48 protein-coding genes (1 of these 48 only partly in view) are annotated in these 57,671 nt (G+C 37.1%); 15 read left to right on the top strand and 33 right to left on the bottom strand.

All coding sequences use genetic code 11. The annotated features are described in order from the left end of the window. The 4 genes from V5290_RS10870 to V5290_RS10855 form a co-directional block, all read right to left on the bottom strand. Positions 1-1,225, bottom strand: partial view of an ABC transporter ATP-binding protein gene (locus tag V5290_RS10870; RefSeq protein ID WP_333385334.1) — the 5' portion only. Its footprint begins 359 nt before the window's first position; only the first 1,225 of its 1,584 coding nucleotides appear in the window; it begins with the start codon at positions 1,223-1,225; its stop codon lies off the left edge, out of view. A 92-nt stretch (positions 1,226-1,317) separates the two neighbouring features. Beyond that, positions 1,318-2,322, bottom strand: coding sequence for a BMP family ABC transporter substrate-binding protein (locus V5290_RS10865; protein ID WP_333385332.1), 1,005 nt, complete (start codon positions 2,320-2,322; stop codon positions 1,318-1,320). 265 nt (positions 2,323-2,587) lie between these two features. Next, positions 2,588-4,024 (bottom strand): nucleobase:cation symporter-2 family protein, encoded by a 1,437-nt coding sequence (locus V5290_RS10860; RefSeq protein ID WP_333385329.1) that lies wholly within the window; start codon positions 4,022-4,024, stop codon positions 2,588-2,590. Between the two features lie 292 nt (positions 4,025-4,316). Further along, a complete protein-coding gene (locus tag V5290_RS10855; protein ID WP_333385327.1) occupies positions 4,317-5,756 on the bottom strand; it encodes an NCS1 family nucleobase:cation symporter-1 in 1,440 nt (479 codons plus the stop codon). Between the two features lie 285 nt (positions 5,757-6,041). Between V5290_RS10855 and V5290_RS10850 the strand changes: the two genes are divergently transcribed. The 3 genes from V5290_RS10850 (at position 6,042) to puuE (ending at position 8,470) form a co-directional block, all read left to right on the top strand. Beyond that, a complete protein-coding gene (locus V5290_RS10850; protein WP_333385511.1) occupies positions 6,042-6,713 on the top strand; it encodes a GntR family transcriptional regulator in 672 nt (223 codons plus the stop codon). Positions 6,714-6,716: 3 nt separating this feature from the next. Next, positions 6,717-7,448: an aspartate/glutamate racemase family protein gene (locus V5290_RS10845; RefSeq protein ID WP_333385324.1), complete on the top strand. Its 732-nt coding sequence runs from the start codon at positions 6,717-6,719 to the stop codon at positions 7,446-7,448. A gap of 89 nt (positions 7,449-7,537) precedes the next feature. After that, entirely contained in the window at positions 7,538-8,470 is a 933-nt protein-coding gene (gene puuE / locus V5290_RS10840; protein ID WP_333385322.1) for an allantoinase PuuE, read from the top strand. Positions 8,471-8,548: 78 nt separating this feature from the next. Here puuE and V5290_RS10835 read toward each other — a convergent pair whose 3' ends face one another. Genes V5290_RS10835 through V5290_RS10790 form a run of 10 tightly spaced genes read right to left on the bottom strand, consistent with a single transcriptional unit; the run spans position 8,549 to position 18,515 of the window. Continuing rightward, positions 8,549-9,781: an allantoate amidohydrolase gene (locus V5290_RS10835; RefSeq protein WP_333385318.1), complete on the bottom strand. Its 1,233-nt coding sequence runs from the start codon at positions 9,779-9,781 to the stop codon at positions 8,549-8,551. 17 nt (positions 9,782-9,798) lie between these two features. Then, the gene (locus tag V5290_RS10830; protein WP_333385316.1) at positions 9,799-11,031 is read right to left on the bottom strand and encodes an alanine--glyoxylate aminotransferase family protein; all 1,233 of its coding nucleotides are present in this window, start codon (positions 11,029-11,031) and stop codon (positions 9,799-9,801) included. Further along, on the bottom strand, positions 11,021-12,598 hold the full coding sequence (locus tag V5290_RS10825) for a gamma-glutamyltransferase family protein (RefSeq protein ID WP_333385314.1): 1,578 nt from the start codon (positions 12,596-12,598) through the stop codon (positions 11,021-11,023). The genes V5290_RS10830 and V5290_RS10825 overlap by 11 nt, the downstream gene beginning before the upstream one ends. Continuing rightward, on the bottom strand, positions 12,598-13,794 hold the full coding sequence (locus V5290_RS10820; RefSeq protein ID WP_333385311.1) for an amidase: 1,197 nt from the start codon (positions 13,792-13,794) through the stop codon (positions 12,598-12,600). The genes V5290_RS10825 and V5290_RS10820 overlap by 1 nt, the downstream gene beginning before the upstream one ends. Before the next feature lie 12 nt (positions 13,795-13,806). Next, on the bottom strand, positions 13,807-14,805 hold the full coding sequence (locus V5290_RS10815; protein ID WP_333385310.1) for a bile acid:sodium symporter family protein: 999 nt from the start codon (positions 14,803-14,805) through the stop codon (positions 13,807-13,809). A 36-nt stretch (positions 14,806-14,841) separates the two neighbouring features. Then, the gene (locus tag V5290_RS10810; protein WP_333385307.1) at positions 14,842-15,660 is read right to left on the bottom strand and encodes a MurR/RpiR family transcriptional regulator; all 819 of its coding nucleotides are present in this window, start codon (positions 15,658-15,660) and stop codon (positions 14,842-14,844) included. Between the two features lie 3 nt (positions 15,661-15,663). Then, positions 15,664-16,392: an amino acid ABC transporter ATP-binding protein gene (locus tag V5290_RS10805; protein ID WP_333385304.1), complete on the bottom strand. Its 729-nt coding sequence runs from the start codon at positions 16,390-16,392 to the stop codon at positions 15,664-15,666. Then, positions 16,379-17,029 (bottom strand): amino acid ABC transporter permease, encoded by a 651-nt coding sequence (locus V5290_RS10800; RefSeq protein ID WP_333385301.1) that lies wholly within the window; start codon positions 17,027-17,029, stop codon positions 16,379-16,381. The genes V5290_RS10805 and V5290_RS10800 overlap by 14 nt, the downstream gene beginning before the upstream one ends. 12 nt (positions 17,030-17,041) lie before the next feature. Continuing rightward, a complete protein-coding gene (locus V5290_RS10795; protein WP_333385299.1) occupies positions 17,042-17,710 on the bottom strand; it encodes an amino acid ABC transporter permease in 669 nt (222 codons plus the stop codon). 13 nt (positions 17,711-17,723) lie between these two features. Continuing rightward, complete coding sequence (locus tag V5290_RS10790; RefSeq protein WP_333385296.1) at positions 17,724-18,515, bottom strand: transporter substrate-binding domain-containing protein; 792 nt, start codon at positions 18,513-18,515, stop codon at positions 17,724-17,726. A gap of 395 nt (positions 18,516-18,910) precedes the next feature. On the opposite strand from V5290_RS10790, the gene V5290_RS10785 reads away from it, so the two are divergent. Further along, a complete protein-coding gene (locus V5290_RS10785; protein WP_333385293.1) occupies positions 18,911-20,431 on the top strand; it encodes a carbon-nitrogen hydrolase family protein in 1,521 nt (506 codons plus the stop codon). 646 nt (positions 20,432-21,077) lie between these two features. Beyond that, positions 21,078-22,148, top strand: a complete 1,071-nt coding sequence (locus V5290_RS10780) for an OmpA family protein (protein ID WP_333385290.1) — start codon at positions 21,078-21,080, stop codon at positions 22,146-22,148. Between the two features lie 179 nt (positions 22,149-22,327). Here V5290_RS10780 and V5290_RS10775 read toward each other — a convergent pair whose 3' ends face one another. Both V5290_RS10775 and hpxO read right to left on the bottom strand, forming a co-directional pair. Further along, positions 22,328-22,972: a TetR family transcriptional regulator C-terminal domain-containing protein gene (locus tag V5290_RS10775; RefSeq protein WP_333385287.1), complete on the bottom strand. Its 645-nt coding sequence runs from the start codon at positions 22,970-22,972 to the stop codon at positions 22,328-22,330. Positions 22,973-23,368: 396 nt separating this feature from the next. After that, entirely contained in the window at positions 23,369-24,523 is a 1,155-nt protein-coding gene (gene hpxO / locus V5290_RS10770) for an FAD-dependent urate hydroxylase HpxO (protein ID WP_333385284.1), read from the bottom strand. Between the two features lie 453 nt (positions 24,524-24,976). Here hpxO and V5290_RS10765 point away from each other — a divergent pair, with 453 nt between their 5' ends. From V5290_RS10765 to V5290_RS10750, 4 genes are all read left to right on the top strand, one after another. Then, entirely contained in the window at positions 24,977-26,878 is a 1,902-nt protein-coding gene (locus V5290_RS10765; RefSeq protein WP_333385282.1) for a sensor histidine kinase, read from the top strand. Between the two features lie 25 nt (positions 26,879-26,903). Continuing rightward, positions 26,904-27,323: a response regulator gene (locus V5290_RS10760; protein ID WP_333385279.1), complete on the top strand. Its 420-nt coding sequence runs from the start codon at positions 26,904-26,906 to the stop codon at positions 27,321-27,323. 80 nt (positions 27,324-27,403) lie between these two features. After that, positions 27,404-29,995, top strand: a complete 2,592-nt coding sequence (locus V5290_RS10755; RefSeq protein ID WP_333385276.1) for a putative bifunctional diguanylate cyclase/phosphodiesterase — start codon at positions 27,404-27,406, stop codon at positions 29,993-29,995. A 63-nt stretch (positions 29,996-30,058) separates the two neighbouring features. Then, positions 30,059-33,118: a chemotaxis protein CheB gene (locus tag V5290_RS10750; protein ID WP_333385273.1), complete on the top strand. Its 3,060-nt coding sequence runs from the start codon at positions 30,059-30,061 to the stop codon at positions 33,116-33,118. Between the two features lie 58 nt (positions 33,119-33,176). On the opposite strand, the gene V5290_RS10745 is transcribed toward V5290_RS10750, so the two are convergent. Then, on the bottom strand, positions 33,177-34,994 hold the full coding sequence (locus V5290_RS10745; protein ID WP_333385270.1) for a putative bifunctional diguanylate cyclase/phosphodiesterase: 1,818 nt from the start codon (positions 34,992-34,994) through the stop codon (positions 33,177-33,179). 15 nt (positions 34,995-35,009) lie between these two features. After that, positions 35,010-36,128, bottom strand: a complete 1,119-nt coding sequence (locus V5290_RS10740; RefSeq protein WP_333385267.1) for an FIST C-terminal domain-containing protein — start codon at positions 36,126-36,128, stop codon at positions 35,010-35,012. 400 nt (positions 36,129-36,528) lie between these two features. Between V5290_RS10740 and V5290_RS10735 the strand changes: the two genes are divergently transcribed. Further along, on the top strand, positions 36,529-37,719 hold the full coding sequence (locus V5290_RS10735; RefSeq protein ID WP_333385264.1) for a potassium/proton antiporter: 1,191 nt from the start codon (positions 36,529-36,531) through the stop codon (positions 37,717-37,719). Positions 37,720-37,817: 98 nt separating this feature from the next. Here the strand turns inward: V5290_RS10735 and V5290_RS10730 are convergent, their stop codons facing one another. From V5290_RS10730 to V5290_RS10720, 3 genes are all read right to left on the bottom strand, one after another. Then, on the bottom strand, positions 37,818-39,305 hold the full coding sequence (locus V5290_RS10730) for a tripartite tricarboxylate transporter permease (RefSeq protein WP_333385261.1): 1,488 nt from the start codon (positions 39,303-39,305) through the stop codon (positions 37,818-37,820). Between the two features lie 9 nt (positions 39,306-39,314). Continuing rightward, entirely contained in the window at positions 39,315-39,761 is a 447-nt protein-coding gene (locus V5290_RS10725) for a tripartite tricarboxylate transporter TctB family protein (RefSeq protein ID WP_333385258.1), read from the bottom strand. A 65-nt stretch (positions 39,762-39,826) separates the two neighbouring features. Beyond that, complete coding sequence (locus V5290_RS10720) at positions 39,827-40,753, bottom strand: tripartite tricarboxylate transporter substrate binding protein (RefSeq protein WP_333385256.1); 927 nt, start codon at positions 40,751-40,753, stop codon at positions 39,827-39,829. A 684-nt stretch (positions 40,754-41,437) separates the two neighbouring features. On the opposite strand from V5290_RS10720, the gene V5290_RS10715 reads away from it, so the two are divergent. Next, positions 41,438-41,917 (top strand): cytochrome b562, encoded by a 480-nt coding sequence (locus V5290_RS10715; protein WP_333385253.1) that lies wholly within the window; start codon positions 41,438-41,440, stop codon positions 41,915-41,917. Positions 41,918-41,963: 46 nt separating this feature from the next. Here the strand turns inward: V5290_RS10715 and V5290_RS10710 are convergent, their stop codons facing one another. The 3 genes from V5290_RS10710 to rimK are packed head-to-tail and all read right to left on the bottom strand — an operon-like array spanning position 41,964 to position 44,356. Then, a complete protein-coding gene (locus tag V5290_RS10710; protein WP_113817764.1) occupies positions 41,964-42,398 on the bottom strand; it encodes an ATP-dependent zinc protease in 435 nt (144 codons plus the stop codon). A 1-nt stretch (position 42,399) separates the two neighbouring features. Then, positions 42,400-43,446, bottom strand: coding sequence for a succinylglutamate desuccinylase/aspartoacylase family protein (locus tag V5290_RS10705; protein ID WP_333385247.1), 1,047 nt, complete (start codon positions 43,444-43,446; stop codon positions 42,400-42,402). A 4-nt stretch (positions 43,447-43,450) separates the two neighbouring features. Next, positions 43,451-44,356, bottom strand: a complete 906-nt coding sequence (rimK, locus tag V5290_RS10700) for a 30S ribosomal protein S6--L-glutamate ligase (protein WP_333385244.1) — start codon at positions 44,354-44,356, stop codon at positions 43,451-43,453. A gap of 237 nt (positions 44,357-44,593) precedes the next feature. On the opposite strand from rimK, the gene V5290_RS10695 reads away from it, so the two are divergent. Further along, positions 44,594-45,442 (top strand): LysR family transcriptional regulator, encoded by an 849-nt coding sequence (locus V5290_RS10695; RefSeq protein ID WP_333385241.1) that lies wholly within the window; start codon positions 44,594-44,596, stop codon positions 45,440-45,442. A 205-nt stretch (positions 45,443-45,647) separates the two neighbouring features. On the opposite strand, the gene V5290_RS10690 is transcribed toward V5290_RS10695, so the two are convergent. Both V5290_RS10690 and V5290_RS10685 read right to left on the bottom strand, forming a co-directional pair. Further along, positions 45,648-46,994: a magnesium transporter gene (locus V5290_RS10690; protein ID WP_333385239.1), complete on the bottom strand. Its 1,347-nt coding sequence runs from the start codon at positions 46,992-46,994 to the stop codon at positions 45,648-45,650. A 127-nt stretch (positions 46,995-47,121) separates the two neighbouring features. Then, positions 47,122-47,985, bottom strand: a complete 864-nt coding sequence (locus tag V5290_RS10685; RefSeq protein ID WP_333385236.1) for a mechanosensitive ion channel family protein — start codon at positions 47,983-47,985, stop codon at positions 47,122-47,124. Between the two features lie 309 nt (positions 47,986-48,294). Between V5290_RS10685 and V5290_RS10680 the strand changes: the two genes are divergently transcribed. Next, positions 48,295-49,263 carry a magnesium transporter CorA family protein gene (locus tag V5290_RS10680; protein ID WP_333385234.1) on the top strand — a complete coding sequence of 323 codons (969 nt, stop codon included), beginning with the start codon at positions 48,295-48,297 and terminating at the stop codon, positions 49,261-49,263. 84 nt (positions 49,264-49,347) lie between these two features. On the opposite strand, the gene V5290_RS10675 is transcribed toward V5290_RS10680, so the two are convergent. Further along, positions 49,348-49,680, bottom strand: coding sequence for a hypothetical protein (locus tag V5290_RS10675; RefSeq protein WP_333385231.1), 333 nt, complete (start codon positions 49,678-49,680; stop codon positions 49,348-49,350). Between the two features lie 162 nt (positions 49,681-49,842). On the opposite strand from V5290_RS10675, the gene kduD reads away from it, so the two are divergent. Together kduD and V5290_RS10665 are read left to right on the top strand one after the other, a co-directional pair. Next, positions 49,843-50,604 carry a 2-dehydro-3-deoxy-D-gluconate 5-dehydrogenase KduD gene (gene kduD, locus V5290_RS10670; protein WP_333385228.1) on the top strand — a complete coding sequence of 254 codons (762 nt, stop codon included), beginning with the start codon at positions 49,843-49,845 and terminating at the stop codon, positions 50,602-50,604. Positions 50,605-50,630: 26 nt separating this feature from the next. Beyond that, positions 50,631-51,164 carry a YgjV family protein gene (locus V5290_RS10665; protein ID WP_333385225.1) on the top strand — a complete coding sequence of 178 codons (534 nt, stop codon included), beginning with the start codon at positions 50,631-50,633 and terminating at the stop codon, positions 51,162-51,164. A 34-nt stretch (positions 51,165-51,198) separates the two neighbouring features. Here the strand turns inward: V5290_RS10665 and V5290_RS10660 are convergent, their stop codons facing one another. From V5290_RS10660 to V5290_RS10635, 6 genes are all read right to left on the bottom strand, one after another. Continuing rightward, positions 51,199-52,122: an ABC transporter substrate-binding protein gene (locus V5290_RS10660; protein ID WP_333385222.1), complete on the bottom strand. Its 924-nt coding sequence runs from the start codon at positions 52,120-52,122 to the stop codon at positions 51,199-51,201. 25 nt (positions 52,123-52,147) lie between these two features. After that, positions 52,148-53,179 carry an iron ABC transporter permease gene (locus tag V5290_RS10655; protein WP_333385220.1) on the bottom strand — a complete coding sequence of 344 codons (1,032 nt, stop codon included), beginning with the start codon at positions 53,177-53,179 and terminating at the stop codon, positions 52,148-52,150. Next, positions 53,179-54,177 (bottom strand): iron ABC transporter permease, encoded by a 999-nt coding sequence (locus tag V5290_RS10650; protein WP_333385217.1) that lies wholly within the window; start codon positions 54,175-54,177, stop codon positions 53,179-53,181. The genes V5290_RS10655 and V5290_RS10650 overlap by 1 nt, the downstream gene beginning before the upstream one ends. Further along, on the bottom strand, positions 54,174-55,001 hold the full coding sequence (locus V5290_RS10645; RefSeq protein ID WP_333385214.1) for an ABC transporter ATP-binding protein: 828 nt from the start codon (positions 54,999-55,001) through the stop codon (positions 54,174-54,176). Before V5290_RS10645 ends, V5290_RS10650 begins: the two co-directional genes overlap by 4 nt. Before the next feature lie 9 nt (positions 55,002-55,010). Next, the gene (locus tag V5290_RS10640; RefSeq protein ID WP_333385211.1) at positions 55,011-55,760 is read right to left on the bottom strand and encodes a siderophore ferric iron reductase; all 750 of its coding nucleotides are present in this window, start codon (positions 55,758-55,760) and stop codon (positions 55,011-55,013) included. Positions 55,761-56,011: 251 nt separating this feature from the next. After that, the gene (locus tag V5290_RS10635; protein ID WP_333385209.1) at positions 56,012-57,526 is read right to left on the bottom strand and encodes a PLP-dependent aminotransferase family protein; all 1,515 of its coding nucleotides are present in this window, start codon (positions 57,524-57,526) and stop codon (positions 56,012-56,014) included. Between the last annotated feature and the right edge of the window lie 145 nt (positions 57,527-57,671).

Here is a 57,671-nt window from a genome sequence, read left to right as displayed (position 1 = left end):
TACGTAATTTTGGATCGCGTGGGCGTACATCCCAGTCTTCCATCAAACGTGCACATTCTTGGTTGATTATTTTAGGTTTATTTAAGAACCTTCCATTATAGGTATCAGAGTTTTGATAGCCTAAAATAGCTGATTCTTCTGCACTAAAAGACTTAATTAGCCCCATTACCAAACGGTCTTCTGGAATATGCCCAACGCCTAGGTCGCGAACTTGTGCTGCTGAACTTGGGTTTTGTGCATCAATTTGCGTACCACCAATATTAATTTGCCCAGAATTGGGTTTAATTAAACCCGCCAGCGCACTCATCAGTTCCGATTGTCCATTGCCCGATACACCTGCAATACCAACTACTTCACCTGCTTTAATGGAGATAGATACGTTCTTTAAACGGTCAACACCTAATTCATCGGTATAAGTAAGGTTAGAGGTGGAAAGTAGCTCTTGTTGCGCATCGGCTTCGGTTTTTTCTACTTTTAAGCGAACCTTGCGGCCAACCATCAGTTCCGCTAGTTCTTCTTTATCTGTATCAGCTGTTTTACGGTGAGCAACCATTTCACCTTGGCGCATCACAGATACGTTATCGGTTGCGGCTAGAATTTCACGTAACTTATGCGTAATTAACAGAATCGTTACGCCTTGATCTCGTAATGCATCAAAGATCTTAAATAAATGATCAGTCTCTTGTGGGGTTAGTACACCAGTTGGTTCATCTAATATAAGGATTTTTGCACCACGATACAGTGCTTTTAAAATTTCAACACGCTGTTGTAAGCCAACAGGAAGATCTTCAATTAATGCGTCGAGGGGAACATTTAGCTGGTATTCTTTGGCTAAACGCTCTAATTCTTTTCGGGCTTTTCGTAAGCTAGGTTGTAACAGGCCGCCTTCTTCTGCGCCTAAAATAACATTTTCTAATACACTAAAATTATCAACCAGCATGAAGTGCTGGTGTACCATACCAATGCCGTAACTAATTGCTTCTTTCGAGCTTGTTAATTTACGCACTTCACCTGATATTTTAATATCGCCAGAGTCTGCAACATAAAACCCATAAATGATATTCATTAGGGTTGATTTACCTGCGCCATTCTCTCCAATGATGCCATGGATTGTCCCTGCAGGTACTTTTAGATCGATATTGCAATTAGCGTGTACTGCACCGAATTTTTTATCGATGCCGCAAAGCTCTAAAGCAATGTTCTCTTGATTGTGGGGTTGAGACATAAATTAAGTTTCTCTATTCTGTCCATTGATAAAGATCGATAAAATGCTCCCTTACTTATTGCAAGGGAGCATCAATTTTCTCAGGGGAGATACTAGTAGTTACAAGTATTGTCGCTCATGTAATCGTGTACTTTGATGTCACCAGAAATGATTTTTGCTTTAATACCAGCAATTTTACCTTCCATATCAGGTGTTACTAAGTCTCGGTTATATTCGTCTAACGCCCAATCTACACCATTCTCTTTCAAGCCAAGGCTTTGAATACCTGGTGTAAATGTACCTGCTTCAGCGGCTTTGAATGCATCTACTGTTGCAACACCAACACGTTTAACCATAGACGTTAACATCACACCTGGGTGAATGTAGTTTTGGTTTGAATCTACACCAATTGCATATTTACCTTCATCTGCAGCTGCTTGGTAAACACCTACGCCAGTACCACCTGCAGCAGCAAATACAACATCAGCACCTTTACTGAATTGGCTTTTAGCTAGCTCAGAACCACGCGCTGGATCTGACCATGCTGCGTTAGTTGAACCTGTCATATTTTGGAAAACTTCTGCATTTTCGTTAACGTATTTAGCACCTTGCTCATAACCACAAGCAAATCGACGGATAAGTGGAATATCCATACCGCCTACAAAGCCAACTTTATTAGTCGCTGATTTCATTGCTGCCATAGCACCAACAAGGAAAGAGCCTTCTTGCTCTTTAAATAAAACTGATTTTACATTTGGTAGATCAACCACTGCATCAATGATGATGAACTGACTGTCAGGATACTTAGCAGCGATTTTTTGTAGAGGTGTTGCGTATAAGAAACCAACGACCAGAATTGGGCTAAAACCTTTACGAGCCAAACGCTCAAGACCCTGTTCACGTTGAGCGTCACTTGAAGGCACTAATTCACGAACTTTAGTATCAGATTGCTCCATGAATTTAATGACACCGTTTTCCGCCACCGCTTGTCCGAAAGATTTGTCAAACTTACCTGTTGAATCATAAGCAACAGCCGGTTTGAAATCAGCAGCTTGAGCTACAAATGAACAAAGTGCAATTGACACTGCTGCAGCTGTGGTGGTTAATATCTTCTTCATAAATTGTCCTTAATTTTGATTAGTTGTAAAATATATAGTTATTTTCATCTGAAAACTGTTATCTACTTAAATATTCTTAGTGATATATAAAGTATCGATAACATTACAGTTATTTATGTAATTCACTAAACTTCTTGTGATTACTTAAATAGATGGGCGCTTTCCTAGATGGTTATATTTAGGAAAGCGCCATATCAGTTTTATTACTTAAAACTGTTTTTCATGCCAAGTGTATTAAGCCATAAAACACTTCGTGAATGAAATCCTAACTCTTAACTTTAGCTGAATGTTCACCGTCAAGTGGGAAGTCCTGAATAATCGGGTTGTATTCTTCAGGATATTCACCTAAAAACAAGGTTAATATGATGACACTCAAGCCACTGGCTGTAATTGGTGAACCAAAGATACTTTTTACTATAGAGCCTAGATCTCCACCGATATTAGCAGAAACAGTATTCACTACCTCAGGCACTAACAATACGCCAAGCCCCATTCCAAATGAAACAGCGAGTGTCAGCATATTTTTTCTGTTTAACTCAACGTGAGTTAAGATTTTCACTCCCGCAGTTGCAACAGTTGCAAACATGATAATGGTTGCACCGCCTAATACTGAATTTGGAACTGCACGGAATAGAGCACCAATATGTGGAAATAATCCCATCACGATTAAGATACCACCGATCCATACTCCGATGTATCTACTTGCTATGCCTGTCAACTGAATAACACCATTATTCTGGCTGAAAGTAGTATTAGGGAAAGTATTAAATAATCCAGCGATTAATGAATTTACACCATCGCCTAAAATACCTTGTTGGATACGTTTAATATATGATTTTCCTGCGATTGGTTGTTTTGAAACCATGCAGTTTGCAGTGATATCACCAGATGTTTCAATGGCAGTTATTAAATAGATCAAAGCAATTGGGATAAAAGCTGCAATATCAAATGAGAAACCATATTTAAATGGTACCGGTAAACTAATAATTGATTCAACTTGATTAATGGCGCTGAAATTAACTTTTCCCATTAATACTGCTGCAATCATACCGATTAACATACCAATAATAATCGATGACAAGCGAACCCATTGGTTACCATATTTATGTGCAACAATGATAGCTACCATTACCAGGCCACCTAAAAATAGGTTGTCGAAGCTAGCAAATAATTCTGGTTTATTAGTTAACAACCATTGACCACCCGCTAAATCAGTAAAACCAACTTTGATTAAACTAATACCAATAACGGTGATAACTGTACCTGTTACAACCGGAGTAATTACTCGCTTTAGTTTATCTAAGAATTGGCTTACTGCAATTTCTACAAAAGCGCCTAAGACACACACACCAAAAATAAGTGAAAGAATTTGGTCCGGACCGCCACCGTTAGCTTTAGCAATAAAACCTGCCGCTAATACTGAGCTTAAAAAAGCAAAACTGGTGCCTTGTACACATATCATTCCTGCGCCAATACCCATAGGTCGTTTAGCTTGAATAATGGTCCCGACGCCCGACACCATTAATGCCATTGAAATTAGATAAGGAATTTCATCACCTAAACCCAGTACACCACCAATAATTAGGGTAGGGGTAATAATACCGATAAAACTAGCTAATACATGCTGTATGGCTGCAAAAAATGATTCCTTATTAGAGGGGTTATCATCGAGTTTGTAGATTAGCTCCGAGTTTTCGCTCATGTGACTTCCTTATTAATTTTTTGGAACGATTGTGACTATTTATAATATTTTTGCAACGATCGTGCCATTAAGTTGAAAAAGTGAAAAAGGTATATAAAACAATTATTTATTTTTTTAAAAATGATTATTTAAGAAAATTTATGAGTGCTTCAATTCTGTATTGGTGCAATTGTTGCACTTTCAATGGGCGAACTGATTGGCCTAAACAGGTATAGAAAAGAGGATAAAGGGAAGTGCTATTTAAAAAGATGGGCTACCTAGCGATAGCGCCATCTTTTGGGGGTTGCAGTGGTTATTTAACTAAACTTGCTTCCATTGTTAAGGTTTGTGCTCGTTCTTTTTTCATTAAAAAACGGTATGCGATGGCAGCAGTAAATCCACCAATAAAGATTGCATAGTTCGCTAAACCATCAATGAAAAAGGTTGCATATATAGCTAGCAAACCTGCGATGATTAACGCATAAACACTTTTCATATTAATACCGTTTTGATACCAGTAAATACCTTTTGGTGATTCCGTGTATAACGATTCAATATGAATATGGCCTTTTTTAATAAAGTAATAATCAACAATAATGATGCCGTATAATGGACCGATCATTGCGGCTAATACATCAACTGTATAGTGAATCACTTCTGGGTTATTAAATAGGTTCCAAGGCGTTAAAAGTACTGAACCAAAAGCGGCAATGAAACCACCTGCTTTAAAGCTAATTTTTTGCGGTGCTACATTAGAAAAGTCAAAAGCAGGGGCAACAAAGTTAGCTACAATATTGATACCTACAGTGGCGAAAATAAATGTTAGTGCGCCGAGTATTGTAATCATGCCTGAGTCTAAGCGTTTTACTGTTTCAACTGGGTCGGTAATCATCTCACCAAAAACAGGGATAGAAGCCGAAACAATAAGCACACTGAATAGAGAGAAAATAATAAAGTTAACTGGCAACCCTAATAAATTACCTACTTTTAATTCTTTATAGCTTTTGCAATAACGAGAGAAATCACTAAAGTTTAAGGTTGGCCCTGCAAAATATCCTGCGACTAAGCATGCCGCAATAAACATTTGTACGATTGCATTCCAACCTACTAATTTTTCAGAGCTCAGGTTAAAGCTAATATTTTCCCAACCAGCTAAATTGACTAAATAAACACATAAAGCAAACATTGCGATGTAGATTGCTGGACCTGACCAATCAATTACCTTGCGGATCATATCCATACCGAACATAAAGATGATTGCTTGTAATATCCACATAGCACTAAAACCGACCCAACCTAAGTAGGATAAGCCTAAAAACTCACTGTCTGCTAACACTTCTGCGTTAGGAAAGAAGTACAGAATTAAAATGATGAATGCGCTAGAGGCTAAGTAGGTTTGTATTCCATACCAAACCACAGCAATTAAACCTCGAATGACAGCGGGAATATTTGCACCAAACACGCCAAATGACATACGTGCAATGATTGGGAAGGGCGCACCACATTTTTGTCCTGGTTTGCCCATTAAATTGGCAAATAATAAAACAATACAAATACCAACTAGTAAACTAATAAAGACTTGAATACCATTCAAGCCTAATGCAAATAAGCTGGCTGCAAAGACATAGCCACCAACACTATGTACATCTGACATCCAAAAAGCGAAGATACTATACCAGCCCCACTTTTGTTCTTTTTCGGGTAATAGATCCTCATTACTAAGGCGCGGGCTAATTGCTAAATTTTCTGACATGACAACCTCCAATGTTTTTATTGTATACAATGTTGGTTTGCAATTAATGATCCAATATTAAATTTTTTAGGGAATACAGGATCTTAAGTACTGTTACTTATTTTTGTTGGGTTTAAAAGACTCATTCATGCACTATATTTAAGCTATTTAGACCATTTTGGTGCATTAGAAGATATAAATTAGCATTTATTGAGAATTGTCTTAAGGTAGGAAATAAATAAAGTTGTATACATTTAGTTGTATTTTATTGTATACAATAAATAAGAGAGATTAATAGTGAATAATATGTTGAATGATGAAGCCATCTACAAAAAAATATTGAAGTCGATTGTAGAACATCAATTACCACCGGGTGCACGTTTACCTGAAGATAAGTTATCTGAAGCATTTGGCCGTAGTCGGACAAGTATTCGTAAGGTGCTACAACGTTTAGCTTTGGAGCGCATAGTTACCATTGAGCCAAATAAAGGTGCGCATGTAAATCGTCCTAGCGAGCAGGAAGCGCAAGAGATTTTAGATAGTCGTATTATGCTAGAACCATTATTGATCCCTGAAGTAATGAAGTATTGGTCAAAGGCTAATTCCAAATATTTTCGTGCCATGCTTAAGGAAGAGAAAGAAGCTGAGGCAAACGAAGATCAAGCTGCTTTAATTCAATTAACAGCACAATTTCATTATGAGTTAGCTGCGTTGTCAGATAACTCTGTAATGGCTGACTTTATTCAGCAGCTTTGCTATCGGTCATCATTAATCATTGCGGTTTTTGGTTCTCGTCACAGTGTAAGTTGTGATTGTGGTGATCATTTAGAGCTCATTGAATTAATGGATAGCCAGCAAGATAAAAAGGCTCAGGATTGGATGAAACATCATTTAGTCCATATTAAGTCTTCTTTGAAATTAGGTGTTAGCGATGGCCAAAAAATTAATTTTCAACAACTGTTTGCTAATACGGAGTGATCAATGCGAATCAACTTAATTAACCCTAATACCTGTGTCGGTATGACTGAAAAAATAGCAGATTCTGCTCGTGCGGCTGCACTGTCCAGTACTGAGATTATCGCATCTATGCCTAAAGATGGTCCTGAAAGTATTGAAAGTGCTTTTGATGAAGTGATTGCTTCTGCCGCTTTGTTAGATGTGATTAAACAGGGAGAGGAAAATAAAGTTGATGCACATATTATTGCTTGTTTTGGTGACCCTGCATTGGATGCTGCCCGAGAAATTGCTTCTGTGCCTGTGATCGGTATAGCAGGAGCTGCTTTCCAGCTTGCTAGTTTAGTTGCTTATCGGTTTGGCGTAGTAACTACTATGACAAGAACTTTACCTGCTAGTGAACACTTACTTCATCGTTATGGCTATCAACACCTTTGTAGCGGTGTCAGAGCGACTGATATTGCAGTATTAGACCTTGAACATATTGAAGATGATGTTTACCGTGAACTAAAAGCGGAATGCGAAAAGGCATTATTTGAAGATGGTGCTGAAGCATTGGTTTTGGGCTGTGCCGGTATGTCTGATTTAACAGATAAGTTAGCTGCTGAGTTAAATGTACCTATTATAGATGGCGTCTGTGCTGCCGTTAAGTTAGCTGAGTCATTACACCAATTAGGGTTAAAAACCTGCAAAACAGGTCAATATGGATCCCCTTTAAAGAAATCCTTTAACGGGCGTTATGAACATTGGAATAAATAAATTAATTAATTGATATGTTTGGTGTTGGCAAAATTTACAACACGTAATTTAATATGATCGGAATAAAGAACAAACAAAGGAGCGTTAAGATGAGTAAAGATAATCCTCGTGATTATAGAGGCTATGGTAGACATGATGTACCTAATGCAAACTGGCCAAATAAAGCAAAAATTGCGGTGCAATTTGTTTTGAATTTTGAAGAGGGTGGTGAAAACTGCGTGTTGCATGGTGATGATCATTCAGAAACCTTTTTATCAGAAATAGCCGGTGCCGAAGCTTATCCTGAACGTCACATGAGCATGGAATCTTTATATGAATATGGTTCAAGAGCAGGCGTATGGCGTATTTTAAATGAATTTAAAGCGCGCGATTTACCGCTAACTATCTTCGGGATTGCTACTGCCTTACAACGTAACCCTGACGTTACTCAAGCAATTATAGAAGATGGCCATGAGATTGTTTGTCATGGTTTGAAATGGATTCATTACCAGCATATGCCGATTGAAGAAGAACGTGAGCATATGAAACAAGCCTTAGATATTATTGAAAACTTAACTGGAAAACGACCATTAGGCTGGTATACAGGGCGTGATTCGCCAAATACCCGTGGGTTAGTAGCAGAACAAGAAGGTTTGCTTTACGATTCTGATTATTATGGCGATGACTTGCCATTTTGGATGCAAGTTCCTAGTGCTGAAGGCGCTAAAACAACAAGTCCTCATTTGGTTATCCCTTATACATTGGATAACAATGATATGCGTTTTTCCTCACCTTATGGTTTTAGCCATGGCGAAGAATTTTTTCAATATTTAAAAGACACTTTTGATTGCCTTTATGCTGAGGGAAGTGACAAGCCTAAAATGATGTCGATTGGTTTACATTGCCGAGTAATTGGTAAGCCTGGACGCTTTATGGCATTGAAGAAGTTTCTAGATTATGTTCAATCTCATGATGATGTGTGGGTTGCGCGTCGTGAAGAAATTGCACAGCACTGGATAGAGAATCATCCTTATTCTGAATAATGCTTGGGCTTTATTCTGATACTAAAAAGGCGCTTAAATATTGTATTTAAGCGCCTTTTTTATAATATGGACTGTTTGCTATTTCGACAGTTTTTTAATCATATCGACTAAGCAATCTAATGCTACTGCAACATCGGATTCAATGACTTGTTCTCTTGGGTTATGGCTAATGCCTTTTTCGCAACGAACAAATAGCATGGCGATATTAGTAATATTCGTCATCACCATCGCATCATGGCCAGCACCACTAGACAGGAAGCACGGTGTTTTTTGTGTGTGGTGTTTTACTATTTCTCCCCATTGCTTTTGTAAGGAGTCATCACATAACACAGCTTCCGCTTCATAAAGCTTTTCATGACTTAACTGCAATTGTCGTTGTTCAGAGATATGATTTAAGTCTTTTAATAGCTGCTCACAACAACGTTCTAATGTCGATTGAGATTGACTACGAATATCTACTGTAAAGTGTACCTCACCAGCAATAACATTGACTGCTGCTGGAAATACCTCACAACGTCCAACGGTCGCTACAATTTGGTTCTCAAAGGCAAACTTTTCAATGTGACAGATCATTTGAGCAGCACCTGACATTGCATCTTTTCGTAAAGCTAGAGGCACTGTACCTGCATGTCCTGCCATGCCTTTAAGTTTAAATTGGTAACGTTTTGCACCAGCAATACCGGTCACAACACCGACAGGTAAATCTTGATCTTCTAATACAGGGCCTTGTTCAATATGCACTTCTAAATACGCTAGCGTATCATCTGTGTTTTTTTGATCTTTACCTGCTAGCTCAGGATCTAAACCGAAATCACGCATTGCTTGTGCCATGCTAATCCCTTGAGCATCCTCGATAGCTAACCAATCAGGTTGAAAACACCCTGCGACAGCACTTGAGCCAATTAAGGTGGTATTAAAGCGTGTGCCTTCTTCGTCGGCAAAGGCAACAATATCTACATGGAAGGGCAGTGCTTCGCCTTGCAGTTGAAACATTGCTTCAAGTGCTAGTAATACTCCAAGGTTACCATCGTACTTGCCGGCATTAGCTACTGTATCGCTGTGAGACCCGATCAATAAAGTTGGCATAGTTGGATTCGGCGACTCTTTTCGCCCCCATTGATTACCAACACTATCCTCCCATGTGATGAGGCCAGCTTGCTCCATCCAGTCTGCTAATTGCTGATGAGCTAACTTATGCTCTGGTGTTAAGTAAGCTCTTAACAAACCGTCTGGCATCGCACTAAAGTTGGCCAATTTATCTGCCCATTGCATTATTTTTGCTGCGCTTTGCTGAGTATTCTTTATTGACATAAATGCTCCTACTGCGCTTAGACGCTAAAGTGCTGCATAGCAGTAGTCACTGCCTGACCTGGGTTTATTTTTACTTTATGTTTTAGTAAAACCGATTCCAATGCAGCAAGTGTAGTAAGTACACACTCTTGTCGAGCATTAAAGCCCATCGTACCGATACGCCAGATTTTACCGTGTAATGGACCAAATGAAGTACCAATCTCTATACCAAAACACAGAAGTAATTCTTGACGTACTTTATCACCATCTAATCCTTCTGGGATGTAAACACCAACCACGTTATTCATTTTGTAAGATTGGTTACCAAACAAGGTTAATCCCATTGCTTGTAAACCTTTAGCCATTGCATCACCTGCTTGCTTATGACGTGCAACAACATTTTCACTGCCTTCTTCTAAGAAGATACGTGCACATTCGCGTGCAGCATATAACATGCTGGTGGCTTCGGTATGATGGTTTAAACGCTCTGGTCCCCAGTAATCCATTATCATGGCTAGGTCGAAGTAGTTAGACTGAATAATCGCATCACTGCCAGCGGTATGATGATCTGCTCGGATACCTGCTTCAATATGCTTACGACGCGTGATCACTTCTGCACATTGGTCACTTAGCGTGATAGGTGCGCTACCAGATGGCCCACCCAAACATTTTTGTAATCCTGCTGATACCGCATCTAATTTCCACTCATCTATTTTCAGTTCATTACCTGCGATTGAAGCGGTAGCATCACAATAAAACAACACATCATAACGTTCACAAATCTCACCGATTTCTGCTAATGGTTGATTCATTGTGGTTGAAGTATCACCTTGTACAGTGGCTAGCATTTTTGGGCCAAACTCTTTAATCGCTTTCTCAACCAATTCTGGAGGACATACTTCACCCCATTCGATATCAATGGTTTTAACGACGGCACCAACACGTTGTGCAATTTCGCACAATAGGTGGCCAAAACGCCCCATTACTGGAATTAATATTTTATCGCCTGGTTTAAGCACTGACACTAATACCGCTTCGATACCTGCACGTGCAGTACCATCGACTAACATTGTTTGTTTGTTTTGTGTTTCGAATACATCTCGGTATAAGGACTGCACCTGATTCATGTAACCTGTCATTACAGGATCATATTGGCCAATTAATGCTGATGAAATCGCTTGATGTACGCGTGGATAAGCATTGATAGGACCTGGTCCCATCAATAAACGCACAGGTGGATTTAGCGTTTCAAATAAAGTGTTAGTTGTCATTCTTTTCTCCAAGTAAGCTTTGCCCATCACTACGCGGATCACTAGTTGCCAGCGCGTTACCGTGTTTATTGAGCATAATGGCACCAGCGTGCCCCATTAATTCATTATTATCAGCGACGGCGGTTACGTCGTGGCCTAAGTCTTTTAGTGTTGCGCCGTATTGTTTGTAAAGTTGATTTTCTAAACGCAGGTTATTCGTACTATCACCCCAAGTACGGCCTAATAACCAACGAGGTTTAGACACTGAACTTGATAGGCTTGCACCTTGATATAAATAACGACTAAACAGGCAGGCTTGGGTTTGTGGTTGGCCTTCGCCACCCATTGTTCCATAGACCATGCGGCGACCGTCGTTCAGTTCTGCATAAGCTGGGTTTAATGTATGAAAAGGTTTTTTACCAGGCGCCAATACATTGTGGTGGTCAGCATCTAGCGTGAAGCTTTTCCCTCGAATATTCCAAGTGATACCTGAGCTAGGCAATACAACACCCGAACCAAATTCCCAGTAAATGCTTTGTATAAAACTGACCATGGTGCCGTATTGATCACAAGCTCCCATCCAAACCGTATCGCCTGGTTTAGCCATATGTGGCCAAGGTAATGCTTTTTCTAAAGAAATATTATTTACGCATTGTTCAATGACCGAATCTTTTAACCATTCTTGAAGTGGTTGCTCTAAACATGTTGGGTCAGTGACTTGTTGGTCGCGAATAATAAAAGCTTGTTTCGTGGCTTCTACAAGCAGGTGAATATGCTCGACTTCAGTGTTAACTTGATCTGCTAAACGATCGTAAATTGCTAAAATTAATAAAGAAGCTAACCCTTGGGTGGGCGCATCTAAGTTATATAATTGGCCTTTTGATATTTCAACGCTTAACGGCGTGGTTACTTTTGCTTGATGTTGGTTGAAGTCTGCTAACGTAATTGGACTACCTGCTAATGCTAATTCAGCCGCTATTTGCTCTGCTAATTGTCCTCGGTAAAAATCATCCAACCCGGCTTCGGCTAATTGTGTAAAAGTATCGGCTAAAGGTTGGTTAGTTATGATGTCACCAACCTTAAGGGGTTTACCTTGTTTTAAGTAAACCGCCGAAAAAGCCTCTAGCTGTTGTAATCGATTTAGTGTTTTTTCACTAGCATCAACTAAGCTTTGTGTGACTTCAATCCCTTGTTGTGCTGCATCGATTGCAGGTTGTAGTAATTTACTCAGCGGTAAGCTACCACCGTTAATCTCTAATGCTGCTTGCCAACCTGAAATAGTCCCTGCCATGGTTAATGCCGCTGAACCACCACTTTCTGGTAACTCATCAGCTTGTTGACGATAGCTTTCCACATCAATATTAACAGAGGCGGCACCACAAGCATCAATGGCTACAGGTTGTTGCCCTGCTTTGCTAATTAACCAAAAGCCATCTCCACCAATGCTGTTCATATGCGGATATTGTACAGAAACCATAGCTGCGGCAGCGACCATTGCCTCACTGGCAGTGCCTCCTGCATCGAGTATTGCTTGGCCTGCAGCAGCCGCTTTATGGTGAGGTGCGGTAAAGGAAGTTTGATAAGTCATTAGTTAACGTCTCCTTTGATAAGCTCTAATCCAGTCGCAATCAAATCAGTTTCGGTATTGGCTAAGCCCATTAATGAAAAACCGCAAGGACCTTCATCTAAATCTGTCATTGGTAAGTGCAATTGCGGTAAGCCACTTAAACCTGCAATACTGGTTAAACCCATCAACTGTGAACGATAATCTGCTAGTTTTTCACCTGTTAGGGTTAATAAAGGCGCGCCTGAAGGCGTTGTCGGTAATACAAATAAGCCATTAAGTTGCTGTAAATAATTAGTCACTTTATCGGTAAAGTCTTGCTGTTGTTTTTTTGCATCATGATATTCTGCGCTGGTAATGGTACGAGCCCAATCTACGCGTAACAGAATTGAAGGATCTAAAGTGTCACCGTATTTAGTTAACCATTGGCCATGTTCTTGAATAATTTCGTAACCTTGAATGGTACGGAACAAAAGGCTAAGTTGATCTAATTCAATCGCTAATTCAGCTAATAAATTACAATCGAGCAGCTTAATAGAAGATGTTTGACACCAAGCTTGTAAACTAGTTAAACGTGCTTCGCTCAATGATTTTGCTAGGGTGTCATCAAGGTAAATTTGAGCTGCCTTTTGTCCTGTTTTTTTATCTTCTGCAAGAGTTATAAAGACATCACTTAACAGAGATAAATCTCGACTGAATATACCTGCAGTATCAAAGCTTGTAGATAAAGTAAAAGCACTGCTTAAATCCAGTTTCCCCAATGTCGGTCGTAAGCCAAATAAACCGCAGTAACTTGCTGGGACACGTACAGAGCCACCGGTATCAGTACCAATTGAGAAGTCAGCTTCTTTTATGGCTACTGCCACCGCACTGCCACTCGATGATCCTCCTGGTAAACAATTTGGTGCAATCGGGTTGGTCGGAGTCCCGTAATGAATATTTTGTCCATTTAAACTATACGCAAGCTCATCTGTTTGTACACGGCCAACACAATTTGCGCCTTGTGATAATAACTTATCAATCAAAGGAGACGTATTGTCAGCAGACTCATGGCTATTTAGCCAAGCAGGATTACCGGCTCCTGTAATAAACCCTGCTACATCAAACAAATCTTTAAAGACAAAGCTTTTGTTATTCAATAAACCCGAGCCTGTTGCAGAAAGCTTTTCAGGACCTTGTAGGCAATAAACACTGTTATCTTTAGTTGTGCTGTTACTCATACCCTGCTCCTTTTAAATCGAGGCTTTAGTTACTGACTCTGCTTGTGCTGCGTAACGACTAGCCAACATGGCACAGTAAAAAATTTGAATTGGGTGATATAGCATGATCGGTAATAAGATCATGCCCAGTTTAGGGTCACTCCCAAAAATAACCGTTGCCATTGGAATGCCAGCCGCCAAGGTTTTTTTAGTTCCACAAAAGACTGCTGCAACCTCATCTGCTAATGCAAACTTACTGCGGCGAGCTCCCCATTGAATAAGGTGAACCATGATTAATAAAATCACTACGCATAAGACAAATACAGTAATTAGCATCTCTAATGAGAATGAACTCCAGATACCATTGACGATAGAGTCACAGAAAGCGTTATATACAATTAATAAAATCACATATTTATCGACCTTATTAACAATTGATTTATGTTTCTCTGCAAATTTTAATAATAGAGGGCGTGCTAATTGCCCCAAAATCATCGGCAATAGCAGTAGTTTTGAGATAGAGATAATAGAGGCCATTAAATCTAATTCAACACCTTCAAAGCCCATGAATAATTGAATTAACAATGGCGTGATAAAGATACCTAAAATACTTGATAAAGAAGCATTAAATATTGCGCCAGGTACATTGCCTTTACCTACACTTGTCATTGCTACTGAAGAAGATATTGTGCTTGGTAAAACAAATAGATAGCAAAAACCAAAAGCAAGTGCAGCAGGCATATAAGCTAAAAATAGATCTCCGAAGATCACCCACAATAAAGGATAAGCAACGAATGTAGCGACCTGAATATAGATGTGCATGCGCCAATTACTAATACCAGCTTTAATTGCTGTAGGAGACAATCCTAAACCATGTAAAAAGAAGACAATGGCAACACCAATCCCTGTTATTTTGTCGAGGTGAATAAGACCTCCGCTTTTCCCTAAGTCAGCACTTACTGTAGCAAGCGCAATTGCTACAACCATACCAACTAAAAACCATTCTTTTTTAAGCTTATTTATAATATTCATATTAATTTAACGACCTTGTTTTTATCATGTTATTGATTACTCTAATTCATTGAGATTAGCGTAATTAGCACTTATTTTACTGCTGACTTTAGTAGCGTTTCCTTTTAGAAGTTGGTAAGTATTATTAACTAGATGGGCGATTAAACTACTCGGCACAGCATAGCTATCTAGCGGTGTTTCGTTATTCATGTGACACACTAAAAGGTGTGTTGCCTGTCCTGCATATTTTTGTCCGGATTGATCTGTGATTAGTAATACTTTGTTACTCTGTAATTGTTCAAGTAACTTTGAAAATTTCTTTACTCTACGTCTAATACCGATGATGACGACAAAATCATCCTCATCTATAGAGGCGAGATCTTCTCCGATGGTTTGTCCTGGAACAGGTAATAGCTCTACATGTCCACGACATTGCATAAGCTGCTGACGAAAATGCATTGCTAATGGATAACTGTTGCGGTATCCAATCACTTTGATTCGCGGTGCTTTTGCAAGTTGTTCAGTAATAGGTTGCAGAGAAGTACTTTCTAATTGATTTTTTAACTGTTGTAGCCCTTGAATGTCTTGATGAAAATCGCAGTCTTCATGCAGCGCAGTCAAAACAGGCTCACCACTTTCTCGTACTTCTAATAACTCATTACGTAACGATAAATGATCAGCATAACCGAGGCGACGTATGAAACGGCTGACACTGGTTTTTGAAACTGCACAGGATTCAGCAATTTCATTTGTCGACATGATCAACACTTTTTCTGGATTAAGTAACAAGTAATCGGCTAAACGACGACTATTTGGTGTTAACTCCGCGTAATGGCGGTTAATACGATCAGTAAGAGAGTGGTTGTTGTTTGTCATTGATTACCTTACAGCTGCAAGAAAGCTTTTTAATTCTTCCGTTTGTGGGTTTGCGAAAATTTCATCACTGGCACCAGTTTCCCAAACCTTACCTTGATTCATGAATACAACTCGATCACCTACATCTCGAGCGAAATTCATTTCATGTGTTACTAAAATCAGTGTCATACCTTCAACTTTTAATTGCTCTAAAACTTTTAATACTTCGCCAACCAGCTCAGGGTCTAAGGCTGATGTAATTTCATCACATAATAAAACTTTAGGAGACATAGCTAAAGAACGTGCAATGGCGACTCGTTGTTGTTGTCCGCCAGATAAGTTTCCAGGGTAAGCTGAAAATTTATCTGATAATCCCACTTTTTCCAGTAGCTCTTCTGTTAATTTTTGACTTTCTATTGCAGATTTCTTCAACACGAGCTTGGTCGCGAGCATTACATTCTGCCCCACTGTCATGTGAGGAAATAAATTAAAGCTTTGGAAAACCATTCCTACACTACGACTTAATAAACGTAGCTTGTATTCATCATCTTCAACAGATTGGTTATCAACAACAACCCCACCTTTTTGATATTGCTCTAGACCATTCATACAACGAAGAAGTGTGCTTTTGCCTGAACCACTTCTACCTATAATAGAGACAACCTCACCTGCTTCTACTTTAAGATCAATACCTTTTAAAACATGGTTGTCACCATAATATTTATGGACTTTATCCAGACTAACGAGCGGCATGATTTTTTTTCTCCAAATAACGAGCTAATAAAGATAGTGGAAAACAGATTAAAAAGTATAAAAGTGCCACAAACGCAAACACTTTAAATGGTTGAAAAACGGCGTTGTTGATCATGGTGCCTGCTTTAGTTAGTTCTACGAAGCCGATCACAGAGGCTAGGGCGGTTCCTTTTACAATTTGAACAGAAAATCCGACAGTAGGAGCAATCGACATTCGCATGGCTTGTGGAACAATTACATAACGCATGGTTTGTAAGTAACTTAACCCTAATGTGCGGCATGCTTCCCATTGACCTTTTGGCAATGCTTCAATACAACCTCGCCAAATATCATGGAAAAACGCACTACTAAAAAGAGTCAGTGAAATAACTGCTGCACTCCATGCATCGACTTCCAAGCCAATTAGAGACAGCCCAAAAAAGGTCAGGAATAATTGCATTAATAAGGGAATACCTTGAAACACTTCAACATAGCCTTGGATTAAGCGTGTAATCACAGTGTTTCGCATGCTTCTTAATAATGTTAATGCTAAGCCAAATACTCCACCGCCTAGAAACGCCATCAAGGACAATAAAATAGTCCAGCGAGCAGCTAGAAGAAGGTTTCTTAAAATATCCCAATCAGTAAATTGCATCATTTTAGAATCCTCCTATAAAGATGGGTTTTTGAAAGTTAAGCGTTTAACTAATGCAAAAGTTTGACGCATTAAAATAGCTAGTAATAGATACACTAATGCAGCGACTATATAGGACTCAAAACTTAAGAAAGTACGAGACTGGATAAAGTTTGCCGAGAAGGTTAACTCTTCAACTGAAATTTGAGATACAACTGAAGAACCTAACATAACGATGATGCATTGACTGGCAATGGCAGGGTAAACTCGTTGATAAGCTGGCGGTAAAATAATATGCCAAAAAACCTGACGTCGAGTTAGCCCTAAGGTTTGCCCTGCTTCCCATTGCCCTCTAGGGGCTGCATCAATACCGGCTCTAATTATCTCTGTACTATAAGCACCGAGGTTAATGACCATTGCAATAACACCTGCCTCCCAAGCAGATAATTTAAAACCTAAAGCGGGTAGTCCAAAAAAGATAAAAAATAGTTGTACGATAAAGGGGGTATTGCGGATAACCTCAACATAGCAAGAACAAATTGTTCTTAACCATGCATCCTTACTAATGCGGCCTTGAGCGCATAATGTACCGAGGAGTAGCCCGCCTAAAGTGGAAATTACGGTTAATTCTATTGTTGCCCATAATCCTGCCGCAAATTGCGGCAGGAAAGGAACTAAACTTGGAAAATCAAGTTGGTAGCTCATAATTATGTATAACCTATGACTTCAAATCAGCAGGGAAAGGTGCTTTTAACCACTTTTGCGATAAGTCCTCTAAAACATCATTTTGTTTTGCTGCTTGAATTAAGCGATTAACTTCTGTTAATAACTCATCTTCACCTTTCATAACGCCTACATAACATGGTGAGTTATGAAGTAAGAACTTAGTTTCAGGTGCTTTATCTGGGTAACGAGTTGCAATTTCAGTGACGACTAAGTTACCCGTTGCAATTAGGCTAACTTGACCCGATAAAAATGCAGATAATGTGCTGTTATTATCTTCAAAACGTTTAATGGTTGCACCCTCTGGCACTAGTTTACTTAATTCTAAATCCTCAACTGAACCACGTGTTACACCTACTGTTTTATCGGCTAACCCAGCCGCATCTGTTACATCTTCTGATGCAGTACCAAATACACCTAAGAAAAATGGTGCGTAGGCTTCACTGAAGTCGACTACTTTTTCTCGAGCAGGGTTTTTACCCATACTTGAGATAACTAAATCTACCTTGCCTGTTTGTAAATAAGGGATACGGTTAGCACTAGTAACCGGAATAAGTTCTAACTTAACATTAAGTTCTTTTGCTAAATATTTAGCCATATCAATATCATAACCCTGCGGCTGTAAATCTGTCCCAACAGACCCAAAAGGTGGAAAGTCTTGTGGCACAGCTACTTTTAGTACCGATGCTTGTTTAATGTCCGACAATTTATCTGCTTGCACTGAATTAGCAGAAAAAAGCAATGTTGTTGATAAAACCACACTAGATAGAACCTTTAAAAATTTCATCTTTTATCTCCATGTTTTATAAAATGAAACGATTGAAACTAATCGGTTTTATTCTGCAACGATTGTGCCACTTAGTTTGTATATTTAAAAGATCTTTTAAAACATTAACTTAGTTTCTGTACGTTAGTTAAATAGAAAAATTGTTCTCAATTTATCTTAATCTGGTGCAATCGTTGCACTGTTTGAGGGCAATTATGGTTGTTTATTTATGCAGTATTAGAGGAGGGATATAGAATACATAAAGGTGTGTTTATTAATGTATTTCAATAGTATATTGAAGTTTAACAATCGATTTAGGTAATAAAGTAAGCACTCTATATGGCGCCTTTTACAGGCGCTGTATATGCCAGTTGAGTAGATTCGAGTTAAATATTTAAATTTTAGTAGGTCTTATCATGCAAAATATAGAAAATATTGAATTGTCATTATTAAGCCTTGATGATTATCAAGAACTTAAACAAATTATGATTGAAGCTTATACCACATTAGATGATCCCTACCGAGAAGAGCATCAAATTAAGTTTTTAATTGATAAGTTTCCTGAAGGGCAAGTTGTTATAAAAGTAAATGAACAGATTGCTGGATGTGCGTTGTCGATTAAAGTGGATTATGCTGCCTTCGATGATAGCCATACTTACAACGAAATTACTGGTAACGATACCTTTAACACACACCGTAGTTATGGTGACACCTTATACGGTGTGGATGTTTTTATTAAGCCTGAGTTTAGAGGGTTAAGATTAGGTAGACGTTTATACGATTACCGAAAAGAGTTATGCGAAAGAGCAAACTTGAAAGGCATCACTTTTGGTGGGCGCATCCCTAATTACCATAAATACTCTGAACAAATTTCACCGAAAGAATACATTGAGAAGGTAAAACGTAAAGAGATACATGACCCGGTATTAAACTTTCAAATATCTAACGATTTTTACCCTGCCAGAATTATTAAAGGTTACTTGGAAGGGGATAAAGGCTCCAATGACTACGCTGTGTTACTAAAGTGGAGCAATATTTATTATGAAAAGCCAAATAAACAAACCATTCCAACTAAAAAATTAGTACGCCTTGGATTAATTCAGTGGCAAATGCGTCCTTATAAAGACTTTGATGAGCTCATGGAGCAAGCTGAGTATTTTGTGGATGCAGTAGCAAGTTATCATTCTGACTTTGCACTTTTTCCTGAGTTCTTTAATGCGCCGTTAATGGCTGAAAACAATCATATCAGTGAGCCACAAGCAATTCGTGAATTAGCTAAATACACGGATACGATAGTGCAAAAGTTTACTGATTTAGCGATTAGCTACAACATTAATATAATTACCGGCAGTATGCCTGAAATAGTTGATGACCGACTGTATAATGTTGGGTACTTATGTCGTCGAGATGGTACCAAAGAACGCTTTGAAAAATTGCACGTTACTCCTGATGAAACGAAAGTATGGGGTATGGAAGGAGGCCACCAACTTAAAGCCTTTGATACTGACTGTGGAAAGATAGGCATATTAGTGTGTTATGACTCAGAGTTTCCAGAATTAAGCCGTATCTTAGCCGATGAAGGAATGGATATCCTATTTGTTCCTTTTTTGACTGATACTCAAAATGGTTACTCTCGTGTTAGAGCTTGTTCACAAGCCCGTGCCATTGAGAATGAATGTTATGTTGCTATTGCCGGTGGAGTAGGGAATTTACCTAAAGTACACAACATGGATATTCAATACGCACAATCAGCTGTGTTTACACCTTGTGATTTTGCTTTTCCTGCTAATGGTATTAAGGCCGAAGCAACCCCAAATACTGAAATGATTTTAATTGCAGATGTAGATCTTTACTTATTAAGGGAACTCCATCAGTTTGGTAGTGTCAAAAACTTGAAAGATAGGCGCACCGACCTATTTAAATTAGAAAAACGCTAATTATTTCGACAAGTAAAAATACCAAACGGCTATACAAATTAAAAATAGCTTGTTTATTTTTTACTAATATAGATATCAACCTAACTAACAGTGGTCGCGATAACTCATTGCTTTTACATGTTTAATAGAGGTAAGTCATATTTATACTAAGTGCGTAAATAATAGTGAACTAAATTGATAGTTGGTACGTATTTCTTTTGGGGCGGTTATCTACTGCTCAAAAGTTCTTTAAATATTGTATAAAGTGTTATGACTTTAAAGACTTTACTTTTATAATAGATTGTTCTTATGAAACGCTGCTTGGTCAGAGAGTTATGTTTTTGTTTGTTATGCTTTTTTATGCAAAAACAATTGATTATTTTTACCTCTTTTTGGTTATTGCTGGTCTGTTTTATTAATATATTTTTTATTTCGTGAGAAAGTATTTATATACTAACTGTCATAAAATAATTAGATATATAGAACTTTTTTAAAGGACCTTTGTGAAGTGTTATTTATTTAGCCTTCCCAAATATTTAATTTGCAAACAAATTTTCAACATGATATTTTTTGTTAAATTTTTTATTTTTTTGTTGTGCTTGTAATCACATTTAATTAAATATTTAAATGCTTTATCGGACAATTAACTAATCAAATGGATATAGAAATGATGAAACATAAAACCTCTCTTCTTGTTAGCACGCTTTTACTTACTCAATTTAGCGCTGTTAATGCTGCAGACCAACCAGATGCTGAGACACTAGTTGGTAACTACTACGGTGGTATTCATGGTGCATACATGAAAGCTGATAATGACCGTTTAGACCCATCAGACAACCAATTCACTCGTTCAGGTGGTATTGGTGTTGAATTAGGTTACCGTCTGTCTGCACCTGTAGAGCTTCGTTTATCTTACACGCGTTTTGCTGCTGAGTTACATGAAGGCGACAACATTCAAGGTATTAACAAATACAGCTTAGATGCACTGTACTTCCCAACAGAGCAAAATATCTACGTACTTGGTGGTGTTAATGCATTTGATTTTGATACAGACACAGAAGCAGCTGTTAACGCTGGTTTAGGTTACCGTCAATACTTTACTGATCAGTTCGCAGGTTACTTAGAAGGTAAAGCCAACTACCAATTCGAAGATAAGCATACAGATGCAATCGCACAAGTTGGTCTAGTTTATTTCTTCGATACTAACGAAAAAGTAGTTGCTGTAAAACCAGAGCCTGCACCATATGTAGCACCTGCTCCTGTAGTTGTTGACACAGATAAAGATGGCGTTGTTGATGGTGTTGATCAATGTCCTGCTACACCAACTACCGATAAAGTAGATGAAGTAGGTTGTACTGTATTTGAACAAGAAAGACTTTCTTACCGTTTAGCTGTTAACTTTGATAACAACAAAGCTGTTGTAAAACCAGAGTACTACTCTGAATTATCAGATGTTGCTGCTTTCCTTAAACAATACCCGCATGTAGACATCACTGTTGATGGTTACACTTCAGTATTAGGTAAAGCAAGCTACAACCAACAGCTATCTGAAAAACGTGCTGTTGCAGTTGCTAACTTATTAACATCTGAATACGGTATTGCTTCTTCACGTGTAACGCCAGTTGGTCACGGTGAAACTAACCTGATCGATTCAAGCAACACTGCTGAAGCTCATAAAATGAACCGTCGCATTGAAATCAACATCAATGAAACGCGTAAAGTTGCTGTAGAACGTTAATTCTTACTAAGTAACTATTTAAACCCTCTAAATTATTAGAGGGTTTTTTTTTGCCCATTATAAATAGTTCTTATCTTTTTCTTATTCCCTACTTAGTTATGTTTTCTGTTGAGGCGCTTCTTTTCAAAGTTATTAAGCTATATACGATTGCTAGTATGTTGCTAGGCTTAGCTTATAGTTTATTGATCTATTGGTTTTTTACTCGCTGTGAGGCCGCAACCAGATAGCACCATATCGCATAAAAAAGCGCTGATATCATTAATATCTTTTTGCAAATATTGTGGTTTATCTGTAATGATTAATAACTCCGCTTGGTAAGTCGCGTAATGTTGTGTACTGGACCAAATTAAAAAAATTAACTTTTCAGGATCAACTTTTTTCATTTTTCCTTGTGTAATCCAACTATTGATTATTTTGCAGCTTTCTTTAAGCCAAGTTCGAGTTTCTATTCGTAAGTATTCGTTAAGGTTAGGAGCCCCTTGTATGATCTCTGCCGCAAATATTTTAGATGCATTAGGGTAGTGTATCGCTTGTTCTACTTTGCTGTGTATGTACTGCTCAAGCGTTTTGGCTGGGTCGTCTTGCTCGCTAATTTCAGTGAACGCTTGATTCCAAATAGATATAATATTCTTGAGTAGTGCATCGTACAATTTTTCTTTGCTAGAGAAATAATATAATAGATTAGCTTTAGGTAGCCCAGCTGCATCTGAAATCGCTTGAATACTTGTGCCTTTGTAGCCATGTTTAACAAATTCAGTTTCAGCAGCTTGTAATATTATTTGTGTCTTTTCGGCTCTTATTCTGCCTTTGTTACTTTTCCTCATGACTGTTCCTGTAGGTATGAGTCTATTTTGTAAGTATATGAGATGATAATACACGGGTTTTATAACGGCTTGTAGTCACTATATTTATACCAATTACATTAAATAAGTGATCTAAATTTTACGCCGGAAAAATGACTGAGTTCAAGGTGTAATTTAAATTAAATAGTTGTTCTATTTGCGAAAATTACAACGAAGAAATAAGTTGTTTTAACAAGTAAAATAGATCAGTTAATTAGTGTGATTGGTATTAATTGAAATAAGTGAATAAAAAAGCTTTTATTATTTATATATGGTGGGTGTGAACATGCTTAAAAACAGATGACTAATTACTGAATATAAACATGCTCGTCGGTTGAATAATGAATTTTAATACTGATAGATCAAGGTATCGACTATTTAGCCTAAAGGCCCGCTAGTAATCGTTTCTTTTAAGCCTGCCATTATATTTTCGCCTGTCTCTTTTTTAAGATCTTGATACCATGATTGAGTGACTTCCATATCAACACCATGCGTTACATCGCAACGTTTGCGTGCTTTAAGTACTAAATCTTTAGCTCGTTGATTTCGCTTGGATTGGTAGCTTAATAATGCAGTACGAATATCTTTGCTTGTAGCAAAAGCTTGCCCTAGAACAACAGCATCTTCCATCGCGGAGCAACCTCCCTGACCGATATCTGGAGTAGTAGGGTGGGCTGAGTCACCCAATAAAGCAATGCGTTGATCTACATAGGTAGTGAAAGGTTCTGCATCATGAATCTCAATACGATTAGTGGTTGATGGGTCAATAGATTGAATAAGTTTTTGTACAGGCTCAGCCCAGTCTGAGAAATAGCCGTTAAGATCATCTTTTACGGTGCTGCGATCTTCTGCCAAACCTAACGGTAAAGGGACATCAAAAAAGAAATAGAAGCGGTTGTCGGCTATAGGCATTAAGGAAATACGCTTTCCATCGGCAACAAAGGTTGTCCATTGGTCTGCAGGTGCTATCGATGTATCAACGTCGATTAATCCATTCCAATTTACATAACCCGCATAACGTTTTTCAATAGAGTGCCCTAATACAAAGGAACGTACAGCAGAGTTAGCACCATCAGCTGCAATCATAAAGTCACCATGAGCAGTACTACCATCGGTAAAGTAGGCGGTAACACCTTGCTGATCTTGTTCTACACGTTCAATGCGTTTATCAAATTGAATTTTATTTTTGCCCCAATGCTCGATCATCATAGATTGCAGATCAGCACGTGACACAGGACATGGTCGTTCACCAACTTCTTTAATTAGTGGAGCTAGGCTAAATTGCGTCATTATCGCTGCGGTTTTACCGTCCTGATAAGCCATATTCAGCATCGGACCACCCAACTTATCCATAATATGACCCATACCAAGGTGATTCATACATTTCACACCGTTACACCAAACAGAAATAGCAGCACCCACTGGTTTTATCTCTTTTACTGCTTCAAATACTTCACATTCAATGCCTTGTTGTTTAAGTGATACTGCTGCTGAAATACCGCCGATACCCGCGCCTATTATTAATGCTTTCATGATATTTCCCTTTTTAATGCACTGTTATTTAAATTCTGGTGTATTGGTATTAACTAAATGCTGTCTTTAATTTATTGATTACTAATACATTGCTTTAATATGAGTACTGCAACCAACGTGCCAATTAGGAAAAAGTCTAAAACCATTTACTTACCAAGTGGTTAGTTTTTTGTTGATGATTTAATCTAGCTATTTCTGCTACATGATAGTGCGAACTGCTCTGACTTTGTGCATTATCTGATACAGCAAGTCAGGTGATGTAAGTGCTATAAAAGAAATACAGAAATAAAAGGAAAGAATTTCCTATTATACTTTCAAATAGGTAGGGTTTTTAGTGCTATACTTTTAATTGATTAATTAATGTAAAATCACTTTTTAGTAACTTAAAGCATTTCGAACGCTTTTGTTTTTAAATTAACCTAGAATTTTCTCTTATTTTTAAAGGATCTTTCATTGAAAAAAGTATTCCTAAAGTCGCTTACGGTTGCTGTACTGGTAAGTTTAATTGGTATTTTAAGTACTTATTCTATTTCCTTAAAAGTAGCGAGCCAATTAAAGTCTGAAACCTCTTTAAAAATTGAAAGTACTGCAAAGCAGGTTTTAACCTATCTTCAAGATTCTATTGATAAATCACTGAATGAACTACGCGGTTTACAAGCATTTTATAGCATCGAAAAGGAAGAGTTATCACAAGTCGATTTTAATCGTTATATGGATATTTTAGATATAAAAAGCCGCAACTATATTCAAGCGTTAAGTTGGGTTCCTTTAATAAAATCAAATCAAAAAAGTGAATATTTAGCGCGATTAAGAAATGAACATCCTAATTTTAATATCGTAGAAAGAGATGAAAACAACCAGTTAATTGTTAGCCCAGAGAGAGATGAATATACGCCAGTGACATATTTCAGCTCTATTAAAACAAATAAAAAAGCATTGGGGTTTGATCTAAGCAGTAATGAAATTCGTCGTCAATCACTAGAGCTAGCTCGAAATAGTGGAAAGATGGCAACCACAGGAAAAATTAACTTAGTCCAACAAGCAAAAAATCTTACTGGTGCGTTGATTATCGCGCCAGTTTATAAAAAAGGTTTTGAGATAGATACTCAAGAACAGCGTATAAATGCACTTCGAGGCTATGTTACAGGTGTATTTAAAATTAACATTTTGATGGAAAGTGCTAAACAATATGCAGATATTAAAGGGCTAGAGCTCACGTTGTTAGACATTGATATTGATAAGGTCGACTTGTTATATGGACCTGAGACCAAGTCTAATTTCTTTAGTTATGATTTAAAAGTGCCGGAACGACAATGGCAGCTGCATGTTTCTTTACAGCAACAATTATTAGATAGTGTAGAATCACCTTCCGTTATTAAGTGGATTTTAGCTGGCGGTATTGCGATTAGTCTGTTATTGGGAATCGCCATTTATGCTCTTCTTGTTTCTATTGAGCGGGCGAGAAGTATTATCCATTTAAGTGAGCAATTAAAAACTCAAAATAGTAGTTTAGAGAAAAAAGTAACGCAACGTACACAATCTTTAGCTGATAAAAATTCACAGCTTAAAGAAAACGTGGACATGTTGGAAAAGCAACGGATATTACTTTCACGTCTAATGAAAGAAGCAGAACAAGCAAAAGTTGATGCACAATCATATGCGGAAGATTTAGCTCGTTCCAATAAAGAGCTTGATGAGTTTGCTTATGTGGCATCTCATGATTTGAAGGCTCCATTACGTGGCATAGAACAGTTGGCTACTTGGGTAATGGAAGACATAGAAGAGGGAGATTTAGAAGAAATTCCAGACCACCTTAAAATGATGAGAAATCGAATTGGTCGTTTAGAGAGCTTACTAAATGATTTATTAGAATACTCTCAAATTAACCATCGTTCAGATAGCGTATCTGAAATTGATAGCCGTGTATTAATAAATGAACTTTTTGTTTTAGTTTCACCTCTAAATAGCTTTTCTTTAACCATCGACGATCAAATGCCTGTTTTTTCAACATTCCGAGCGCCTTTCGAACAGGTAATACGTAATTTTCTGAATAATGCTATTAAGCATCATCACAAAGACCAGGGCGAAATTCAGGTGAGTTGCTTAGATAAAGGTGAATTTTATCAATTTAGTATTAAAGATGACGGACCTGGTATTTCTGAGCAATACCAAGAAGAAATTTTTAAAATGTTTAAAACATTAAAACCTCGTGATGAAACAGAAGGCAGTGGTATGGGGTTAGCGTTGATTAAAAAAATAGTTGAATATTATAATGGGCATGTTGATATCGAGTCTGCTGAAGGTAAGGGCTGTATCTTTTATTTCACTTGGCCTAAGAAAGTGATTGAACAATAATTTTTATGTAAAAAGGCAAGTATTTATGGATTATAGCGAAGTAAGCGTTTTATTAGTCGAAGATGATGATATCGATGCTAAAGCAGTAGAAAGAGGTTTTAAAAAGTTAAAATTTGCAAATGAGATTGTCAGAGCGAAAAATGGTTTGGATGCTTTAGCCTTGTTAAGAGAGCCGGGAGCCTTAACAAGACCTTATCTAATTTTATTAGATTTAAATATGCCTATCATGGGCGGAGTAGAGTTTTTAAAGGAAGTTCGTCAAGATGAGAAGTTAAAAGACTCTATTATTTTTGTGCTGACTACATCATCTGCGGATCAAGACCTCGTCGCTGCTTATAACGAGAATATAGCTGGTTATATTGTTAAATCTGATGTTAAGGCTGGTTTTGATAAAGTCATTAAATTACTGGATTGTTATTGGCGGGTCGTTATGCTCCCAAAATAAGGTATTGAAGTTAAATCGTTTTTATATATTTAAAATATTGTCTATTACTATCAATATATCTAAGTTAGAAAGGGGTTTTGTTGAAATTACAGCAAATTACTAAATCCAATAACTACATTTTGGAGCATTGTGTAGAGAAACTCTCTAGAATTAATCAATCAGATTATGCTCTAGGCTTTTTGGTTGATGATGAACTGGGTACACATCATGTTAATTTAGAGTCACGTGTTGTAATTACACCTGATATGCTGTTTGAGCCCATTAAAAATGAGTTAACCAAAGATCTTACTGATTATTTTCTAGCTAAAGATTGTGTGCCTGTACCTTATTTTTTTGACAACAAAGCAGAAGTTAATGACGGATTATTGAGTAATAAGTACATTGACAATCTACGTTATATTCCTATTGGTGAAAACGATAATATTTATGCCATTATAGTGCTAGTAAACATAGAGTTATCTGTTCGTTCTAAAGATTTAATTGATGTCACTCCTTTTTTATTAGCAACTATCACGCTTTTAAAGAATCAGAAAATTCGCTTAAAACCTTCAATCCCTAGACCAGTAGAAAATAAACTTAGTGCCTCATCTGATAGCCAAAGCCAACTTATTCTTGAATCTTTATTAAAAAACACTTTTCATCCCGCTTTTATTTTTAATGAAGAATTTAAAGTTCTAAAATCTAACCTCGCATCTCAAAGGCTTTTTAATTCTAATTTAGAACGTGGGTGGCCTTCTATTGACAAGTTAATCAATAGAACCTTACCAAGTATCGCCTTTCGGCTGTTGACTGCCATTACTAAATTCTTTTTTTTAGGCCATTTAGAAAAACAACAATGGGAAAATATCGAATTAGTTTTGAATGAGCACCAGTCTATTTATGTCGATATCCACCTGTTTGATGTGAGTTATTTGAATAGCCATTGTTTTGGTTTAATGATTAATGAAAGAACAGAAGTTACTGTCAATCAAGAAATTTATAATGTTAGTGTTCAGCGATTTAATGCGTTAACTAGCGTAGTACCTATGGCTATATTGCAAACAGACAAAGATTTTAATTGCTCATATGTTAATAAAACATGGGCTAAATATACTCTTCAAAATGAAGATCAAGCATTAGGACAAGGTTGGCTTTCTGCTATTAAAAATATTGATACGGATGATTTGTTATTAGAAATAATACGTGCTATTTCTCATTCCAATAACTTCAAAAGTGAATTAGAACTCATCTCGATCACAGGACGCAGTTTATGGGCTTCTATCAATGTTGTGGGGTTGTTTAATGACAGGTTTGAAGTAACTGGCTTCATTTTCACTATGCTAGATATTTCAGAAGAAAGATCGCATTCAAAAAAATTACAAAAAATGGCAAATTATGATCACTTAACTGGCCTATCTAATCGAGCCTTTTTTACTGACAGACTTACATTAGCTCTTGCTCGTGTCCCACGTCATGGTATTAGTGCATTAATGTTTTTAGACTTAGACAGATTTAAAAATATTAATGATACGTTAGGTCACCATATAGGCGATTTAGTGATTCAAGAAGTGGCAAAGCGTTTGAAATCAGTCGTTCGTGATGAGGATTCGATAGCTCGTTTGGGAGGCGATGAATTTGCGATTATCTTTACCGATTTAATGACAGAAAGCGTTATTGCTCCGATTGCGAATAAAATAGTAACCGCCATTAATCTACCTTTCAAAGTCGAAGGGAATGCAATGGTGCTTTCTTGTAGTGTCGGCGTTGCTATTGCGACTGAGCATAATGTTGAATCTAGTGATATTTTAAGAAAGGCAGATTTAGCTTTATATCAAGCAAAAGATTCTGGAAGAAATCAGTTTTGTTTTTATGAAAGTTCACTTGAAAAGGATTTATCATTATTAAATTGTCTCACTGCAGATTTAAATAATTTAAATCAATCTGGGTTTTCATTTGTATTACAGCCTTTAATTCAAGCTGTCACTGAAAATATAATAGGTTTTGAGGCTTTAGCACGTTGGTCAAATAATGAATTAGGGGTTATTGGTCCGGATACCTTTATTCCTACTTTGGAAGAGAATGGGTTAATCCAAGTTTTTTCTGAGTGGCTATTTTATCAAGTCATTGCACAAACTAAACTCTGGATCGCACGCAACTTATTGACTTTCCCGCAAAAAATTAACCTTAATTTGTCTGTTAAACAATTACACTTTATTGAGTTTGCTGATTCAGTAATTGCCTTATTTAAGAAAGAAAAAGTAGACCCGAGTTGGTTCACGTTGGAAGTCACTGAAACGGCTTTTATACAAGATCCAGCTATTGCTGGAGAGAATTTAAGAAAGCTCAAAAAAGCTGGTTTTTTAATTGCGCTTGATGACTTTGGTACGGGGTATTCATCTTTAGGGTTATTGCGTCAAATGCCACTAAATTATATTAAAATTGATAAAAGTTTTGTGATGGATATTTTACGAGATGATGAGGCTGAAAAAATAGTCTTAGCAATTATCGGACTAGGAAAAATGTTAGACCTAGGCCTAGTAGCCGAGGGAGTTGAAGATGCTGACACTAAAGATTGGTTAGTGGCACACGGTTGCTTATGTCATCAAGGGTATTACTTTCATAAACCATTAACACAACAGCATGCATGCGATTTATTGAGAAAGCATAAAGATATCGAAATGTTAGCGACTTAATAGTAATCTATAACATTAACAATTAGTTACATCTAATTTACATACATAAATAGTGAGAAACACGTGACCCAATCGGAAAATACACAAAATATACCCCCATCACATGTTGTTGGTATTGGTACTTCAGCGGGTGGTTTAGAAGCGTTACAAGAGTTTTTTGGTAACCTACCAAGTGATACTGGTGCAACGTATATTGTGGTGCAACATCTCTCGCCTGACTATAAGAGTATGATGTCGGAGTTGTTAACAAAGCACACCGATATGCCTATATTTGAAGTTTCTGACAGTATAACGATCGAAGCTAATGCTATTTATTTGATGCCTCCTCGTAAAAATATGCTTATTACTGAAGGTAAACTGCTGTTGTCAGATCAGATGCCAGACCGTTTGCCACATTTATCGATTGATGTATTTTTACGTTCACTGGCTGAAGACCAGCAACATAAAGCCATTGGTATTATATTGTCAGGCACAGGTACCGATGGGACCCGTGGTATTCGCGCAATGAAGGAGGCGGGTGGATTAGTTGTCGTTCAAAAGCCTGATTCTGCAAAATTTGATGGTATGCCAACTAATGCCTACCAAACTGGTTTAGCAGATATGGTGCTGTTACCGAGTGAAATGGGTAAAAGCCTAGTCGATTTTATTAATCATCCATCGATTAAAGGTGATGCTCCAGTAAGTTCTTTTACTGCCTCAGATGGTGATAGCAAGGTATTAGAAGACATTTTCGATATACTGAAAAAGCAGTCTTCAATTAATTTTGCACAATATAAATCTTCTACTGTATCTCGTCGCATCGAGCGACGCTTAGGGATCAATCAATTAAAGACCCTTGATGCCTACTTGCGCTTATTGACTGAATCCCCTAGAGAAGTTTCTATTTTAAGCAAAGAATTATTAATTAATGTAACGCGTTTTTTCCGCGATGATGAAGCATTTGATAAATTAACAACAGTAGCAGTACATAAAATATTGACATCGGGGAACGGCAAAGATCCTATTCGTTTATGGATCGCAGGCTGTTCATCGGGAGAAGAAGCTTATTCTATTGCCATTTTATTTGATGAAGCTAAAGAAAAATATCAAATAGATCGTCGTGTAAAAATCTTTGCAACGGATGTGGATGAAGATGCAATAGCAGAAGCTAGCACCGGTGTTTACGCTGCAGAAATAGTACAAGATATCTCTAAAAGTCGATTAAATCGTTATTTTGAACCTACAGGTAATGCTTATGTTGTATCTGCTAAGCTACGTAAGATGGTTATTTTTGCCCAACATAATATGATTGAAGATCCGCCTTTTTCAAATATCAATCTACTAAGCTGTAGAAATGCATTAATTTACTTTCAACAAAATGCGCAACAGAAAGTTTTCTTATCTTTCTATTTTGCTCTGCAGCAATATGGATATTTATTTTTAGGCAATTCTGAATCGTTAGGAGATATGGCTGTTCATTTCGATACGGTTGATGAACGCACACGTATTTTTCAAAAAGTCAGTGCAGCCCGTTTGCCGTTGAAGCAACCTAGCTCATTGAAACAAAATATTACGACTCCTGTCGTATCAACGAGCTCTACAACGAATACGCATCAGTCACGTATGGTCATTAATAATAAATATAATACAGTGATGGAGCGTTTAATTGAACATTATGCGCCTGACTGTGTTGTATTGAATGATAGCTTTGATGCGGTTCATGTGTACGGCGACATGACGCCTTATACAAAAGGCTTAGGACGTGGAAAAGTTAGTTTAAATATAAAAGATATGATCTGTGACGATCTCGCTATTGCAGTCTCGACAGCATTATATCGCAGCGAAAAAAATGAAGAAGATGTCTTTTATAGTGATGTTGCATGTACTTTAGACGGTGTACCAAGCTTTATTGACCTCGCGGTATTCATGGTCAAACAAAGTGAGCATCAAAGCTCACCTCGTTCATATATTTTACAATTTATAGTACATGAACAGGGAGATGTTGTAAGAAAGTCTCCTAAATCGATTACCTTTGATGGTGGCGAGCAGTCTTTACAGCGTATTCATGACTTAGAGCAAGAGCTGGTTAAAAAACAAGAGCATCTACAAGTTACTATCGAAGAGTTGGAAACAACTAACGAAGAACTACAGTCTGCTAATGAAGAGTTAATGTCTTCAAATGAAGAGCTACAAAGCACCAATGAAGAGTTGCAATCGGTAAATGAAGAGCTGTATACAGTTAATAGTGAATACCAAGAGAAAATTTCGCAATTAACAGAAGCGAATATGGACCTAGATAACGTAATTAACTCAACGGATTTAGGTATTATTTTCCTAGATGAAAACTTAACAATCCGTAAGTACACACCACATTCAGCTAATTATATTAATCTGCGTACATCGGATATTGGCCGTCCTATCCATCATATTTCTCATGAATTGGATTACAGTGATTTCTTAACTCAAATTGGTAATGTTAGCACTAAGGGAGAAATTGTAGAGCAAGATATACTCACTAAAGCAGGGCAAACCGCTTTATTGCGTATGGCTCCTTACGCGGTTAGTGACGATATCAGTTCAACAGCACAGCATGGTGTGCTTATTACCATTACTAATATCTCAAGATTAAAGTTTGTAGAAAACGCATTAGTGCAAGCACAAGAGCAGTTTAAAACGTTACTCATAAATCGCTCTAAACGTTTACATCACCGTATCGAGGTAAATCAACATGTGACAGTGATGGTCGTCGATGATGATGCAGTGGACCGCTTACGTGTACAAAGATACTTCAAAGAGTCTGAAGATCGTTCTTACACCATTGTAGAAGCTAAAACATTAGAAGAAGCAATTGAGTTGGCCGACCGTATGAAAGTGGATGTATGCTTGTTAGATTACCAATTAGGTGCAAACACAGCAGAAGATTTTGTAAAAGCGATGAAGATTAAGAATATAGACACACCAATTATTCTGCTATCAGGCCAAAAAGAGTCTGTAATGGATAAAACGTTTCTTTCTAATGAGATCATTGATGTGATTAGTAAAGATGAGCTGTCTAAACCGCTATTGGTACGCAGTATTGACTATGTGTTAGAACGTAAAGAAATTAAAGATATTGTACAAAGATTTGAAGTCTCTGAACGTTAGGCATTAATATTTAGTCTGTGCTAAAAAGCGATTAAGTTAAACCCTTAATCGCTTTTTATTAATGTTTATATTCGAGTAATTTATCAAAGGTAATAGGGCGACTAAAGTAATATCCTTGAAATTTGTAACAACCTAATTCAATTAAACAATTGACCTCTTTTTCTGTTTCTACGCCTTCTGCAATTACTTCCATACTTAAGCTTTTAGCGAGTTGAATAATCATACTGATAATGGCTTTATTACTTTGATCTAAATGAATATCTGTCACAAAAGAGCGGTCTATTTTAAGTAGGTTCGCTGGTAAACGTTTTAGGTAGGCCAAAGATGAATAGCCAGTGCCAAAATCATCAATAGCACAAGCTACGCCAAATTTTAATAAGGTATTTAATCCTGTTATAGACTGCTCTAAATTACCTATCATAATGCTTTCAGTTATCTCTATCTTCAAAGAAGATGGAGGAATTTGATATTTACTGACTGTGCTAATCACATTGGTTACAAAATCACGCTTAACGAGCTGTTTTGCACTGATATTAATAGATACCTGCTGAAAAGAGGTAGGAAGTTCTGTTTGCCTTAGCCGTTTAATATCTCGGCATGCTTGCTCTAATACATAATTGCCTATTTCAATAATTAAATCACTCTCTTCGGCAATAGGTATGTATACAGCGGGTGACTCATAGCCTCGAGTTGGGTGGTTCCATCGAAGTAACGCTTCTGCACCTATCATGTTATATAGATGATCAAATTGCGGCTGATAATGTAATTCAAAATCGTTGTTGATTAAGGCCTGTTTAATTTCTTTGGTATAGCGGATATGTTGATTGAGCTGTTCAGACATAACCAATTTATAAGCGAGTGCTTTGTCCTTTGCCTTTTTAAATGCTTCATACATAGCAATACTAGCATTTTTAATAATATCTTGAGCTGTTTTACTATCATCAGTAAAGCGCTCATAGCCAATGTAGCAAGATAAAGAGAAGTGACCCTCTGATAATTCAAAAGGGCGTTCAATGGTATGAACTATTTCTGCGATAATATCACCGATAATTAACTGTGCTTTCATTTTATTCGCAGGTAATTGATCAATGATTAAAATAAATTCATGACCATTAAAGATCGCTATCGTTGTCTCTTTATTTGTCGATTTTTTAATTCTTTCTGCTACTTGTCGTAGTACTTTATCACCAACATGATATCCAACCGCATCATTGATGCTTTTAAAGTTCATTAGATCAATGGATAGCACATAACCGGTTTTTTTCTCTGTAGTGGTGGCTTTGATTGCTGCAGTTAAGCATCGTTGTACTTCCATTCTATTATATAAGCCGGTTAAATCATCATGAGAGGCCTGATAACGGATTTTTTCCTCTACTTCTTTGCGCATTTTTATTTCAAATACCATCGTGTGATAATTGATTGAAGCAATACAACTGTTTGTGAGCTTATTAATGACTTGTGGCAAAGCGCTTTGAATTTCTTTGCTAAGCGCATCTTTTCGTTCAATAACAAAAACGCCAAATTCATTTAGTTTGAAAAAATAATAAAAGGTTGAATTTAAATGAAGAATTTTAGAGCGGGCTTCATGTTCTGAGAAAGTACTTACTAATTTTGCTAATTCTGATGATTGGTTAGAATTAATTCCTTCTTTTCTGCTTGGGAAACTGAGGAAATGCTTAATTTTAGTCTCTTTATTTAGCTGGTAAGCAGGTATTCCTTGCTTATTTTGCATAATAAAAATATGACTATTAGTTGCATTTAAACATTGGCCAGCAAGGTGCAAGAATGTGTGTAGCATTTTCTTCAAATCAGTTTCTTCACCAATGGCTAATACTAGCTGATGTTGAATTGACATGATGTGCATAGCTGTATTCATTTAGCTGTTAAATCCTTAAAATGAGCCAAGTACAGTGGTCTTGTTAAGTAATCGAATAGATCCATTATTCGTATTTGCAATTTCACCTAGTGCCATTGCTCCAATCAGTGGTGTTTCAGGCAAAGTCTTTTGTATGATGCTTAATTCATCATTTATTTCTTCACCAAGAAATGAGTCTCTACTGATACAATTAAATAGCAAGTGAGTTTTATTTTTTTGCTGATATTGAGCTATTTCATTAGCTATTCTTTGACTAGAAGCTAACATTTTTGGTTTATCACTGGTTAATAAGTAAACCATTGAATTAATTGAAACATTACCAACACATTCTAAGTAGGATGCATTAGTTTGTATGGGATCTCTGACTAAAATTTCTCCATCTAAAGATACCATTCCAAGTGGGAAACGCTTTGCATATTCCACAAAAAAGTCATCTGATAAAGGTCTATTGACTTGTTCTTGAACCTCTTCTTTATATAATGAAAAGGTCGATGTGTAGTTTAATGAATGGACATAATGGCCATCAGCCGAGGTCACTAAATAAGGGCCTTTAGCAATCTCCCAGCCATGACCTATACTATTTTTCAATGCACCTGGTAGTGCGATTACCTGTGTTATATAACCTTTGATCCCGTGATTAGTATAAATAACAGGGCGAGGTAAGAAGTCTAAAGATCCAGCCCCTCCCCCAATTGTGTTTACACCAGAGCCCATATAGTTATAAAAGTGATCAACAAAATCTTCACTGGCATCGCATAAAGCATCAGAAATAATAATAAAGCTTTTAAGATCTTGAATCATCTTACTCTTATTTTTAATATACAGAGTGATATTTTGATCAGTACTATTAGGCATTGAATAATTGATAATTGTTGGTTTTATTTTTAAACCTACAATTATTGCGCCTTTGGTGTAATTTTTTCCCTGGTATATAATCTTAGGAAACATACCACCACCGATCGGCAATGGGCAATCACATAATATTTTATTGAGTGGTAATTCATCGTAGTTATTATCGACACAGGTCAGTAATAAAAGTCCATGAACGCCTTCCTGACAAGCATTATTAATTGCTATTTTTAATTCATCTATAGAGGAACTGTTCGTAAAATGAACAATAGAAGCCTCTGTCATAATGCCTACTCCTCATTTACGATATTTAATACGGGGTGTTAAAATGACTAAATGATGGTTATGTGAAATAAAAATATAGCTTATTTTCTCAAATATTCCCAAGTGTTTTACAATCAATCTGCTACTTTGTGATTAATTACACTGTCCTAAGGATATAGATTGGTTTTATCGAACACTTAGGTAGGTATTTTTTAGTTAAATTTTTAAACTTTATCTATTTTATAAAGCCATAAACTAGGCGCTTATTAATCTTAGTAAAGATATAACAATTGGATTCTTTTAATTCTGTTATCCAGTACAATTGAGCTATCATATAACAAGCAAGATATAGCATTCGACTGTGTCTTGTGAGCCTACATTCTAATAATAATGACAACTACAGAAGGAAAATAAATAACTAATGTCATACCAACTTATACTAATCTGTATTGCTGCCTTAATTGGTATTGGTATTCTTTTACATCATCCATCACGTACCTTTGGTATTCCTTCCTTACTTATATTCATGGGGGTAGGGCTATTATTTGGGAATGGTGAATTTGACTTTGTTTACGATAATTTTGCGTTAACTTCCATAGTAGGCAGTATTGCTCTTAATATTATTGTCTTTGTAGGTGGCTTGAATACCTCTAAAAGAAGTGTACGCGTTGCTTATCGTGAAGGAAGTGTTTTATCCACCTTAGGTGTGTTACTAACGACATTATTCTTCTCGCTTATTTTATGGTGGTTATTAGACTTCTCCTTTATTTTTTGTCTTCTGTTTGCTGCAATTGTTTCCTCCACTGATGCTGCAGCAGTATTCTCTATATTACAATCTAAAAAACTAAAATTAAAAGAGAAGACAGATACAGTATTGGAGTTTGAATCTGCTACTAATGACCCTATAGCACTGATTTTGTTGGTTTTATTAACAGAAATGGCATTAACACCAGACACTGCAGTCTCAGTAAGTGAAGTTAGTTTAGAGTTGGTGACCCAAATTTTTAGTGCCTTGTTTATTGCGTTTTGTGTTGGTCGCTTATGTATTTGGCTGTTGAACCATATTAAGCTAGAAGAGTATGGGCTTATCCCTGTGTTTGTTTTAGTTAGCTTTGTATTAGCCACTTATGGCAGTGAACTTGCTGGTGGTAATATACTACTCGCTTCTTATGTGGTTGGTGTGATCATAGGTAATGGTTTAAATCGAGGCAGGGAAATAAGTAAACACTTTTTTAATAGCTTATCTTGGTTAGCACAAGCGCTTATGTTTATTGCCCTTGGATTACAGATTTTCCCACATCAATTATTTGAAGTACTGTATCAGTCGATTTTACCTGCCTTACTATTGATATTGATTGCTCGGCCGTTAGCAGTGCAAATATGTTATTTATTTTTTCCAAAAACAACCTGGAGGAAACGATTTTTTATTTCCTCAATTGGATTAAAAGGGGCTACGCCAATTGTTTTTGCATTAATTCCAGCGGCAGCTGGCGTAGAATCATCATTAATTATAGTTGATATGGTCTTCTTTATTGTTTTGATTTCTGTATTTTTACAGGGAGCGGCAATAGAGCCATTAGCTAAAAAATTACAGCTCAATATAGAAAAGTAAGCCGTGGGTAAACATAACGTGATGTTGCCGTTCTGTTGAGGATATTTAGTAGCTAAACAGATTAATTAAATTAATTGTCTAGCTACTTTATTTCAGATTTACTTTTGCTTTTTTAATTCTCGTTTCTTTAGTTTTACTGTGGAATACACAGAGAAAATTGCAAATAAAATAAAGGCTAATGCGATCGGCCTGTCGTATATAAATGACCAGCTTCCTTCATATAAAATCAACGATTTTCTTAAGTTTGTTTCTGCCATTGGTCCCAAAATAATTGCTAATAGAATAGGTGAAGATGGGATATCTAATTTATTTAAAATAAAGCCTAACAAACCAAATGTAATGGCAATACCCACATCAAACATAGAGTTATTAATTGCATAAGCACCAATGACTGATAGGAAGATGATGATAGGGATCATCATTATTTTAGGTACTTCAATGATACGGCAGAAAAAGCGTATTCCTAAAAATCCAACAATTAGCATCACTATATTAGCAACAATCATTGAACTAAAAATACCGTAAACAATTTCTGGGTTTTGTGTGAATAAAAGAGGTCCTGGTGTTAAACCTTGAACGATCAATGCACCTAGCAGTACAGCTGAAACAGCGTCACCCGGTACACCTAATGTTAGCAATGGAACTAATGAACCACCCGTTACACCATTATTACCTGATTCAGCAGCTGCTAAACCATGCATAGAACCATTACCAAATTCTTCAGGGTTTTTCGCAACTCGCTTGGCTTCGTTGTAACAAGCAAAGGCTGAAATATCAGCACCAGCACCTGGAACAGAACCAATAGATGTACCAATTAACGCACTTTTAACACTCGTTGGTAAAATCTTTTTAAAGTCAGAGAAGCTTAAAAATTTATAGCTAAACTTAGGGGGGATATCTTGTTTATCACTGGCAATTTTTTCTAATTGATTTAACCCTTCGGCGATCGCAAATAAGCCGATTAATACAGGAATAATGTTAATACCACTGTATAAATCTAACACACCGAAAGTGAAGCGAGGAACACTGCTAATTGGATCTAACCCAACCATAGAAATTAATAAACCTATGGTGCCGGCTAATAATCCTTTCATAATATTTTTAGCTGAAACACTCGCAATAATGGTTAATCCAAATAAAGCCAATGCAAAATATTCTGGCGCATTAAAACGTAAAGCAAAATCTGCAAGCATCGGCGCAACACCAATTAATACAACAGTACTAATTAAACCGCCAATAAACGAAGCAACTGCCGCAATACTCAGAGCTTTTGCTGCAAGTCCTTTAATGGCCATGGTATGACCATCTAATACAGTTGCTGCTGAAGCAGGTGTACCTGGGGTTTTTAGTAATATTGCAGCAATTGAACCGCCATAAATCCCACCGATATAAACACCGATTAACATTACTAACGCTGGGGTCGGCATCATTGAAAAAGTAAAAGGCAATAATATAGCAACGCCCATTGTCGCAGTTAGCCCTGGTAGTGCTCCTAAAATAACACCGCCTAATACACCTAATACTAATACAGGGAAAACTTCCATACTAAAGGCAGAAGCAAACCCACTGAGTAAATATTCCATCATAATAATAACCTAGAAAAAGAGTAAGCCTTCAGGCAGTGAGATAATAAACACATCTGAAAATAGAAAGTAGATAGCCAAAACAAACACCCAAGCAACTACATAATAAATCGGCTTTTTAATACGGTAATAAATTAAGTAGTAAGTAAAGCCGATTAAACTCGCTGGTAAGTAACCTACCAAAGTAATTAAAGCCGCATATCCTACTAACAAGGTAAAACCAAAAATAGAGTGGCTGGATAAAAGCGGTTGTTCCTGTTCGACCTGTTTCTTTCGTTGATGTTGAATAATCAATACACAACATATCAATATTTGAATGATAACAATCACAGTAGGGAAGAACCCAGCTCCAACGGGAGAAGCTTGATATAAAGGTTCTGGAAATTGAGTGATAAAGCCCAGTATGATAAGGCTCAAGACAATAACGAAACTTGGTAGAACTAGGTGGCGATTGAGCATCATACCTCCCATTTTATTGATTGAAAGAAGGGTTAAGAATGACCTTAACCCTGATTTAGCAATTACTATTTAATAAATTGACTTAATACTTTTGCATCTTCTTTAACAAAATCAGTAAACTCTTGAGCTTTTAATGGGTGAATTGTCATTGCACCTTTTGCCATGAACTCTTTAAACTGCTCAGAGGCCATTGCTTGGTCAAAAGCGTTACCTAAAATTTCAATGATTTCATCAGGTGTGCCTTTAGGTGCACCAATACCACGCCATGTACCAGTTGTTACATCTAAACCTTGCTCTTTTAATGTTGGTACGTCTGGGATGTAAGAAATACGTTCTTCAGACATTACACCTAGTGCTTTTAACTGACCTGAACGGAGTTGAGCAATTGCTTCACCCGGTGTAACCATTGTTACTTGTGTATGATGGCCTAATACCGAAGGAATCGCTTCTGCAGAGCCGTTATAAGGTACTGCATTTAATTTAATATCTTGATCTTGCTCTAAAGCCATTAAGTAAAAGTTAGGCGCAGCAGTCGATGCAAATTTAACTTTACCTGGTGCTTTTTTCGCTTCAGCAACTAAATCATTCACTGTATTAAATGGGCTATCAGCGGGTACTAAAATAACAGCTGGATCTAAGTTAACCATGCGAATTAATTTAAAATCATCTGCACTATGTTGCATTAATCCCATTTGTGGCAGTGAAGCTATTTCACGTGTAACCACGGTTAATGTATACCCGTCTGGTCTTTGCTGTGCCCCAAAACTCATGCCAACTGCACCTGCACCGCCGGTTCTATTCATGACCGAAATACTTGTACCTAAAATGTCTTTTGCACTATTTGCTAGAGTACGACCTACGGCATCCGTACCGCCACCAGCACCAAATGGCACGATTAGTCGAATATTTTTTGCTGGGTAATCGGCTGCAAATGTGCTCGCTGACATAATTAACCCTGCGCTAATAAGTGCTGTTTTAAGTAGTTTTCTCATCGTTTCATTCCTTTCTATGGATAAAATGGCTTTTTAAAATCGCTATTTCTGATTGTTAAAACTTTGTAATCGAAGAGTAAAGGAAGATGATTTTTTTTAGCATTGCATAGGTCACGAAAGTGAGTGACAAAATGTGTACTTTGTCTGGAAATGAGATCTTTCATTGATTTTTAGCGCGTTTTTGCAATTAATTTTATCTTGTTTTTTTAAATTACTAGATTTATAAGTATGACTTTATGTTGAATCTGTTTTTTATAACTTTAAAAGTTTAAACAAAAGAATTGACTCATTTTTTAATTTGTAAAGCCTGGTTTTTATATTTTCTATGAATAGCTTAGTCTATTAATGTTATTGAAATATATAGTTTTAATTTTAAAAAAATGAGGTTTTAAGCTTGTGTGAAGTGTATTGTAAATATCAGCATGATATCGGCGTGGAGCGGTGAGGTTAATTGAATATTATTCTTTAAATAAGAAAAACAACATTTTATTGTTTTATTTTGTAATATTATAGCTATATATTGGGCGTTGTTTTTAGCGTTTATTTTTGAGAAATACGCTGTATAAATTAGCGTACTCAAGCATATTTAATTTGCCTTATAGGGTTAAAGTTAATGTGAGTAGTGTTCTTTTACTAAGCCTAGTATATTGCTGATCCTCCCCCTCCATTTTAAAGGATATAATGATGAGTCATATCAAGAGAAATTTAGCTTTTACTTTATTAAGCGCATTACTTTTTACTCAATCGACTAGCTTAGTGTTTGCACATGCAGATCATTGCGGTATCAAAGAAACTACATTGGGCGATACCATGAAGCACATCAAAAGTGAATTACGTGCTTACAATAAAGGCTTTAAAGCTGACGATAAAGCTGAGATGCAAGAGCATATTAATGAATTGATTATGTTAAGCGGTAAAGCTAAGGTATTGCTACCTGTGGTTATTGAGAACATCAATGGTGAGCATAGTGAGGCATCTAGTGAATTGACTGCGCAACAAAAGCAGCAATATGGACAATATCAACAGCAAATAACAGAGATGACTAATACCTTTAAAAAGATCCAAGCAAGTTCAGACTCGGATGAAATTAGTTCACTATTAGAAACAGTGAATCAGCAGAAAAAACAAGGGCATAAATCTTTCCGTCAAAACTGTAAAAGCTAATAAGTCATTATTAACGCAGTATATTAGTACTGCGTTAATATTAAATCTAACGATTCGCTAAAAATACTTTTGAAGGGTCAACGAGTAAACGTTTACCAATCGCCTCACGTCCGAATAACATTAAATAGTTCATATCAGCACGATCCGTTAGGGTTATTTCTATCGGCCAGGTTTCACTGCCTAAAGTCATTGGAGTCTCAATTACATAGCGCTCTTCGGAGGTACCATTAGATGATTTAATCTTACGAATATCACTGATTAATGCACTACATGCTATGAGTCTTTTGACATTATGGATATCAGGGTGGATATCAAATTTAACCCAAGGTTGTCCTTTTTCCATATACTTCACAATATTATCAACGTGTAATGATGATGTTTTTGCTCCTGTATCAACACGTACTTGCATCTCTTTAATACCTAGCTCAGGTAGGTCTATCGATTCGAGGCGACCAATAATCATTTTATCTTTAGATTGCATGTTATTTATTTCCTGTGGAATTTGTTCTATTTAAATCATCCTCTGGGCGCAGGAAATCTTGTACCGATTCAATATGCTCAAATACTGCTTCATCGTCTTCTTTAAAGTAAGCAATATGAAACATTGCTTCACCTTCTTGTACGAGAGGGATATTTTGTTGCCCAATTAAAATACCTGAGCGAGTAGCCTTAACAATTCCTAGTATTTCTCCATAAGGGCTGCCAATTTCTGCTAGTTTGTCTCCACTCGTTACGCGATCGCCTAGTTCTACTAAGTGTTTCACAACACCACTTGCATTTGCTCGTAACCAACCGCTACTATTGGCGATGTAAGGCTCTTTTAACTTGCGTTTCGAAGTTACTTTACGCATCATTTTTAAATGGCGTAATACATTTTCGATGCCTTTGATACCTGCATTAATTGAAAAATCATCAAAACGTAATGCTTCACCTGCTTCATATAAAAGTACCTTAGTGCCATTTTCAACTGCTGATTCACGCAAAGAACCATCTACTACATTAGAATGTAAAATCACAGGGCTAGCAAAAATTTGCGCTAATGCTTTCGTTTCCGGATCGTTCATATCGCCGCGAATTTGTGGCAAGTTAGAGCGGTGGATTGCACCCGTGTGTAAATCAATCCCATAGTCACAATGTTGTACAATTTGTGTTAAAAATATATGAGCAACTCGAGCCGCTAATGATCCTTTTGCAGAACCAGGGAAGCAGCGATTTAAATCTCGACGATCTGGCATATAACGACTTTGATTTACAACGCCATATACGTTCACCATAGGCACAGCAATAACTGTTCCACGAATTATTTTAAAGTTAGGTTTGTTAATTAAACGGCGAATAATTTCAATCCCGTTTAATTCGTCACCATGGACCGCGGCACTAATAAAAATAGTTGGACCATCTTTAGCGCCTCGAATAATTTGTACAGGTAATGATACTTCAGCATCTGTATATAACTTGGCAACAGGTAATTCAATTTTGCATTGTGTACCCGGTAAAATATCAAATTTTCCAATGCGTAATGCTTTCATTTAATTACCCTCTACCACGTGTTTTATTAGTTGCTGTTTTTGGACTTTTTTCTAGAAAATCGAAAACCATCCCTGCGATATTCATACCTGTTGCCTTTTCAATACCTTCTAAACCTGGAGAAGAGTTAACTTCCATTACCATTGGTCCACTTTCAGATCGTAACAGATCGACACCGCAGAAATTAAGACCCATTATTTTAGCGGCATTAACAGCTGTTTCTCGTTCTTCTTTTGTTAATTTAACGACGACTGCTGAGCCTCCTCTATGCAAATTAGAGCGGAATTCACCCTCAGCACCTTGACGTTTCATTGCTGCAACAACGCGTCCACCGATTACCAAACAACGGATATCAGCACCACCAGCTTCTTTGATGAACTCTTGCACTAAAATATTCGCTTTAAGCCCCATAAATGCTTCAATAATACTTTCAGCTGCTTTAGCTGTATCAGCTAGCACCACACCTATCCCTTGGGTACCTTCTAATAGTTTAATAACAACTGGCGCACCGCCTACGTTTTTAATTAAATCTTTAATGTTATCAGGTCTATTAGCAAATCCGGTACGTGGCATACCAATCCCTTTTCTTGATAATAATTGCATTGAACGTAACTTGTCACGAGAGCGACTGATTGCAACAGATTCATTAATATTAAAGGTACCCATCATTTCAAATTGACGTGCGACAGCTGTCCCATAAAAAGTCACCGATGCACCAATTCGTGGAATAATGGCATCATATTGCGGTAACTCTTCACCATGATAACGAACTGTTGGGCGGCTACTAGTAATGTCCATGTAGCAATGCAGTGTATCAATAACATCAACTTGGTGGCCCTGTGCCTCACCAGCTTCTTTTAAGCGGCGTGTAGAGTATAAGTTCGGGTTTCTAGATAAAATGGCAATCTTCATGAGTTAATTCCTATGTAATATTTCACAAAATATGTTGCGATAGTGCTCGCATAAAAGGTTAAAAATCTGAATAAAATAGGAACTCTTGCAGGTCACTGCATGCTAGCCATATTGGCTATTTTTAGTGTATTTAATGGTCACTCAGATTAAGTGCGTGGAGTGTATAAACAAAACGCTATATAATAAAATTAATTGTTTTGTGGTCTTTGATTAAAATTTTTGATTAGTGGTGAGTATATGAAAATAGAGTTATTAAAAACATTTTTAGAAGTGAGTCGCTCTTTACATTTTCGTATTGCATCGGAAAACCTATTCATTACTCAATCAGCAGTGAGTGCCAGAATTAAGCTATTAGAAGAAGATTTAGGGGTGTTGTTATTTGATCGAAGTAACCGCAACTTAAAATTAACACCAGAAGGGCACCGCTTAATTAAACATGCCAATGAATTAATTTTAATGTGGCAAAAAACTAAGCAAGATGTTGGCATTAGCGCACAACATTCGATACAGCTAGTGGTCGGCGCAAAAAGTACTATTTGGGACATTGTATTACAGAATTGGCTACAAAAAATTCATTCTAATATTGATGAAGTAAGCTTATTAACCAGCACCTATAACGCACCTGAATTGCGTAAGAGTTTATTAAATAGGGTCGTTGATATTGGGTTCTTATTTGAGCCTACTTTTGTTGGAGAGATTATTTCTGAAAAAGTGGCCACAGTACCTTTACATCTAGTGACTACTAATCCCGATTATGTATTTAAGGAAGTGCAATTACAGGATTTCATTATGGTGGATTATGGAGAGTCTATTGCAGCTCAGTATTTAAGAGAGTTCCCAGATACACCAGAAGCTAAACATTTTATGAGCCAACCAAGAATTGCCCTAAACTTTATTTTAGAAGCTGGTGGGGCTGCTTACTTACCAAGACAAATTACCTTTGAATATCTAAAAAGTAATCAACTATTTTTGGTTGATGATGCTCCTGTATTTCGACGAGATATTTATGCAAACTATTTAGCTAATAATCAAAAAATAGAGATGATAGAGCAGGTTTTACAATTATTTCCTCATGTGAGAACGTAAATTGCTTCAATATAAACAAGTCAATTAATGCCGTTATTGATGTGATGACTGCGTTAAATTATTTTTAATCGCCTTTTATTGTTTAATAAGCTTATCTAAATATATGATTTTTCTCTTCCGTTAACCCGTTAGCCCATCAATCAAAGGTGAGGTTAAATAATAAAACTCAAAAGAGAAGGGCATCACGAAGTATGCCCTGAGAAAATTAGAGTAACAAAAGGCTTCCTAAGCCTAGGAATACAATAAACCCAAAAATATCTGTGACGGTTGTTAATACTACTGAGCCGGACAAAGCGGGATCGATATTGAACTTATTCAAGATCCAAGGTACCCAGACGCCAGATAAAGATGCAATCACGATATTGCCTAAAATAGATATAAAGATAGTTAATGATAACAAAGGATTATCGAACCAGATAAACGTAATTGCCCCTATTACTATTGCCCATAATACGCCATTAATAGCGCCTACTTTAAGCTCTTTAGCAATAATGCTTTTCTTATTGGAATCATTAATTTGACCTAATGCTAACCCCCGAATGATCAACGTAATCGTTTGACTACCTGATATCCCGCCCATAGAAGCGACTACAGGCATTAAAACAGCTAAAGCTACGACCTGCTGTATAGTTGCTTCAAATAAGCCAATAAACCATGACGCTAAAAAAGCAGTGACTAAGTTAATACCTAACCATACGGCGCGATTTTTCGAACTTTGCCATACATTACCAAATAGATCTTCTTCTTCAACTAAACCGCCAGATTGGTTTAATTGTGCTTCTAATGTTTGTTCTTTATAACGATAAGCCGTGGGTAGATCTAAACGTCCAGTCAAACAGCGGTTTTCATCAATAATTGGTAATGCAGAACGATCTAGGTCAATGAGCTTTTCTGATGCATCAGCAATATCTTCATTGCTTAGCAGGTACTCAACGTCAGTATCTATTGAGTCTCGGTATTCTTGGTCGCTTTCTGCTTTAAAGATCGCATTAACTGGTATTTCTCCTATTAACACTCCATTATCGTCAACGATATAAATGACTTCGGTAAAAGACGGTAGTTTTTTACTACATACCTTTTTAACTGCTGATAGTTTCAAGCGTTGTGGCAATTGGATTTCGGTAAAGTTTTGCCAGTGGCCTACTTCATCTAATGCGTAATCACATGATTTTTTATATAAACTACGTTGTTTAGCATTCATATTGCTAACAGCGTAATCAATAAATCGGTCATTTAAACTTTCAGATAGTTCTAGTAAATGTACTGCATCTAATTTGGTTAATAATGGTAAACATTGTTCATCCTCTAAGGTGCTGAGTAAAAGTTCTCGTGACTCATGTTTCATCACGATAAAGATATTTTGTTGTGCCTCATCGCTCAACGCTTGCCATAAAGTCAGTCTTAATTTAAGTGGGAATGACTCTAATAAAATCGCAATTTGATCATCTGATACCTGTTCGTGGATCTCTGTTACAAGTGCTTGTATATCTTGTTCAGCTTCAAATTGATGGTTAATTTTATCGATATAATCAGGTAATAAATCTAATGACATCATGCCTCCTTTTTCTTGAGGTTGTTTACGGTATAAAACAGCGTCGTTTCTAATTTTCTAATTTTCTAATTTTCTAATTTTCTAATTTTCTAATTTTCTAATTTTCTAATTTTCTAATTATCTGATTTTAATGATTATTAATTTTATTTATTTGTTGTTGCTCAAACCATAATTTCATAAAGTCTGCTGTTAATGATTGCTCTATTTCGAGGGCGCGCTCAGTGGGACAAAAAATAGTAAAAATGAGTTGTGTATCCCCAACGTCTGAAGTCGCTACTTGTATGTGTGGTTCGGGGCCTGCAATGTGAACATCCAAACGATTTTCAATAAGCTGATTGTATCGGATAGCGACATCATTAAAGTCTGCGCAATAATCCTGTGCTTTTTCATATAAAACATCTAAGAAAATAAAAGGGTTAACGCTACCATCTCTGGTGATAGTGAAGTGATGCATCGCGTAACGTTTTAAAAAGTTTAAGTTCTTAATAGAAGAGGTAATTAGTTTACTATTAGGGACGTACAAGGTTTTACCTGTGTATTCGTAGGAGTCACTGTTTACTTCTAGTAGAGTTAACTTTGCCCAATCGATAGAGTGCACTTCTCCGTAATAATCACCTACTTGTATCCAATCCCCAATGCGAAAAGGGCGGCTAGATACGATATACAGAAAGCCAATAAAGCATTGGATAAACTCTCTGGTAGCAATAACAATGGCGACCACGAACGCAGCAATAGAAATCGCAAACTTATGGAACTCTTCAGCCCATATATTAAAAATACCAATAAAAATAAGTATCGTAATAGCGTTGTTTACAATATTTATTTTCAAGCGTTTATTACTTTTCCCTTTGGCGTGCACTACTTTTAAAAGGTAAGTTTTACAGGTAATTAACACTAAAATTAAGGCAATAGTAAGCACCGTATTATTGTTCATTAAGGCTTGAAAGAAAGTGTTGTTTGATAGGTCTATTGACAGTAATTTTTCAAACATAATAGGGATTGCCTGTATTGTAGTTTTTAATTTATTAACTTTAACAATAACTTAAATTAATCTCATCAACTAATACTCATTTTAAGAAGAGTGCATTTACTTTGGTATTAATACTAACCACTTTTATTAGATTATTTACATAATAAAAGATGACTAAAGTTAACTGCTAGCTTAATCTGAGCTTCAAATAAATGGTAAACGGCCCATTTTTCTTTTATATCTAATAGTTGGATGATTGTTAATAGATAACAACTCTCTTCCTTTATTTTAAAATTCATTAGACTTAAACAATCCAGAAAGAGAGACATTATGATTAGATGTATGCTACTAAAACCAGATAAGTCATTTACTTATGGCGATCATACTTTGATTGAGTTGTGGCAAAAAAATCCAAGCTATCAAATATGGATAGACTTTGATGGGCATCAACAGGATCAAGAAAAAGCACTATTAAAAGAATTAGGGTGCCACTCCTTAGCAATTACTGATGCTCAGCGGGAAAGACATCCTCCTAAAATTGAATTATTTGATAATTATATTTTCATGTTGTATCGAGGTATTTATCACCCAGGTGATGACCTAGTGTTTGACCATTTACAAATTAGCATGTTTGTTGGTACGAACATTGTGATCACTTCTCATCGTAAAACATCAATGTCTATCGACAAGTTATTTAGTGAAGAAGGTCAGAAGTATTTATTAAAAAGTCCTATTACTTTGGCCTTGCGTATTTTTCATTACAGCTGTGGTATTTATCTACAGAAGTTATTTGAGTTTGAAGAAAAGTTAGAAGCTATTGAAGATAAGTTTCAATTTGGTGGTGACGATAAAATGATGCAAGAAATTACTCTGTATCAATCACGTTTAACTAAGCTCAAGCGTACTTTTAATTATCACAGCAATATTGGTAGCGAACTAAAAATATTAGTGACAGATGAGACACCAATTATTAATCAAGCTGATTTGCACACAGTGACAGATGTTCATGAACGCATTGAGCGTTTACTTAGTTTATCGCAAATGCATTATGATATTTGTAGTGACTTAGTAAATGGTTATTTATCTGTTACTTCACACCAGTTAAACGCGACTATGCGAGTGTTAACGGTGATCACTGCTATTTTTATCCCACTCGGATTCTTAGCTGGTTTGTACGGGATGAATTTTGAGTATATTCCAGAGTTAAAAGTGGCTAATGGTTACTTCTATTTACTTGGCTTTATGAGCTTTATTTCCATTAGTTTAGTTTTACTATTCAAGAAGAAAAGATGGTTATAAATAACCATGGTTAACTAGCAGATGCCATAATTAGGACATCTGCTAAGTTTATTGGCATCTTCATATCATACTAAAGTATATTTTTTATTTACGATCTCGCACTCGGTAAATATCTAATAATGCAATGACCCATATTGCTAACATAAGATATGTATAGCTACCTAGCGTTTGCATACTCCCACCTGCAGTTGTGTTTAGTGCATTAGAAATGGACGATACATCCATGCCTATTTGTCCATGCTCAATTTGTGCTACAACTTGGTTGGCTTTTTCTATGATCTGTTTAAAAAGTAATATCATCGGAATAGAGAAACCAATAATCAGTACGGTAGCTGACAGATAACGTTTTAGCGATAGATGACCGATGCCTGGATAGATAAGCGCAGAAAGTAATGCTGCTTTTAACGATTTATTCATGATGTACCTGATAATTTCAGAGGGAAAATTTATTAACGCATAGTTATCGTGAGCACTTAATTAGTGTGCTCAGTACTTGTTGGTGTTAACGTTAATGCATTATATAGCAATGACGTCGTTACGATATCTAAGCTTATCAACGTTAACAGCAAGGAGCTAAACATGATACTCGATTCATTCAAATTAACCGGCAAAGTTGCAATCGTCACTGGATGTAATACTGGATTGGGGCAGGCGATTGCTATCGGCCTTGCTGAAGCTGGTTGCCATATTGTTGGGATTAATCGTAGTGCTCCTTCTGAAACTATCCATAAAATGGAAAAAGGCGGACATCGCTTTCTCGACCTCCGAGCTGATTTACTAAAGCAAGCACATATTCCGGCTTTGATTGAACAAGCCATCGAGGAATACGGACACATTGATATATTAGTCAATAACGCGGGTATTATTCGTCGACAGGATGCTATCGATTTTACTGAGCAAGATTGGGACGATGTGATGGACGTAAATGCAAAGACAGCATTTTTTATGTCGCAAATAGTGGCAAAGCAGTTTATTCAGCAAGGCAATGGCGGAAAAATTATCAATATTGCTTCTATGTTGTCCTTTCAAGGAGGTATTCGAGTCCCGTCTTATACCGCTTCTAAAAGTGCTCTCATGGGGTTGACTCGTGCTATGGCTAATGAGTGGGCAGTACATAATATTAACGTGAATAGCATTGCACCGGGTTACATGGAAACCAATAATACGAGTGCATTAAGAGAAGATGCTGAACGAAACGAAGCTATTTTAGCGCGCATACCTGCACAACGTTGGGGGAAACCTGTTGATGTGGCCGGACCTTGTGTCTTCTTAGCGTCAGAAGCCGCGAATTATATGCATGGTTATACGATCGCCGTGGATGGCGGTTGGTTAGCGCGTTAATCGAGTGTATTGAGAGTATTCAATTTATGATGGACCAACTATTTTTTGCACAGTTATTAGGTTTTCTGAGTTTTGTACTTGGCGTGTGTACTTTTTTTCAAAAAGACGATAAAAAGTTAAAAATCATGATGGTTGTATTTAACTTAAACCACCTTGTGCATTATTTGCTATTAGGGTCGATTGTTTCAGCATTAAGTGCTTTATTATCAGCCTTTAGAACGGTGACAGCTATTTACACCTCATCCTTAATGGTTGCAGTATTATTCATTGCAGTGGGGTTAAGTAGTGCTATCTATTTTGCTGACAGCATTTGGGATCTTTGGCCTATGTTAGGCATGAGTATCGGCACTTATGCGGTGTTTGTATTAAAAGGTATTCAAATGCGTATCGCCTTTTTAATTGGAGCGATATGTTGGTTGATTAATAATATTTTGGTGGGGTCAATTGGCGGTACGTTATTAGAGGCAACATTAATAACAGTGAACCTAAGTACCATTATACGGTTAGTAAAAGACAACCGAAAAATGGCCAAGGTTGACGAGAGTGTAATAGGGCATTAGCCATTGAGCTTTATGCCCTATTTTTAAACCTTGATTAATGAGCTGCTACTTTAGCTAGTTCAGGTACCATTTCTTCAATTAAGTATTGAATTGATAGGTAACTAAAGAATGAGAATGCACCTCCGACAAGATCGCCTGTAAAGTATTCTTTATGGTTTTTGTAGAAAGGCATACGTTGACGAAAAATCGCGGTACTTGCACTTTCAATGGCTTCCTCTGAGCCCAACCAAACAACAATATCATTATTTAGAATATCTAATCGTTCTTCACTGAATGATGCATAGAATGCATCGCCTGCAATTTGATCAATCTCTTCAGGAATAATAAAGCCTAAACTCATTAGGAACTGAGAACGAAGATCTTTACTGGCATAAGCGCCTGGTTGTTTATTGTAATAAAAAGCAACCGCCGCAGTTTTACCCTTAAACTCAGGGTGTTGGTCTTTTACTGTTTGTAGTTTTTGCTGTAAAGAAGAGATGTGTTGTGTCGCTAGATCTTCAAAGCCTAGTGCTTTACCAATCATTAAGTGGCGAACATCCCAAGGAATAGTCCATTTCTCATAATCGGTTGGCCCTGCGAGTGTCGGTGCAATTGCATTTAGTTTTTGGTATTCCTTTTCATCTAAAGCGGCAGAGACCCCTATGATCAAGTCAGGCTTTAACGCTGCTATTGCTTCATAATCTATGATCCTAGGATCAAGTAGAACTGGTTGAGCATCGCCTAATGCTGGTTGGGCCCATGGCCATACACCATAAGGTTGGTTTCCATACCAATCACGTATTGCGATTGGCTTAACGCCAAAAGATAAAATATCATCATGGTCAACTTGTCCAACCGAGACCACTTTTAATGGCTTTTTATTAATGGTTAATGTGCCATATTGATGTGTTAATGTGGCAGAAAAAGCTAAAGCATTGATGCTTAAACATAAACCAATTAAGCCTGCTATCCATTTCATAATAGTTCCTTAAGTTTGTTTGTTATTACTTTTTTGTAATTAAAAGGTAGGCGAATAAAGGCGCGCCAATTAATGCTGTGACCGATCCCGCTGCAAGTTGAGTAGGTGAAAATAGGCTTTTGCCAATAATATCGGCGAGTAAAACTAATGTTGCTCCTACTAATGCGGTTAAAAGTAGATGATTAGCTGGGCTGCAACGTACTAGTTTTCGTGCTAAGTGAGGTGCTAATAAACCAATAAAACCCAATGGACCAACCACTGCAGTTGCAATGGCTGCAGCAGCAACAGAGATAGATAATTGGGTATACATGACTGCTGTTAAATTAACTCCTAAGCCAATAGCAACCTCATCCCCTAGGCTGATCGCGGACATTAATCTAGCTTGATATAAGGTTAAGATGATGAGAGTGGTAAAAGCGATCACTAACACATTGACGTCGTGCCAATTGCTATTATGTGTGCTGCCTGCCAACCACGATAAGGCGACCATTGCAGAAGGTAAATCACCGTAAGTCAGTAAGCTTGAAATAATAGCGCTGATAAAGGCGGCAACACCAACACCTAATAAAATGAATTTAAGAGGGTGTCCGTTACCTCGTAATAATTGGATCACAACAGCGATAGTGACAGCACCTAAAAAAGCAGCAATTTCACGCCAATCATCTATATAAGTAGGGAATAAGATAGTTAAAGTGACAACCGCTAAAGCGGCACCTTGGCTGATCCCAACTAAGCTTGGATCTGAGAGAGGATTGCGTGTCATATTTTGTAATAACGCCCCTGATAAAGCGAATAATGCTCCACTCAATACTGAGACTAAACTTCTTGGTAAACGAAAGTCCCAAATAATAATGTCTGCTTGTGGATCGAGTATCGCTTGTTGCTGTCCTAACAAACTCATTACACTATCATGTAATGAAAGGGGGTAGCTTCCTTGTGTGATCGCAAATACAAAAGAGCCTAAAAGTACGAATAACAAAAAGGCTGAGCATAATAATGCGTTACCGTTTATCCGTAAGGAGATGGCTTGGTTAAATAAGCGTAACGTGAAGTGCATTAACGAATCCTCACTTTCACTAACCAAATAAACAGTGGGGCACCAATTAAGATGGTGATTAGGCCTGTGGCTATTTCATGTGGTTGAATTAACCAGCGTGCGAGGGTATCTACAAATAATAGATAAACCGCACCCAGTAAAATACAGTAAGGGATAATCCAACGGTAATCTGCACCGACCCAGAAACGAACTACATGTGGAATAACTAAGCCGATAAAACCGAGCGGTCCAGCTAAAGCAACGGACACTGATGTTAAAATGACCACACACAATAACAATTGCCATTTACGACGAGTAATATTAATTCCTAACCCTGTGGCAACTTCTTCTCCCATAGATAAAGCAGTGACGCTTGGCGCAAGTATGACTGCTGCCACTAAGCCTATAATTATCCAAGGTAAGCACCAGTATAATGTGCTTAAGTCACTCGCCAGTAATGAGCCAACCAACCAAGTACGCATCTCTTCAAAGGTTTGTTGATCTAGTAGGTGATGAATAGCTAATACTGCTCCAGTAAAAGCAGTAAAGGCAGAGCCCGATAAAATTAAACTTAAAGGGGTGATACCACCCGCAACACGAGATGCGATGCTCCAAACAATCACCGCACTGATTAAAGCGCCTAATGCGGCAATTAAAGGAAGCCAAACTAAAGATGCATCACTAACCAAAGTAGACCAATAGACAACGGCTAATGCTGCACCGGTGAGCATACCTAAAAGCCCTGGATCTGCTAAAGGGTTACGTGTCACACCTTGCATTAATGCCCCTGAAACCGCTAAACAAGCTCCGACACAAACTGCGATTAAAGCCCTAGGTAAACGTAACTCCTGAATGATCAGGTGATTAAAGTTATCTTGGTTATAAGCATAAAAAGATTGTATTAATTCATTGATAGGGACAACTTTAGTACCAATCGATAAATGCCAAATAAATGCGAGTAGTAATAACCCCAGCATCGCTAATATGCCCGACCAGCCTAGCCATTTTGAACGAGTCATGGTGTTACCAAGGCTGATTGCTGAGTGCTTGGAATACAAAGTAAAGCATCGCTTTCGGGATCTTTTATTACCTTAGCGGTTAAGCCGAATACTGCTCGGAGGTTATCTGCATCAAAGACTTGTGCAGGTGTACCTTGCACATATATTTTGCCTTCTTTCATCATGATTAGATGGTCTGCATAGGTTGCGGCTAAATTAAGTTCATGTAACACAATCACTAAGGTACGTTGGTGCTGGTGGGCTAAATCGCTAAGTAAATTTAATAGATCCACTTGTACTTTTAGATCCAGGTAAGTAGTTGGCTCATCTAATAAAATAATATCCGTTTGTTGAGCCAATACCATCGCGATCCAGCACCGTTGACGTTGGCCACCAGATAGGTCGGAAATAGAACGATCAGCCAGCATTTCAACATTTGCCTGTTGCATCGCTTGAGCTACGGCTTGCTCATCTTCCTTACTCCATTGTTTTAGGAAGCTTTGATGTGGATAACGACCTTGTGCCACAAGCTCCTTCACCGAAAGCCCTTCAGGGGCAACGGGGCCTTGTGGTAATAAAGCCATCATCTTCGCCACTTTTTTCGCTGGTTGTTGATGGATTGGTTGGCCATCTAACAAGACTTTTCCGCTTAACGGTGGCAATACTCGTGCTAAGCACTTTAATAGCGTTGATTTACCGCAGCCATTAGAGCCTATTAAAATATTCATTTTTCCAGGTTGAATAGCTAAATCAACACCTTTGACAATAGGTGTTGTGTAACCGACGACAAGATTATGAGTACTTAAACTAGGTGGTACAGTAGGTTGTTTTGCTGTTTCGCTCATGTTTGGTTCTTATTGTTTCTTTTTATGCAATTTGGGGCAATTAGCACAAAGCTCTTCGTTTATCTTATCTGCGAGACAACAACTGCTTCTGATAAAGTTGATTTTATTATCGTTCTCACATTTTAATGAGGCTAATAATTTACGTGGCAATCCCATTGCTTCAACCCATAGTTGCGCATGTAAGATAATATCTTGTTCACTAAAGTCACCAATTAGTTCTTTTACTTTTAGTAAGTTTCCAAATATTAAATCTGCAACAAAGCGATGTGAATAACCCGGACGGCAACGTTCTACATGATCAAGCTGCTTGCGATAATGTTCTATTAGAGGTGCCAGTTGCGTACCTGCTTGTGCAATCAGCTGCTCTGTACTGCCCGTTAACATTTTATTATTTTGAAATACAAAGCCAACAATTGCATTGTGTTGGCGTTGCTGTTTAAAGCAGGAAAAATCAGGTAATTTTTGTAAGCCATAGATACTTATAAAGGCGATATAGATAGGCTGCCAACATAGTAAGTGCCAAGTTCTCGCTTGATAATAGGCATTACCAGCTTTAGGAATATGTTGCTTTAAATCATTCTGTAAGGCATGAATGGTAGCTTGGTCATAATGATTCCCATTTAACCATTGTTGCGCTTGAGTGGTAAGCGACATTGGACTGTCTAATGCTTCAAACTTACCATCTAAGTAAGGTATAACCTGTCTACACAGATTAAACATAGACGTTAAAGAGTCTGTTTGTTGGGCAAGGTTCGACATAATGGGCTAAGGGGGCGAATACCGCCTGGTAAATTGTATAAATGATTGAGTCGAATACATTGTTTAGTTATATCACAACACATAATTAAATTGATAATAGTTATCGTTATCTAATTGGATGATATATGAGCTATATTTTTATTGCAACATTGAACTGTCTTTAGATATGCCAAGTAAGGTATGTAAGCTGGAAACCAATCATCCTAAAATGATTGGTTTTAATCATTAATTTTAATTTTTGTAAGGGGATACTAGACGATGCGTTTTTGTAATGGCTCTACATAACCATGGCTAAGTTCTGTAATTAACTCTCCTAGCATTTGCAATCCTGGTAATATCTTGTCTGTATTCATTGCTGAGAAACCTAAACGAATATAATTTTTAGGTGCATCTTTTTGCATAAACAGCGTATCCCCTGACTCAATTAATATGCCATGCTGAGCTGCTTTTTCACGTAAATCATGGCTATGAATATTGTTAGGTAAAGCAATCCAAAAACAAAAGCTTCCAGGCGTTGCATGAACCTTACAAGTAGCAAGGTGTTTTTTAACACCTTGCTCCATCAATAACCATTTTTTTTCAAATGTACGGCGCATGCGTCTAACGTGACTATCGTAATAACCTTGACTAATAAATAGTGCCGCAATACGTTGGTTGTTTGAAGGAGGGTGACGATAATGCAGTGCGCGTAATTTACGTAACTCTGTCACTAAAGAACTATCTGCTACCAAGTAACCGATTCGAATTCCTGGCGTTAAAGACTTGGACAGGCTACCGACATAAATAACACGGCCGTCTTGATCAAAGCTTTTGAGAGCGGGTAAGGGCTCTTCAATAAAATTTACTTCGCTTTCATAATCATCTTCAATAACGATGAAATCATCTTTACAAGCTTGTTCTAACAAACCTTTGCGACGCTCTACATTCATTGTAACTGTCGTTGGGTACTGGTGGCTTGGTGTTGTGAATACATAATCACAACCTTTTAATTGCTTACCCAGTTTTAAACCTGCGTTATCTAATTCTAGTGCCTTAATTGGGCTATCACATAAAGAGATAATATGGCGCAAATTTGCATAACCTGGGTTCTCAACACCAAAGGTGACGGATTGATCTGCCAATAGATTAGTTAATAAAAATAATGAATTTTGCGTTCCTAATGTAATAAGTATCTCTTCAGGTTTTGCGGTAATCCCTCGTTTAGAGAGGATTTGCTGGCGTATTTGTGAAACAAGTTGTGGGTCGTCTATATCAATAAAGCCTTCTACCCATTCATGAAGCTTACCTTTGCTTTCTGCAATACGAGAACATTCACGCCATTGATAAAGCGGGAATTCACTAACATCAATATGCCCATAAATAAATGGATACGGATATTTCAACCAATTTTCATCTTTATTTAAGCTTGATAATCTACTTGGTTGCTTCAACATTCGCTTTGACCAATTTGGCTGACGAGCATTGTGTGCTAAGCCTTCCGGAGTAGTTTGCACCGAATTGGTGAGGCGCTGCACCATTAGTAAATCTGGGTGGACAAAAAAACCACTACGTTTACGTGCAACCAAATAACCTTCGTCGACTAAGCTTTCATAAACTAACACGACAGTATTACGTGATACTTTTAACAGCTGTGCCATCTTTCTACCTGATGGTAACGCCTTGTCACCAAAGGTATCTTGTTCGATTAGTTCAACTAGTTTTTCACGGATCTGTTGCTGATAAGTACTATTCTGATGCAACTCAATATTTATTAAAAAATCAACCATTACTTCACCTGTATGAAAATCGAACAAATTATATGATGAAATGAGCTACCCGCTTCGGGTGCAACTCACCACCCTTTATATAGGCAATTTCTAAGCCAATGTTTGTTAGTTAAACAGGCCAAAATTTAACTTGTGGCCCATTGAT

The organism is Psychromonas arctica, assembly GCF_036697365.1.
In the GTDB taxonomy this organism is placed as follows: Bacteria; Pseudomonadota; Gammaproteobacteria; order Enterobacterales; family Psychromonadaceae; genus Psychromonas; species Psychromonas arctica_A.
Note: the sequence above shows the minus strand (reverse complement) of the source record. Positions and strands in the feature narration are given on the sequence as shown.

What these genes read in the sequence shown, in the direction of transcription:
- V5290_RS10865 (WP_333385332.1), bottom strand. Translation starts at nt 2,322, where the DNA reads ATGAAGAAGATATTAACCACCACAGCTGCAGCAGTGTCAATTGCACTT.
- V5290_RS10860 (WP_333385329.1), bottom strand. Translation starts at nt 4,024, where the DNA reads ATGAGCGAAAACTCGGAGCTAATCTACAAACTCGATGATAACCCCTCT.
- V5290_RS10855 (WP_333385327.1), bottom strand. Translation starts at nt 5,756, where the DNA reads ATGTCAGAAAATTTAGCAATTAGCCCGCGCCTTAGTAATGAGGATCTA.
- V5290_RS10850 (WP_333385511.1), top strand. Translation starts at nt 6,042, where the DNA reads ATGTTGAATGATGAAGCCATCTACAAAAAAATATTGAAGTCGATTGTA.
- V5290_RS10845 (WP_333385324.1), top strand. Translation starts at nt 6,717, where the DNA reads ATGCGAATCAACTTAATTAACCCTAATACCTGTGTCGGTATGACTGAA.
- puuE (WP_333385322.1), top strand. Translation starts at nt 7,538, where the DNA reads ATGAGTAAAGATAATCCTCGTGATTATAGAGGCTATGGTAGACATGAT.
- V5290_RS10835 (WP_333385318.1), bottom strand. Translation starts at nt 9,781, where the DNA reads ATGTCAATAAAGAATACTCAGCAAAGCGCAGCAAAAATAATGCAATGG.
- V5290_RS10830 (WP_333385316.1), bottom strand. Translation starts at nt 11,031, where the DNA reads ATGACAACTAACACTTTATTTGAAACGCTAAATCCACCTGTGCGTTTA.
- V5290_RS10825 (WP_333385314.1), bottom strand. Translation starts at nt 12,598, where the DNA reads ATGACTTATCAAACTTCCTTTACCGCACCTCACCATAAAGCGGCTGCT.
- V5290_RS10820 (WP_333385311.1), bottom strand. Translation starts at nt 13,794, where the DNA reads ATGAGTAACAGCACAACTAAAGATAACAGTGTTTATTGCCTACAAGGT.
- V5290_RS10815 (WP_333385310.1), bottom strand. Translation starts at nt 14,805, where the DNA reads ATGAATATTATAAATAAGCTTAAAAAAGAATGGTTTTTAGTTGGTATG.
- V5290_RS10810 (WP_333385307.1), bottom strand. Translation starts at nt 15,660, where the DNA reads ATGACAAACAACAACCACTCTCTTACTGATCGTATTAACCGCCATTAC.
- V5290_RS10805 (WP_333385304.1), bottom strand. Translation starts at nt 16,392, where the DNA reads ATGCCGCTCGTTAGTCTGGATAAAGTCCATAAATATTATGGTGACAAC.
- V5290_RS10800 (WP_333385301.1), bottom strand. Translation starts at nt 17,029, where the DNA reads ATGATGCAATTTACTGATTGGGATATTTTAAGAAACCTTCTTCTAGCT.
- V5290_RS10795 (WP_333385299.1), bottom strand. Translation starts at nt 17,710, where the DNA reads ATGAGCTACCAACTTGATTTTCCAAGTTTAGTTCCTTTCCTGCCGCAA.
- V5290_RS10790 (WP_333385296.1), bottom strand. Translation starts at nt 18,515, where the DNA reads ATGAAATTTTTAAAGGTTCTATCTAGTGTGGTTTTATCAACAACATTG.
- V5290_RS10785 (WP_333385293.1), top strand. Translation starts at nt 18,911, where the DNA reads ATGCAAAATATAGAAAATATTGAATTGTCATTATTAAGCCTTGATGAT.
- V5290_RS10780 (WP_333385290.1), top strand. Translation starts at nt 21,078, where the DNA reads ATGATGAAACATAAAACCTCTCTTCTTGTTAGCACGCTTTTACTTACT.
- V5290_RS10775 (WP_333385287.1), bottom strand. Translation starts at nt 22,972, where the DNA reads ATGAGGAAAAGTAACAAAGGCAGAATAAGAGCCGAAAAGACACAAATA.
- hpxO (WP_333385284.1), bottom strand. Translation starts at nt 24,523, where the DNA reads ATGAAAGCATTAATAATAGGCGCGGGTATCGGCGGTATTTCAGCAGCA.
- V5290_RS10760 (WP_333385279.1), top strand. Translation starts at nt 26,904, where the DNA reads ATGGATTATAGCGAAGTAAGCGTTTTATTAGTCGAAGATGATGATATC.
- V5290_RS10745 (WP_333385270.1), bottom strand. Translation starts at nt 34,994, where the DNA reads ATGAATACAGCTATGCACATCATGTCAATTCAACATCAGCTAGTATTA.
- V5290_RS10740 (WP_333385267.1), bottom strand. Translation starts at nt 36,128, where the DNA reads ATGACAGAGGCTTCTATTGTTCATTTTACGAACAGTTCCTCTATAGAT.
- V5290_RS10735 (WP_333385264.1), top strand. Translation starts at nt 36,529, where the DNA reads ATGTCATACCAACTTATACTAATCTGTATTGCTGCCTTAATTGGTATT.
- V5290_RS10730 (WP_333385261.1), bottom strand. Translation starts at nt 39,305, where the DNA reads ATGATGGAATATTTACTCAGTGGGTTTGCTTCTGCCTTTAGTATGGAA.
- V5290_RS10725 (WP_333385258.1), bottom strand. Translation starts at nt 39,761, where the DNA reads ATGCTCAATCGCCACCTAGTTCTACCAAGTTTCGTTATTGTCTTGAGC.
- V5290_RS10720 (WP_333385256.1), bottom strand. Translation starts at nt 40,753, where the DNA reads ATGAGAAAACTACTTAAAACAGCACTTATTAGCGCAGGGTTAATTATG.
- V5290_RS10715 (WP_333385253.1), top strand. Translation starts at nt 41,438, where the DNA reads ATGAGTCATATCAAGAGAAATTTAGCTTTTACTTTATTAAGCGCATTA.
- V5290_RS10710 (WP_113817764.1), bottom strand. Translation starts at nt 42,398, where the DNA reads ATGCAATCTAAAGATAAAATGATTATTGGTCGCCTCGAATCGATAGAC.
- V5290_RS10705 (WP_333385247.1), bottom strand. Translation starts at nt 43,446, where the DNA reads ATGAAAGCATTACGCATTGGAAAATTTGATATTTTACCGGGTACACAA.
- rimK (WP_333385244.1), bottom strand. Translation starts at nt 44,356, where the DNA reads ATGAAGATTGCCATTTTATCTAGAAACCCGAACTTATACTCTACACGC.
- V5290_RS10695 (WP_333385241.1), top strand. Translation starts at nt 44,594, where the DNA reads ATGAAAATAGAGTTATTAAAAACATTTTTAGAAGTGAGTCGCTCTTTA.
- V5290_RS10690 (WP_333385239.1), bottom strand. Translation starts at nt 46,994, where the DNA reads ATGTCATTAGATTTATTACCTGATTATATCGATAAAATTAACCATCAA.
- V5290_RS10685 (WP_333385236.1), bottom strand. Translation starts at nt 47,985, where the DNA reads ATGTTTGAAAAATTACTGTCAATAGACCTATCAAACAACACTTTCTTT.
- V5290_RS10680 (WP_333385234.1), top strand. Translation starts at nt 48,295, where the DNA reads ATGATTAGATGTATGCTACTAAAACCAGATAAGTCATTTACTTATGGC.
- V5290_RS10675 (WP_333385231.1), bottom strand. Translation starts at nt 49,680, where the DNA reads ATGAATAAATCGTTAAAAGCAGCATTACTTTCTGCGCTTATCTATCCA.
- kduD (WP_333385228.1), top strand. Translation starts at nt 49,843, where the DNA reads ATGATACTCGATTCATTCAAATTAACCGGCAAAGTTGCAATCGTCACT.
- V5290_RS10665 (WP_333385225.1), top strand. Translation starts at nt 50,631, where the DNA reads ATGATGGACCAACTATTTTTTGCACAGTTATTAGGTTTTCTGAGTTTT.
- V5290_RS10660 (WP_333385222.1), bottom strand. Translation starts at nt 52,122, where the DNA reads ATGAAATGGATAGCAGGCTTAATTGGTTTATGTTTAAGCATCAATGCT.
- V5290_RS10655 (WP_333385220.1), bottom strand. Translation starts at nt 53,179, where the DNA reads ATGCACTTCACGTTACGCTTATTTAACCAAGCCATCTCCTTACGGATA.
- V5290_RS10650 (WP_333385217.1), bottom strand. Translation starts at nt 54,177, where the DNA reads ATGACTCGTTCAAAATGGCTAGGCTGGTCGGGCATATTAGCGATGCTG.
- V5290_RS10645 (WP_333385214.1), bottom strand. Translation starts at nt 55,001, where the DNA reads ATGAGCGAAACAGCAAAACAACCTACTGTACCACCTAGTTTAAGTACT.
- V5290_RS10640 (WP_333385211.1), bottom strand. Translation starts at nt 55,760, where the DNA reads ATGTCGAACCTTGCCCAACAAACAGACTCTTTAACGTCTATGTTTAAT.
- V5290_RS10635 (WP_333385209.1), bottom strand. Translation starts at nt 57,526, where the DNA reads ATGGTTGATTTTTTAATAAATATTGAGTTGCATCAGAATAGTACTTAT.